General features: G+C 44.8%; 59 protein-coding genes and 1 pseudogene (1 of these 60 only partly in view). 45 read left to right on the top strand and 15 right to left on the bottom strand.

Going from position 1 to position 57,671, the window contains the following annotated elements; all coding sequences use genetic code 11:
- Positions 1-33 precede the first annotated feature (33 nt).
- The 3 genes from DKT73_RS09325 to DKT73_RS09315 all read right to left on the bottom strand — a co-directional run bounded on the left by DKT73_RS09325 (position 34) and on the right by DKT73_RS09315 (position 1,239).
- Entirely contained in the window at positions 34-465 is a 432-nt protein-coding gene (locus DKT73_RS09325; protein ID WP_111638285.1) for an acetyltransferase, read from the bottom strand.
- A gap of 172 nt (positions 466-637) precedes the next feature.
- Positions 638-964: a type II toxin-antitoxin system RelE/ParE family toxin gene (locus DKT73_RS09320; protein ID WP_111638284.1), complete on the bottom strand. Its 327-nt coding sequence runs from the start codon at positions 962-964 to the stop codon at positions 638-640.
- The gene (locus DKT73_RS09315; protein WP_111638283.1) at positions 964-1,239 is read right to left on the bottom strand and encodes a type II toxin-antitoxin system Phd/YefM family antitoxin; all 276 of its coding nucleotides are present in this window, start codon (positions 1,237-1,239) and stop codon (positions 964-966) included. The genes DKT73_RS09320 and DKT73_RS09315 overlap by 1 nt, the downstream gene beginning before the upstream one ends.
- Positions 1,240-1,466: 227 nt before the next feature.
- Here DKT73_RS09315 and DKT73_RS09310 point away from each other — a divergent pair, with 227 nt between their 5' ends.
- From DKT73_RS09310 to DKT73_RS09300, 3 genes are all read left to right on the top strand, one after another.
- Positions 1,467-1,688 carry a TA system antitoxin ParD family protein gene (locus DKT73_RS09310; protein WP_111638282.1) on the top strand — a complete coding sequence of 74 codons (222 nt, stop codon included), beginning with the start codon at positions 1,467-1,469 and terminating at the stop codon, positions 1,686-1,688.
- On the top strand, positions 1,681-1,971 hold the full coding sequence (locus DKT73_RS09305; protein ID WP_111638281.1) for a type II toxin-antitoxin system RelE/ParE family toxin: 291 nt from the start codon (positions 1,681-1,683) through the stop codon (positions 1,969-1,971). Before DKT73_RS09310 ends, DKT73_RS09305 begins: the two co-directional genes overlap by 8 nt.
- Positions 1,972-2,251: 280 nt before the next feature.
- A complete protein-coding gene (locus tag DKT73_RS09300; RefSeq protein WP_111638280.1) occupies positions 2,252-3,193 on the top strand; it encodes a hypothetical protein in 942 nt (313 codons plus the stop codon).
- 1,264 nt (positions 3,194-4,457) lie between these two features.
- On the opposite strand, the gene ppsA is transcribed toward DKT73_RS09300, so the two are convergent.
- Positions 4,458-6,854: a phosphoenolpyruvate synthase gene (gene ppsA / locus DKT73_RS09295; protein ID WP_111638279.1), complete on the bottom strand. Its 2,397-nt coding sequence runs from the start codon at positions 6,852-6,854 to the stop codon at positions 4,458-4,460.
- 238 nt (positions 6,855-7,092) lie between these two features.
- Between ppsA and ppsR the strand changes: the two genes are divergently transcribed.
- From ppsR to DKT73_RS09215, 16 genes are all read left to right on the top strand, one after another.
- Positions 7,093-7,896 carry a phosphoenolpyruvate synthetase regulatory kinase/phosphorylase PpsR gene (gene ppsR, locus DKT73_RS09290; protein ID WP_111638278.1) on the top strand — a complete coding sequence of 268 codons (804 nt, stop codon included), beginning with the start codon at positions 7,093-7,095 and terminating at the stop codon, positions 7,894-7,896.
- 410 nt (positions 7,897-8,306) lie between these two features.
- Positions 8,307-10,862 (top strand): ribonuclease R, encoded by a 2,556-nt coding sequence (rnr, locus tag DKT73_RS09285; RefSeq protein ID WP_111638352.1) that lies wholly within the window; start codon positions 8,307-8,309, stop codon positions 10,860-10,862.
- A 105-nt stretch (positions 10,863-10,967) separates the two neighbouring features.
- A complete protein-coding gene (gene rlmB, locus DKT73_RS09280) occupies positions 10,968-11,735 on the top strand; it encodes a 23S rRNA (guanosine(2251)-2'-O)-methyltransferase RlmB (protein ID WP_111638277.1) in 768 nt (255 codons plus the stop codon).
- A gap of 13 nt (positions 11,736-11,748) precedes the next feature.
- On the top strand, positions 11,749-12,813 hold the full coding sequence (gene cobT / locus DKT73_RS09275; RefSeq protein WP_111638276.1) for a nicotinate-nucleotide--dimethylbenzimidazole phosphoribosyltransferase: 1,065 nt from the start codon (positions 11,749-11,751) through the stop codon (positions 12,811-12,813).
- A gap of 57 nt (positions 12,814-12,870) precedes the next feature.
- Positions 12,871-13,647: an adenosylcobinamide-GDP ribazoletransferase gene (locus tag DKT73_RS09270; RefSeq protein WP_232827829.1), complete on the top strand. Its 777-nt coding sequence runs from the start codon at positions 12,871-12,873 to the stop codon at positions 13,645-13,647.
- Complete coding sequence (locus DKT73_RS09265) at positions 13,644-14,234, top strand: histidine phosphatase family protein (protein WP_111638275.1); 591 nt, start codon at positions 13,644-13,646, stop codon at positions 14,232-14,234. The genes DKT73_RS09270 and DKT73_RS09265 overlap by 4 nt, the downstream gene beginning before the upstream one ends.
- A gap of 73 nt (positions 14,235-14,307) precedes the next feature.
- A complete protein-coding gene (locus tag DKT73_RS09260; RefSeq protein WP_111606361.1) occupies positions 14,308-14,922 on the top strand; it encodes a trimeric intracellular cation channel family protein in 615 nt (204 codons plus the stop codon).
- Positions 14,923-14,955: 33 nt separating this feature from the next.
- Positions 14,956-15,585, top strand: a complete 630-nt coding sequence (gene cobO / locus DKT73_RS09255) for a cob(I)yrinic acid a,c-diamide adenosyltransferase (RefSeq protein WP_111638274.1) — start codon at positions 14,956-14,958, stop codon at positions 15,583-15,585.
- A 180-nt stretch (positions 15,586-15,765) separates the two neighbouring features.
- Complete coding sequence (locus DKT73_RS09250) at positions 15,766-16,209, top strand: DUF2753 family protein (RefSeq protein ID WP_111638273.1); 444 nt, start codon at positions 15,766-15,768, stop codon at positions 16,207-16,209.
- Positions 16,210-16,219: 10 nt separating this feature from the next.
- Positions 16,220-16,438 (top strand): hypothetical protein, encoded by a 219-nt coding sequence (locus DKT73_RS09245; protein ID WP_111638272.1) that lies wholly within the window; start codon positions 16,220-16,222, stop codon positions 16,436-16,438.
- Positions 16,439-16,543: 105 nt separating this feature from the next.
- Positions 16,544-16,855, top strand: a complete 312-nt coding sequence (locus tag DKT73_RS09240) for a S26 family signal peptidase (protein ID WP_111638271.1) — start codon at positions 16,544-16,546, stop codon at positions 16,853-16,855.
- A gap of 106 nt (positions 16,856-16,961) precedes the next feature.
- Positions 16,962-17,582: a YitT family protein gene (locus DKT73_RS09235; RefSeq protein WP_111638270.1), complete on the top strand. Its 621-nt coding sequence runs from the start codon at positions 16,962-16,964 to the stop codon at positions 17,580-17,582.
- Between the two features lie 138 nt (positions 17,583-17,720).
- Positions 17,721-18,251: a GNAT family N-acetyltransferase gene (locus tag DKT73_RS09230; protein ID WP_111638269.1), complete on the top strand. Its 531-nt coding sequence runs from the start codon at positions 17,721-17,723 to the stop codon at positions 18,249-18,251.
- Between the two features lie 27 nt (positions 18,252-18,278).
- Positions 18,279-18,968 carry a pseudouridine synthase gene (locus tag DKT73_RS09225; RefSeq protein ID WP_111638268.1) on the top strand — a complete coding sequence of 230 codons (690 nt, stop codon included), beginning with the start codon at positions 18,279-18,281 and terminating at the stop codon, positions 18,966-18,968.
- Positions 18,969-18,980: 12 nt separating this feature from the next.
- Positions 18,981-19,352 (top strand): DUF2750 domain-containing protein, encoded by a 372-nt coding sequence (locus DKT73_RS09220; protein WP_111638267.1) that lies wholly within the window; start codon positions 18,981-18,983, stop codon positions 19,350-19,352.
- Between the two features lie 193 nt (positions 19,353-19,545).
- Positions 19,546-20,175: a TetR family transcriptional regulator C-terminal domain-containing protein gene (locus DKT73_RS09215; protein ID WP_111638266.1), complete on the top strand. Its 630-nt coding sequence runs from the start codon at positions 19,546-19,548 to the stop codon at positions 20,173-20,175.
- 6 nt (positions 20,176-20,181) lie between these two features.
- Here the strand turns inward: DKT73_RS09215 and DKT73_RS09210 are convergent, their stop codons facing one another.
- On the bottom strand, positions 20,182-23,640 hold the full coding sequence (locus tag DKT73_RS09210) for a PAS domain-containing hybrid sensor histidine kinase/response regulator (protein WP_111638265.1): 3,459 nt from the start codon (positions 23,638-23,640) through the stop codon (positions 20,182-20,184).
- Positions 23,641-23,879: 239 nt separating this feature from the next.
- Between DKT73_RS09210 and DKT73_RS09205 the strand changes: the two genes are divergently transcribed.
- The 4 genes from DKT73_RS09205 (at position 23,880) to DKT73_RS09190 (ending at position 26,666) form a co-directional block, all read left to right on the top strand.
- Positions 23,880-24,242, top strand: coding sequence for a DOPA 4,5-dioxygenase family protein (locus DKT73_RS09205; RefSeq protein ID WP_111638264.1), 363 nt, complete (start codon positions 23,880-23,882; stop codon positions 24,240-24,242).
- Positions 24,243-24,519: 277 nt separating this feature from the next.
- The gene (locus DKT73_RS09200) at positions 24,520-25,002 is read left to right on the top strand and encodes an FKBP-type peptidyl-prolyl cis-trans isomerase (protein ID WP_111638263.1); all 483 of its coding nucleotides are present in this window, start codon (positions 24,520-24,522) and stop codon (positions 25,000-25,002) included.
- A 176-nt stretch (positions 25,003-25,178) separates the two neighbouring features.
- On the top strand, positions 25,179-26,021 hold the full coding sequence (locus DKT73_RS09195) for a DUF6279 family lipoprotein (RefSeq protein WP_157959167.1): 843 nt from the start codon (positions 25,179-25,181) through the stop codon (positions 26,019-26,021).
- Between the two features lie 21 nt (positions 26,022-26,042).
- Positions 26,043-26,666, top strand: coding sequence for a uracil-DNA glycosylase family protein (locus tag DKT73_RS09190; RefSeq protein WP_111638261.1), 624 nt, complete (start codon positions 26,043-26,045; stop codon positions 26,664-26,666).
- On the opposite strand, the gene DKT73_RS09185 is transcribed toward DKT73_RS09190, so the two are convergent.
- Positions 26,647-27,099, bottom strand: coding sequence for a GNAT family N-acetyltransferase (locus tag DKT73_RS09185; protein ID WP_111638260.1), 453 nt, complete (start codon positions 27,097-27,099; stop codon positions 26,647-26,649). The two genes, DKT73_RS09190 and DKT73_RS09185, sit on opposite strands and share 20 nt — an antisense overlap.
- A gap of 38 nt (positions 27,100-27,137) precedes the next feature.
- Positions 27,138-27,509: a glutathione S-transferase N-terminal domain-containing protein gene (locus DKT73_RS09180; RefSeq protein WP_111638259.1), complete on the bottom strand. Its 372-nt coding sequence runs from the start codon at positions 27,507-27,509 to the stop codon at positions 27,138-27,140.
- Between the two features lie 174 nt (positions 27,510-27,683).
- Between DKT73_RS09180 and DKT73_RS09175 the strand changes: the two genes are divergently transcribed.
- Complete coding sequence (locus tag DKT73_RS09175) at positions 27,684-27,935, top strand: TIGR03643 family protein (RefSeq protein WP_111638258.1); 252 nt, start codon at positions 27,684-27,686, stop codon at positions 27,933-27,935.
- Between the two features lie 121 nt (positions 27,936-28,056).
- Positions 28,057-28,575: an Mpo1 family 2-hydroxy fatty acid dioxygenase gene (locus DKT73_RS09170; protein WP_111638257.1), complete on the top strand. Its 519-nt coding sequence runs from the start codon at positions 28,057-28,059 to the stop codon at positions 28,573-28,575.
- A gap of 153 nt (positions 28,576-28,728) precedes the next feature.
- Here DKT73_RS09170 and DKT73_RS09165 read toward each other — a convergent pair whose 3' ends face one another.
- Both DKT73_RS09165 and DKT73_RS09160 read right to left on the bottom strand, forming a co-directional pair.
- Positions 28,729-28,932 (bottom strand): RSP_7527 family protein, encoded by a 204-nt coding sequence (locus DKT73_RS09165; RefSeq protein ID WP_111638256.1) that lies wholly within the window; start codon positions 28,930-28,932, stop codon positions 28,729-28,731.
- Between the two features lie 194 nt (positions 28,933-29,126).
- Positions 29,127-29,600, bottom strand: a complete 474-nt coding sequence (locus DKT73_RS09160; RefSeq protein ID WP_111638255.1) for an Lrp/AsnC family transcriptional regulator — start codon at positions 29,598-29,600, stop codon at positions 29,127-29,129.
- Between the two features lie 119 nt (positions 29,601-29,719).
- Between DKT73_RS09160 and DKT73_RS09155 the strand changes: the two genes are divergently transcribed.
- A complete protein-coding gene (locus DKT73_RS09155) occupies positions 29,720-30,955 on the top strand; it encodes an aminotransferase class V-fold PLP-dependent enzyme (RefSeq protein ID WP_111638254.1) in 1,236 nt (411 codons plus the stop codon).
- 51 nt (positions 30,956-31,006) lie between these two features.
- On the opposite strand, the gene bluB is transcribed toward DKT73_RS09155, so the two are convergent.
- Positions 31,007-31,660: a 5,6-dimethylbenzimidazole synthase gene (bluB, locus tag DKT73_RS09150; RefSeq protein ID WP_111638253.1), complete on the bottom strand. Its 654-nt coding sequence runs from the start codon at positions 31,658-31,660 to the stop codon at positions 31,007-31,009.
- Positions 31,661-32,030: 370 nt separating this feature from the next.
- Between bluB and DKT73_RS09145 the strand changes: the two genes are divergently transcribed.
- The 3 genes from DKT73_RS09145 to DKT73_RS09135 all read left to right on the top strand — a co-directional run bounded on the left by DKT73_RS09145 (position 32,031) and on the right by DKT73_RS09135 (position 36,098).
- Entirely contained in the window at positions 32,031-32,816 is a 786-nt protein-coding gene (locus DKT73_RS09145) for a cyclase family protein (RefSeq protein ID WP_111638252.1), read from the top strand.
- Between the two features lie 188 nt (positions 32,817-33,004).
- Positions 33,005-34,840, top strand: coding sequence for an arylsulfatase (locus DKT73_RS09140; protein ID WP_111638251.1), 1,836 nt, complete (start codon positions 33,005-33,007; stop codon positions 34,838-34,840).
- A 19-nt stretch (positions 34,841-34,859) separates the two neighbouring features.
- Complete coding sequence (locus DKT73_RS09135; protein ID WP_111638350.1) at positions 34,860-36,098, top strand: anaerobic sulfatase maturase; 1,239 nt, start codon at positions 34,860-34,862, stop codon at positions 36,096-36,098.
- A 50-nt stretch (positions 36,099-36,148) separates the two neighbouring features.
- Here the strand turns inward: DKT73_RS09135 and DKT73_RS09130 are convergent, their stop codons facing one another.
- Positions 36,149-37,063: a LysR family transcriptional regulator gene (locus DKT73_RS09130; protein ID WP_111638250.1), complete on the bottom strand. Its 915-nt coding sequence runs from the start codon at positions 37,061-37,063 to the stop codon at positions 36,149-36,151.
- 212 nt (positions 37,064-37,275) lie between these two features.
- On the opposite strand from DKT73_RS09130, the gene DKT73_RS09125 reads away from it, so the two are divergent.
- The 12 genes from DKT73_RS09125 to DKT73_RS09070 all read left to right on the top strand — a co-directional run bounded on the left by DKT73_RS09125 (position 37,276) and on the right by DKT73_RS09070 (position 51,611).
- Positions 37,276-38,898, top strand: coding sequence for a DUF1302 domain-containing protein (locus DKT73_RS09125; RefSeq protein WP_111638249.1), 1,623 nt, complete (start codon positions 37,276-37,278; stop codon positions 38,896-38,898).
- A 17-nt stretch (positions 38,899-38,915) separates the two neighbouring features.
- Entirely contained in the window at positions 38,916-40,277 is a 1,362-nt protein-coding gene (locus DKT73_RS09120) for a DUF1329 domain-containing protein (RefSeq protein WP_111638248.1), read from the top strand.
- Positions 40,278-40,446: 169 nt separating this feature from the next.
- Complete coding sequence (locus DKT73_RS09115; RefSeq protein ID WP_111638247.1) at positions 40,447-41,604, top strand: alpha/beta hydrolase family protein; 1,158 nt, start codon at positions 40,447-40,449, stop codon at positions 41,602-41,604.
- A gap of 20 nt (positions 41,605-41,624) precedes the next feature.
- The gene (locus tag DKT73_RS09110) at positions 41,625-42,578 is read left to right on the top strand and encodes a VOC family protein (RefSeq protein WP_111638246.1); all 954 of its coding nucleotides are present in this window, start codon (positions 41,625-41,627) and stop codon (positions 42,576-42,578) included.
- A gap of 207 nt (positions 42,579-42,785) precedes the next feature.
- Complete coding sequence (locus DKT73_RS09105; protein WP_111638245.1) at positions 42,786-43,949, top strand: MFS transporter; 1,164 nt, start codon at positions 42,786-42,788, stop codon at positions 43,947-43,949.
- Between the two features lie 8 nt (positions 43,950-43,957).
- Positions 43,958-45,049, top strand: coding sequence for a WD40/YVTN/BNR-like repeat-containing protein (locus tag DKT73_RS09100; protein ID WP_111638244.1), 1,092 nt, complete (start codon positions 43,958-43,960; stop codon positions 45,047-45,049).
- Complete coding sequence (locus DKT73_RS09095; protein ID WP_111638243.1) at positions 45,046-47,448, top strand: efflux RND transporter permease subunit; 2,403 nt, start codon at positions 45,046-45,048, stop codon at positions 47,446-47,448. Before DKT73_RS09100 ends, DKT73_RS09095 begins: the two co-directional genes overlap by 4 nt.
- Positions 47,445-47,813: a Rieske (2Fe-2S) protein gene (locus DKT73_RS09090; protein WP_111638242.1), complete on the top strand. Its 369-nt coding sequence runs from the start codon at positions 47,445-47,447 to the stop codon at positions 47,811-47,813. Before DKT73_RS09095 ends, DKT73_RS09090 begins: the two co-directional genes overlap by 4 nt.
- A 23-nt stretch (positions 47,814-47,836) precedes the next feature.
- A complete protein-coding gene (locus tag DKT73_RS09085) occupies positions 47,837-48,967 on the top strand; it encodes an FAD-dependent oxidoreductase (RefSeq protein WP_111638241.1) in 1,131 nt (376 codons plus the stop codon).
- An 87-nt stretch (positions 48,968-49,054) separates the two neighbouring features.
- Positions 49,055-49,630, top strand: a complete 576-nt coding sequence (locus DKT73_RS09080) for a cupin domain-containing protein (protein WP_111638240.1) — start codon at positions 49,055-49,057, stop codon at positions 49,628-49,630.
- Between the two features lie 14 nt (positions 49,631-49,644).
- Complete coding sequence (locus DKT73_RS09075; protein ID WP_111638239.1) at positions 49,645-50,628, top strand: fumarylacetoacetate hydrolase family protein; 984 nt, start codon at positions 49,645-49,647, stop codon at positions 50,626-50,628.
- A 14-nt stretch (positions 50,629-50,642) separates the two neighbouring features.
- Entirely contained in the window at positions 50,643-51,611 is a 969-nt protein-coding gene (locus DKT73_RS09070; protein ID WP_111638238.1) for an NAD-dependent epimerase/dehydratase family protein, read from the top strand.
- A 34-nt stretch (positions 51,612-51,645) separates the two neighbouring features.
- Here the strand turns inward: DKT73_RS09070 and DKT73_RS09065 are convergent, their stop codons facing one another.
- From DKT73_RS09065 to DKT73_RS09055, 3 genes are all read right to left on the bottom strand, one after another.
- Positions 51,646-52,167, bottom strand: a complete 522-nt coding sequence (locus tag DKT73_RS09065) for a hypothetical protein (protein WP_111638237.1) — start codon at positions 52,165-52,167, stop codon at positions 51,646-51,648.
- Positions 52,168-52,266: 99 nt separating this feature from the next.
- Positions 52,267-54,033: a sodium:solute symporter family protein gene (locus DKT73_RS09060; protein WP_111638236.1), complete on the bottom strand. Its 1,767-nt coding sequence runs from the start codon at positions 54,031-54,033 to the stop codon at positions 52,267-52,269.
- 5 nt (positions 54,034-54,038) lie between these two features.
- A complete protein-coding gene (locus tag DKT73_RS09055) occupies positions 54,039-54,299 on the bottom strand; it encodes a DUF4212 domain-containing protein (protein WP_111606312.1) in 261 nt (86 codons plus the stop codon).
- A 155-nt stretch (positions 54,300-54,454) separates the two neighbouring features.
- On the opposite strand from DKT73_RS09055, the pseudogene DKT73_RS20170 reads away from it, so the two are divergent.
- From DKT73_RS20170 to DKT73_RS09040, 4 genes and pseudogenes are all read left to right on the top strand, one after another.
- Positions 54,455-54,643, top strand: a pseudogene (locus DKT73_RS20170) (DUF6500 family protein); the annotation flags it as partial.
- Between the two features lie 45 nt (positions 54,644-54,688).
- A complete protein-coding gene (locus DKT73_RS09050; protein ID WP_332871644.1) occupies positions 54,689-55,114 on the top strand; it encodes a VOC family protein in 426 nt (141 codons plus the stop codon).
- The gene (locus DKT73_RS09045; protein ID WP_111638235.1) at positions 55,111-55,536 is read left to right on the top strand and encodes a GNAT family N-acetyltransferase; all 426 of its coding nucleotides are present in this window, start codon (positions 55,111-55,113) and stop codon (positions 55,534-55,536) included. Before DKT73_RS09050 ends, DKT73_RS09045 begins: the two co-directional genes overlap by 4 nt.
- Positions 55,537-55,554: 18 nt before the next feature.
- Complete coding sequence (locus tag DKT73_RS09040) at positions 55,555-56,013, top strand: MOSC domain-containing protein (protein WP_111638234.1); 459 nt, start codon at positions 55,555-55,557, stop codon at positions 56,011-56,013.
- A gap of 270 nt (positions 56,014-56,283) precedes the next feature.
- Here the strand turns inward: DKT73_RS09040 and DKT73_RS09035 are convergent, their stop codons facing one another.
- A protein-coding gene (locus tag DKT73_RS09035) for an aminotransferase class V-fold PLP-dependent enzyme (protein ID WP_111638233.1) crosses the window boundary here: on the bottom strand, positions 56,284-57,671 show its 3' portion. 286 nt of this gene lie beyond the right edge of the window; 1,388 of the gene's 1,674 nt are visible here — the last part of the coding sequence; its start codon lies beyond the right edge, outside the window; its stop codon occupies positions 56,284-56,286.

The following is a 57,671-nucleotide window of genomic DNA, read 5'->3' as shown; positions in this document are numbered from 1 at the left end:
AAAAGACGCCCAGTGCTTAGCCGTTATAAAGTTCTATCGCGTCATATGTAACAGTGGATATGGCTTGCCCTGACCATCCACTGGTGATCTGCCGACCACTCTAAAGCCAATATGCAGGTAAAAACCTAGAGCTTGCTCATTTTGTTCATTGACGTCGACCTTTGACGCTCCTTGTTCTTTGATAGCATGGGCTGACAGCATGGCACCAATGCCTTTTCCGCGTGCATCCGGTGAGATGAACAACATTTCAATATTACCGTCATGGACACCGCAGAAGCCTTGGATTTCGCCATAGGCATTTTTAGCGCACCTCAACTCAACGGCATCAAAATACTGTTCTAAAATTAACGGCTTTAACGCTTGTAGATCCTCTTCAGCCAGAAAATCATGAGTGGCCCTGACCGAGGACTCCCAGATTTCTATTAGCTTAAGATAGTCTGCTTTTTCTACGGTTTCGATATTCATGATCAAACTCGATTAAACATTGAATAGTTAAGGGTCACATAGTGGTGTCGCCACAGCTATGACGCTCTGTTTAGTGGTGGTGTTTCTACAGGAGCGGATTTGTCATCACACGTCAGAGAAATCACAACTAGATGGCTGATTTTTTTAATTTTTCATCTGACCCTTTATTCCCTTAGGCTTTGAACAAGCGGCGTTCGATAAGAGACTGCATATCACGACGACCGTCCGCGATTACCATGACATAAACAGACTGCGGACTCATTTGGTAAATAATACGGTAGGGTTTGAAATAGATTTCTCGATACTCCCGTAGGCCAACAGCTAGCAACTCATTTGGGTAGGTCCCGCGCTCGGGATTATCGGCAAGGCTTAAAAATGCCTCTTCAATTTTGTCTAGAACGTAATCTGCTTTTTCTGGTGCATCATGAGTTTCGATATACTCGTATAGAGCCTCAAGATCGTAAGCGGCATCATCAGTGAGAAAAACCTGATAGCTCATTAGCGGCTTTTACTCCGGTTACGAAGCTTGGCGACAACGTCACCAGCAGGCTGAACTTTACCTTCTTCTATCTGACGTTGACCCAGGGCCAATATCTTAAGTAGCGCCATAGTTTCTTGGGTTTGCTCATAGCTTTTGATGTCTTGTATCACCGCCTTAGCTTCACCGTTTTGAGTGATCACAATAGGTTGCATATTCGTAGCCAGGTTACGCACGACCTCAGCAGCATGAGCTTTCAAATAGCTAATAGGTTTGATTTGATCTGATAACTTCATAAATACCTCTTTGTTATGACCAAATATAGTCCTTAAACAGGTCGTCGGTCAATGAGAATAGCTTGGATAGGGCGGTTGTACTCATGATAGCTTCACTTAGAGTTTAGTTTTTTCTCTTTTAAATGGAAGGACGGATGATGTGGAATACTGGAGTATATCGGTGATGCGTGTTGCTGCATTTGTGGCTATTTGCTACAGTTCTTATATAACACTAAGGAGATTTTATTATGTCTACAGCAAGTATTCGACTTGACCAAGAACTGGTTGATAGAGCGGTCATCATGGCGAAAGCCTTAAACCGAACAACACCTAAGCAAATTGAGCACTGGGCGAAAATCGGTGAAATGATGGAAGATAACCCAGATTTACCTTATGAATTTGTAAAACAAGCCATCATTGCCAAAGCGGAAAAAGAAGCCGGAAAACTTGAGGAATACAGCTTTGGCTAACATTACTCAAGTTCTTCAAACAACCACATTTAAAAAAGCGGTTAAAAAACTGCATAAAAACCAAAAAGCAGATCTAGATAATGCAATCAGAGAATTGATTGAGTATCCGCTTCTAGGGCAACAGAATAAAGCCGATTTATCCTTCCTTCGTGTCTATAAATTTAACATGGTGAAACAACTTACATTACTTGGCTACAGCTACGAAGATGGCACAGTGACACTCGAACTCATGGCGTTAGGCACTCATGAAAACTTTTATCGTGATATGAAAAATATCGTATGAGCAGATATGAAGTGACGGCATAGACTGCTTTTGATGTAGTGGGGAAGGGGTAACTGACTCTGAAGCTCCATCAGATTGCACAATCGGCTCTATAAAAGAAATGACTTTGTTGTAGGGCGTTGGTCTTCGTAGGGCACATAAGCGGAGCGTAATGTGCCGTTGAACATTAGGGCAGACAAACATGTTTAATTTTTATCTGGGATTAATTGCTTCACCATCCCTTGACAGTAATTCATCAAAACGCTGATATACTGCTGACATCAACCAACAAGGGCGTGGCATGGCAAACAACAAAACTCTTACCGAACATAAGTGGTTCAAATGGGCTCTATGGGGGCCGATCGCTACAGCAGTGTTCTTTATCGTGATCATTGTTATTTGGGATAACAGCCAACAGTCTTTGGATTGGGGGCTGTCCTCTGCACACATCAACGATGCCATTGGCCGATTGAAACTCCCCTTGGCAATCGCGTCGCTGGCCTTTCCTTTGGTGGCATTAGTGGCTTCTCACCATCGTTCGGTTCAAACGGCTGCTCAAATTATGAGAACAGATAGGCAGATTCAGGCGACAGAACAAAAGAATGCCTTTGAGAACAACATTAAGCATAGAGAGACGTTTAAGGAATTACTTGAAAAGGAAGAAAAGTTGTGGCGAATCAAATTTCATGACGCTAATAAGCTATACGAAAATATTTTTAGTCAAAATGACTTCCGTTATTTTGGGTTCTATGCGGATGATATGAAAAGAGATGTTTTTTATACTTCCTGCACAGATGAAGAAGAGAAAGTTGCTAGAAACACTTGTTTTGTTACACCTGTACTGAATGAACTTACACTTTGTCTGAGGCTTTTTCGGGAAAGTTCCTGGCAACCGTATGAAGAAAACGAGCTGCTTAAGGTAAACGAGCTGCTTAAGTTAATTTTCAACACTCTTCATGAATTTGATATTTTGGTTGGTTCATCAGATAGTCGTATATTGGAGTATGCAGCTGAGGAAGATAACGAGGATTTAGTGGTTTGGCATCCTACGCGTATTCATCCTTACATGAATCAGATGTTTGATTTTTTAGGAAATTCTTTTGTTGAAATCATTCACTTCAGTTATAGCCCTGAATTTAGGGATAATGAACAATATAAGGAGATGTTTTGTAAGTTTAATTATGAACTTAGCGAAACAAGAAGTACCTTTAGGGATGTGGTTTATCAATATAATCGAGAATAAAAAAACGTTTAGGCGCTAGCAAAAAGTTACCCGCTCAGCAGAGCGGAATAAAGTTTGGGAATACAAAGTGTTTGAATAGAGCATGAATTCCATGTCGGGCTGAAGCCTCGACTTACAATGAAAGCTTCGCTTTCAACGGCGCATTACAATTCGTTCATGACGCCCTACGAAAATCTAGTCTCTATGATGAATTCAGTTTGAAGCCTTTTCTAAGAGAGAGTTGATTGCGCGATTTTATGGCGTTTCGGAGTCAGTTAAAAATCCCCTTCCTTAAGCCTGTAAAAACAATCTATGCCTTACGATAAATAAAGGTTGGGAATGCAAAGCGTTTAAATGGAGCATGAATTCCGTGTCGGGCTGAAGCCGCGACCTACAATGAAAGCTTCGCTTTCAACGGCGCATTACACTTCGTTCATGACGCCCTACGAAAACCTAGTCTCTATGATGAAGTCAGTTCGAAGCCTTTTCTAAGAGAGAGTTGATTGCGCGATTTTATGGCGTTTCGGAGTCAGTTAAAAATCCCCTTCCTTAAGCCTGTAAAAACAATCTATGCCTTACGATAAATAAAGGTTGGGAATGCAAAGCGTTTAAATGGAGCATGAATTCCGTGTCGGGCTGAAGCCGCGACCTACAATGAAAGCTTCGCTTTCAACGGCGCATTACACTTCGTTCATGACGCCCTACGAAAACCTAGTCTCTATGATGAAGTCAGTTCGAAGCCTTTTCTAATAGAGAGTTGATTGCGCGATTTTATGGCGTTTCGGAGTCAGTTAAAAATCCCCTTCCTTAAGCCTGTAAAAACAATCTATGCCTTACGATAAATAAAGATTAGGAATGCAAAGCGTTTAGATGGAGCATGAATTCCGTGTCGGGCTGAAGCCGCGACCTACAATGAAAGCTTTGCTTTCAGTGGCGGATTGCGGTCGTACCTCCCTTATCACGCCCTACGAGTAGCAGTACGGTATTGGGTATAAATTTGCATCGATTGACAAAAGTTACACGCCCAGCTTTTTCCTGAATTAAGGTGCGGAATAAAGGTTGGGAATGCAAAGCGTTTGAATGGAACCAAAGAAAACCAAAAAAAAGCCCCGCAGGGCGGGGCTATAAAACTAGAGAGTGGCGCTCATAAATGACTATGATAAGGCCACGTGCTGCTAACACAGCACTCTGTTCTAACAATCTATCTTTCAATAGGTCGTTAGACGCAGACTTTTTTCCCGTTACGCCATGTCTGGTATTACTGCGACGTAACGGGAAGATTTCTTTAAATGGCTTTGCTGCTTAGTTCGTTGTTTTTCAGTACTTCATCAAGGTGTAGCCAGGTTTCGATGACGGTGTCTGGGTTAAGAGACATGCTTTCGATGCCTTGGGCGACGAGCCAGTCGGCGAAGTCGGCGTGGTCGGATGGGCCTTGGCCGCAGATGCCGACGTATTTTCCTTGTTCACGACAAGCAGTAATGGCCATTTTGAGCAGTTTTTTAACCGCTGGATTACGTTCGTCGAATTTGTCGGCGATCAATCCTGAGTCGCGGTCGAGTCCGAGTGTTAGTTGGGTTAAATCGTTTGAGCCGATTGAGAAGCCATCGAAGTATTCTAGGAACTCGTCAGCCAGTAGGGCGTTTGACGGCAGTTCGCACATCATGATGACTTTCAGGCCGTTTTGACCACGGGCCAAGCCTTGTTCTGCAAGCAGTTCGGTGACTTGTTGTGCTTCTTGCAGTGTGCGGACAAACGGGATCATGATTTGTACGTTGGTTAAGCCCATGTCGTTACGCACGCGGCGGATGGCTTCACATTCTAGGGCGAAGCAATCACGGAACGAGGCGTCAATGTAACGCGCGGCACCACGGAAGCCCAGCATGGGGTTTTCTTCATCTGGTTCAAACAAGGGGCCACCAACCAGGTTGTGGTACTCGTTTGATTTGAAGTCAGATAAGCGCACGATCACGGGTTTTTTAGAGAAAGAGCAAGCCAGTGTCGCGACGCCTTCGACCAGTTTGTCGACGTAGAATTCCACCGGACCTGAGTAGCCGGCGATGCGGTGGTTGATCTCTTCTTGCAGAGCCGGTGTCATGTCTGCGTAGTTCAACAAGGCTTTTGGGTGAATGCCGATCATGCGGTTGATGATGAATTCTAGGCGCGCCAAGCCAATGCCGGCGTTGGGTAACATGGCAAAGTCAAAGGCGCGGTTTGGGTTACCCACGTTCATCATGATTTTCACCGGTAGTTCTGGCATGTTGCCGACTTCCGAGGTGATGATGTCGAAAGGCAATTCGCCTTGGTAAACAAAGCCCATGTCGCCTTGTGAGCAAGACACGGTGACGATTTGACCGTCTTTTAATACTTCGGTGGCGTCGCCACACCCTACCACGGCTGGAATGCCGAGTTCACGAGCGATGATCGCAGCGTGGCAAGTACGACCGCCACGGTTGGTGACAATCGCGGAAGCCCGCTTCATGATGGGTTCCCAATCTGGATCGGTAATGTCGGTTACCAAAACGTCACCCGGTTGGATGCGATCCATTTCAGTAATAGAAGACAATACTTTTACGGCGCCTGTGCCGATTTTGTGACCAATGGCGCGGCCGGTGATCATCACCTGAGAGGTTTTTTTCAGGTTGTAACGTTCCATGCTTTGGGCATTGGCTTGGCTACGGACGGTTTCTGGACGCGCTTGGACAATGTAAATTTTGCCGTCGATACCGTCTTTCGCCCATTCAATGTCCATTGGACGTTTGTAGTGTTTTTCGATGATGCACGCTTGGCGAGCAAGGTCTTCAATTTCGTCGTTGGTTAGGGCAAAGCGGTTTTGGTCGTCCAGAGCAACAGGAACGATTTTCACGAATTCGTCGTTGCCCGCTTCAGCGTATTCCATTTTTTGTGCTTTGCTGCCTAGGCTCTTACGGACAACCGCTGGGCGGTTAGCCGCCAGTGTGGGTTTATGAACGTAGTATTCATCTGGGTTGACTGTGCCTTGTACAACCATTTCACCAAGACCGTAAGCGGCAGTGATGAAAACCACTTCGTCAAAGCCGGATTCTGTGTCTAGGGTGAAAAGTACACCAGATGCGCCGATGTCACTGCGGACCATTTTTTGAATACCAGCGGATAAAGACACGCCTTGGTGTTCAAAACCTTGGTGAACGCGGTAAGAAATCGCACGGTCGTTAAATAGCGAAGCAAACACGCGCTTAATCGAGGCTTTGATGTCTGCTAAGCCTTTCACATTGAGAAAGGTTTCTTGCTGGCCTGCGAAAGACGCGTCTGGCAAGTCTTCTGCTGTGGCAGAAGAGCGCACGGCAAATGAGGTATCGTCGGCGTTGTCATCGCAAAGGATGGCAAAAGCCGCTTCGATCTCTTGGTCAAATTCGGTTGAGAAAGTGGCGTCTTCAATCCATTGGCGAATTTGTACGCCTGTTTCGGCAAGGGCGTGAACATCGTCTACGTCCAATGCGTCCAGTGCTTGATGGATCTTGTCGTTTAGGCCACTTTCTGTAATGAAGCGTTGATAAGCATAGGAAGTGGTTGCGAAACCGTTTGGTACTTGAATACCAAGGTCTGTCAGGTTGGAAATCATTTCACCTAAAGAGGCGTTTTTGCCGCCTACTTCACCGACATCTTCCATATGAAGATCTTTAAACCACTTAATAAATTTGCTCACAAGAGACTCCCATTATTTTTTCTTATTAAAAGAATATGGCTGGTTTTGCCAAAAGATGGCTGGTTTGCCAAGCAGACGTCAGGCACAGATCAAATCGCTGTGGGCTCTTGTCAAAGCGCTGAGTCTGGGTTCATTGTATGTAGGGTCGTTGCTTTGAATAAAATCGATTATTCGATGTAGTTTTATTTCAATCGAAAAAACGAATGTCGTTAGATAACAACAAAAATGGGAAAAACGCATGAAAGTGTACTTTGTATCAGATGGGACAGCGATCACCGCTGAGGTGTTTGGATCGGCGATGTTGTCGTTTTTTGATGTGGCGGTGGAAACCAAAAGTGTGCCTTTTTTGGCCACCAAAGATCAGGCGGAAGGCTTGAAGCAGCAGATTAATCTGGAAATGCAACAAGGCATTGCTTTGCTGGTGTTTTATACCATTTCCGATGCCGCTATTCGCGAGATTATCGATTCTTGTGATTGTCATTGTTACAACTTGTTTGGCGATTTATTGTCGCCGATTGAGCAAGCTTTGGGGGTCAAAGCTCAGCCGACAGCACGGAAAGCGCATGGTATGAAAGAGGGCGTTTATGATGCTCGAATAGAGGCCATCAACTACGCGTTGGCGAACGATGACGGGGCTTCAGTGAAGAATTTTGCCGAGGCGGATATTATCTTGTTGGGGGTGTCACGCTCAGGCAAAACACCAACCAGTTTGTACTTGGCGATGCAGTACGGCATTAAAGCCGCAAACTACCCGATTACCGAAGATGATTTTTCTACTCCAGGTTTGCCTAAGGTGTTAAAGGATCATAAGAAAAAGTTGTTTGGTTTGACCATAGATGCTCAGCGTTTGCACGAAATTCGTACGGGGCGTATGGCCGCCAGTAAATACGCTTCGTCGCGTCAGTGTCGCTATGAAGTGGACGAAGTGGAGTCTTTATATCGGCAAGAGCGTATTCCTTTTTTGAATTCGACCAAGCTCTCTGTGGAAGAAATTTCCACCAAAGTGATGGCGGAAATGAATTTGGTGCGTCACAGACAGTGAAAATGCATGGCGAAATGATCAGGTATTTCGATGGGTTCATGGTTTTTGCTTGAAATTTAGACAAATAATTCATCAAAATATTTCAGTTAGTCGAAAAAGGCATAATGCGTGCTAGAAAAAAACGTTCAAATAGCGAGTAATAAGACTGGTTTGTTGTGTAATTACCAAATTTATCCCGACAGAGTGTGCAGATAATGCTAAGAGCTACGCGAACTTGAAGAGTATTTGGTGAATATGCTCTATAATGACCATTAATTGAGCGCGTCAGTGGCAGGCTAGAATTGATAGCAAGGTACGACAAATGCTCTGAATAGTGAGATGTTCATATTTCTATTTTATAAAAAGGGCGTCTTATTGATAAAACCAAGGATAAAAATACATTGAGTAATAATAAAATTAACGACCCACATATGCAGCGAGAAGCGTCTAAGTACGATAACCCCGTACCGAGCCGCGAATTCATTTTAGAATTTCTTGCCACCCAGAATAAAAGCATGGGTCATTTAGATCTATGCGAAGCGTTTTCGCTAACAGGCGAAGACGAAATTGAAGCCCTCCGTCGACGTCTCATCGCCATGTGCCGAGACAATCAAATGACCAGCAATCAACATGACGAATATTCGCCGATATTGGAAAGCGACCTGATTGAAGGGTACGTTCAAGGCAATAAAGAAGGTCATGGTTTCTTGTTGCGTCAAAATGATGACGACATTTTCCTATCTGCCCGTCAAATGCAGAACGTGATGGATGGCGATAAAGTCAAAGCACGCCTTTCTGGTCGCAGCGTGAAAGGTCGCCTAGATGGTGTGGTGGTTGAGGTGCTAGAACGTAAGCACACCCAGCTTGTTGGCAGATATTATGAAGAGAGCCGCACGGCTTTCGTCACACCTGAAAATCCTCGTATCGCCCAAGATATCTTGATCACCACAGACTCGGGTTTGTCACCGAAACACGGACAATATGTGTTGGCTGAAATCGTGACTTACGCGGAACGTGGTAAGCCTGCCCAAGGCCTAGTGAAAAAGGTCCTTGGTGACTTTATGGCGCCAGGCGTTGAAATCGAAGTGGCCATGCACCGCTATGAAATCCCTCATGAATGGCCAGCTGCGGTTGAAAAGCAAATCAAAAATTTCAGCACAGAAGTCGCAGAAGAAGACAAAGCGCATCGTGTCGATTTGCGTGATACGCCTTTTGTGACGATCGATGGCGAAGATGCTCGTGATTTCGATGATGCGGTGTATTGTGAAAAAACACCGGGCGGTTGGAAGTTGTTCGTGGCGATTGCCGATGTGTCGCATTATGTCAAAAAAGACACAGCATTAGATGAAGAAGCCATTGTGCGTGGTAACTCTGTCTATTTTCCTGGTCGTGTGATTCCCATGCTGCCGGAAGTTTTGTCGAATGGTTTGTGTTCACTTAACCCAGACGTAGATCGTTTGGCAATGGTGGCGGAAATCTCCTTGACGAGCAAAGGCAAAATGCGCGGCTTTAAGTTCTATGAAGGTATTATTCGTTCTCACGCACGTTTGACTTATACCAAGGTCGCGAAAATGATCGCTGACGAGCCAGAAGAGCAAGGTATTGAGTTGCGTGAACGGTATGCTTCGATTGTGTCGCACATTGATGATTTAAAGGGTTTGTATCATGTGTTGAGAGACGCTCGTGATGAACGCGGTGCGATGGAGTTCGATACGGTCGAGACTCGTATGGTGTTTGATGAGAACTCTAAAATTGAGCATATCATTCCCGTTGAACGTAATGATGCTCATAAACTGATTGAAGAGTGCATGTTGTGTGCGAACGTGGCAACCGCTGAACTCTTGATTAAAGCGAATTTGCCTGCTTTATATCGCGTTCACGAAGGCCCTAAAGATGATCGTTTATTAACGCTGCGAACCTACCTCGGTTTGCTTGGTCTTGAATTAACTGGCGGCACTAAGCCAACTCCTGCTGATTATGCTGCTCTTTCCGAAAGCATTAAAGATCGTGCAGACGCGCGCAGTATTCAAACCATGATGTTGCGCTCTATGTCTCAGGCCGTGTATCAGCCGGATAATGTTGGGCATTTTGGCTTGAATTATGAGGCGTATACTCACTTTACGTCGCCCATTCGTCGTTACCCAGATTTGCTGGTTCACCGTGCGATTCGCTATTTGATTCGTGGTGAAGGTCGTCCTGCGGTGCGTCAAGCACACCGTGTGGCCGGTAGCTTAGAGATTAAAGCGCGTAAAATTTACGGCTACACCGATGCCGATATGGACAGCTTAGGCGAGTCTTGTTCCCTGACTGAGCGTCGCGCCGATGAGGCCACTCGTGATGTGGAAGCCTGGTTGAAATGCCAGTACGTTGAACAGCATTTGGGCGAGCCCTTTGATGGGGTTGTCACCGCGGTGACGTCATTTGGCTTGTTCGTTGAGTTGCAAGGTTTGTTTGTTGATGGTTTGGTGCATATTTCAGGGCTTGGACAAGATTACTTTGTGCATGACATGGAACATCAGGCGATTATCGGTGAACGTACAGGGCGTGTTTTCCGCCTTGGTGATACCTTAAAAGTGCGTGTTGCCAGTGTCAATTTGGAACAGCGTAAAATCGACTTGAGTTTGGATGAAAATACAAGCCGTCAGCCACGTAAAAAAGTCGAACGCAACGAGATGACCGAGCTTGAAATGCAATTAGCTCAGTTACCGCCTATTGAACTGGGCGGTCGTCCTAAGCCTAGAACTGTCGCTAAAGCGGAAGATGCTAAGTCGAAAGAGAAGGGTGGCAAAGCCGCAAAAGAAGGCAAAGAATCTGACGGCAAGGCAAAGAAAAAGCGTCGTTCCCCCGTGTCTAAAGGCAAACGTGTTAGACAGAAAAAATCGGGTACGGTTTCGGCTAATGGTAAGCCTGCTGCGGCAGTTGCTAAAAAGCCGAAGAAAGCTAAAAAGCCGAAAAAGAACAATGCCAAACCAAAAGCAAAAGACTGATCTGAAAGCTGTGATCTTAGCTTTTTAGATGAATAACTTTCTAGATGAGTAACGTTCTAGATGAATAAAATGGGGGCATATGCCCCCAAATTAATAGAGTAGATAATGTCAGATTTAGAATGGATATACGGCATACATGCCGTGGAAAATGCGTTGACTCAACAGCCTGAGCGTATCAAAGAAGTGCGTTTTCAAGAAGGCCGTGATGATAAGAAAACTCAGCGTTTAATACAGTTGTGTAAAACAGCGAAAGTGCGCCACAGTGTGGTGCCTCGTCGCGACCTAGATCAATTATTTACGGCCACTAAAGACCGTGTGGTTCACCAAGGTGTCGTGGCTTATACCACGATGAATAAAGCCGGTAACGAAGCGGATTTGCATACTTTGGTTGCTGGCTTAGACGAAAATCCTTTGATTATTATTCTGGATGGTGTGACCGATCCGCATAATTTAGGCGCTTGTTTGCGTAGCGCTGATGCGGCGGGCGCTCATGCGGTGGTCATGCCAAAAGATAACTCTGCGCCTTTGAATGCCACCGTGAGTAAAGTCGCTTGCGGCGCGGCCGAAAGCATTCCGGTTTATGCGGTGACTAACCTTGCTCGTACCATGAAAAAGTTGCAAGACCAAGGCGTTTGGATTTTTGGCACCGCGGGTGAAGCAACACAAACCATTTATGAACAGGACTTAACCATTCCAACGGCCATTGTCATGGGCGCAGAGGGCGATGGCATGCGTCGTTTGACTCGTGAGCAATGCGATTACCTAGTGAAATTGCCGATGGCGGGTGTGGTATCGAGTTTGAATGTGTCGGTAGCGACAGGTGTTTGTCTCTACGAAGTCGTGCGTCAACGGGCTGTTAAGGCCAAGATCTAAGGGGCAAAAAGCCTTGTTTACACAGTTTTCTATTCAAACACCGTCGGCCGTTATCGGTGCCGAGTTACAACACAAAATTGATAACAAAACGAAGCCGTTAGGGGCCTTGGGTGAGCTGGAAAACATTGCTTTTCAGCTTGGCACAATTCAGCAGACCTTAACACCTGACGTATCAAAGCCCAAAATGATTGTCTTTGCTGCCGATCATGGTGTCGTTGCCCAAGGTGTTAGTTTGTTTCCTCAAGAAGTGACCCCGCAAATGGTGATGAATTTCTTGATGGGCGGCGCGGCGGTCAGTGTGTTTTGTGCTCAGTATAATGTTCCACTTCGTGTTGTTGATGTGGGGGTGAATGCGGAACTAGCTGCTCATCCTTTATTAGGTGCGCGCAAAGTGGCTTTTTCGACAAAAGATTTTAGTCAACAAGCGGCCATGTCAGCGAAACAGTTAGAGCAGGCTGTTCAAGCTGGAGTCGATGAGGCAAACCTTGCCATTGATGACGGCGCGAACGTGTTGATGTTTGGTGAAATGGGTATTGGTAATACGTGTGTGTCCTCTTGCATGATGACCGCGTTAATTGGCGTGAGCGCTTCAGACAGCGCGGGTCGAGGGACTGGGTTAGATCAGGCTGGGGTTTCTCATAAGGCACAGGTTATTGAGCAATCATTAAAACGTGCAGAACAAGAAACGGGTCAGATGATGTCTGAGTGGAGTGCGCAAACACTCGCAGAGCAGGTGGGTGGTTTTGAAATAGTGGCAATGGCGGGGGCTATGTTGCAGTCAGCTCAGCGTCAAACCGCATTTGTAGTGGATGGTTTCATTTGCTCGGTGGCTTTATTGTTTGCTCAGAAAGTCGCACCTAATGTGCGTGACTATGCGATTTTTGCTCATCAATCCAATGAAAAAGCGCACAAGATGCTGCTTGATTATTTGCAGGCAGAACCTATTTTGTCATTGGATTTGCGTTTGGGGGAAGGCTCAGGTGCTATTTTGGCGTATCCGTTAATCAACAGCGCTTGCGTGTTTTTGAATAAAATGGCGAGCTTTGAAAGTGCTGGCGTGAGTGGTTCAGAATCCTAAAAGTAGTGCTGAACGCAATGGCAATAATGTTGGTTATATTACACGATGGTGAACAGCATGATTATGGGTCCTTATTGGCAAGGTTTTAAACGCAGTCTGGTTACCTACACTCGAATCCCATTGAAAGTGGACTGGAGTGATGATATCAAGCACGTCCCTGCGGTGTGCTTTTTACCGTGGATTGGCGTTGTCGTTGGGTTATTGAGCGCTTGGCCATTATGGTTTGATTGGCCGACGTCTTTACAAGCTCTGTTTATGTTATTAACCGCGGTATTGATTACGGGGGGATTTCATGAAGATGGCTTGATGGACAGCTGCGATGGTCTGGTGGGCGGCTGGGACAAAGAACAACGCTTAGAAATCATGAAAGATTCGCGTATCGGCAGTTATGCCGCCTTGTCTATCTGGTTTTCTTTGTCTTTAAAATGGGCGCTGCTGAGCGAGTTGTTGACTGTTATCCCCGATTCTTTTTTAGGCTTTATTTATACCCTAAGTGGTTGGTGTCTTGTGCATGTTATCGCTCGGTTTATCCCTATTGTCCTGATGAATACGTTAGATTATGTGACCATGGGGCAAAGCAAGGCGTCGAGTATGATTGCTAAATTAGATCCTAGTCAGTGGCTGCTTGCGGTGTTGCCTTGTTTGCTGATTGGTGTGTTGGCTTTTAATCTGTTTGATTTGCTTGTCACTTTTGTTTTGGTAGCGGTTTTACTCTTTTTGATGCGCCTCTATTTAAACAAAAAAATAGCCGGTTTTAATGGGGATACCTTAGGTGCCAGTGAGCAGGTCGGTGAGATTTTTGTGATTCTGTGTTTGTTGGTGTCTTATTCATGAAGTTGTATCTGATTCGACACCCAAGGCCTGAGGTGAAGAAAGGCTTGTGTTATGGCGATATGGATGTGCCACTGGCGAAGGGGTGGGAAGAAGGCGCTCACGCATTAAAGCAGGCGTTATCGATAACATTTGATGGCGAGTCAAATGCGTGTTTTCACAGCCCATTAAGCCGAGCATTGCGATTGGCTGAATACATTAGCGATGATCAATCACAGACAGTAGATGCGTTAAAGGAGTTGGATTTTGGCAATTGGGAAGGACTGTGTTGGCAAGATATTCCCAAGCAAGAAATCGATACTTGGGCCGGAGACATTGTTAACTCGGCGCCTTATGGTGGTGAGTCATTGCAAGTCGTGGCGGATCGTGTCTGGCGCTGGTGGTTATCGGTGAAAGATTTGCCGATGGAGAATTGCGTGTTGGTGGCGCATTCTGGTGTTATTAAAGTGTTCGTTAGCATGCTTTGCCAATGGCCTTTAGAGCAATGCCATCGAATTGATGTGGGTTTTTGCAGTGTCACGGAGCTTTCCATTCAGGGAGATTTTGTGATGTTAAAACGCTTAGGTGCCGGCGATTGGGTGTCTAGCTAGCCATAAGTGTGGTTTACAAGTTGGGTTTGGTGTTCACCAAATCGTCTTAGGTTCGATTGAGAAAAAATACATAATGTTGCTATATCTGTTGGGTATGTTTGGGATTGCTGCGTTTGCTATTACTGGGGTTATTTCGTCCGGTAAAAAAGACATGGATCTTTTTAGTGTTGTGTTTCTTGGAATGGTGACCTCATTGGGCGGCGGTACGATTCGGGATACGGTTTTATCTGTTGAAACAGTCTACTGGGTAAAGGATACGTCTTATTTATGGGTGGCGTTTTTGTCATCGACACTGGCGTTTTTTACAGTGCGATTTATTGAAGACAGGCAGACGGTTTTCCATTATGCCGATTCTTTTGGCTTGGCGCTTTTTACCGTTGTGGCAACCGAGAAAGTCTTGCTACTTGGTTTTCCACCCACGATTGCCATTACCATGGGGATTATCACCGGTGTGGCGGGAGGCATTATTCGTGATGTGTTAAGTCATCGTCCCCCTTTGGTGTTGGGGCGAGAGTTTTATGCCACGCCTGCGTTTTTGGGGGCTTTGTTGCTGGTGTTGCTTGAAAAAAATATACCGACGCATGAGTTTAACTCGATTTACGCTGTGGCTTTAGTCTTTATACTGAGGGTGTTTGCGATACATAAAGATTTGTACTATCCAAGTTGGCTGTTGTACAAGAAAAAATAGTACAAGAAGAAAAAGCATAAAAAGAGATACATTATGACGGATGAGAAAAAAAACCTAGAGCAAAAAACAGAGCAAGCGGAAAAGAACGAAGCGCGTTTGTTGAAAAAAAAGGCGGTTGTTGATCAGCGTATTGCGGCGGCGACCGAAGAGCGTGGTGTGACTATCTTGCTAACAGGCAATGGCAAAGGCAAAAGCTCCAGTGCTTTTGGCACCATGGCTCGTGCGTTGGGGCATGGTCAAAAATGCGCTGTTATTCAATTTATCAAAGGTCGTAAAGCCACTGGGGAGCAGTTGTTTTTTGGTGCACATCCTTCCGTGGATTTTCACGTGATGGGACATGGCTTTACGTGGGAAACACGTGATCCAGAATTAGAAAAAGAAGCCGCTGAGCAAGCATGGGCGTTAGCAAAAGGGGTTTTATCGGATCCTAGTGTGCATTTTGTTTTGCTGGATGAAATCACCTATATGTACAAGTACGGCTATTTAAACGAAGCCGATTTAATTGCCGCCTTGGCCGCACGTCCTGCTCACCAAAACGTCATGATGACAGGGCGTACAGCTCCACGCGTTCTGTTAGACACAGTTGACACTCACAGTAAAATTGCCAATGAACGTCATGCTTTTGCAAACGGCGTTAAAGCGCAAGTGGGCATTGAATGGTAGTTCACTTGGTGTGCTACCGTTGTTTTTTTGTCTCTTAAGTCTGATTTGATCACGTCTTGACACTGTAAAGAATAGATTCAAATGAGATTTATTCTCAATTTTTCTGGCTTTATTTAAAATCTTTTACGATAATGATTCTCATTAATTTTAGTGAGAGTCATCTATATTGTGGAGGTCACCATGCAAGACTGGGAACGTTTAACAAGACAAGCAAATAAAGCGTATTCAAATCATGCTTTTTCAGAGGCGGTTGACTTAAATCAACAAGCGTTGAGGCAGGCAGAACGTTCGTTTGATGAAGATTTTTATCGAGACGCAGAGTCGGCAGTCGCCGCCGCTGCGGTCAGCTTCCTGAATATTGCTGAATCTTACACCGCATTAGGTGACTATATTTCAGCCAATACCCAATATGAAAACGCAGTGAACTTCTTACAGGCCATTATCGTTCGTCCAGACATGAACGATGAGCAACGCAATCTGATCATGAGAACAGCCACACATATTCGTTTTGAGTGGGAGTTGTTTTCTCAGAGTTATAACAAAAACGTATCTGCACAAAGTAAAGCGCTCATGCAAGCCTTGTCGCACGCCGTATCAATGCCAACGGCCTTGGTGCGACATTAATGGAGTTTGTATGAAGGTTCTGTTTTCTATTGTATTGGTCTGTTCCAGTCTTTTCATTAGCCATCTTGCTTTGGCGAATTCGAGTTCGGAGTCGTATTGGTTCGGTGATTGGGTGAATTTTGTGGCTGTATTGGCCGTGGGTGGTGTGATTAGCGGCGGTTTTATTTATAAGCAATGTGTGCGTCGCCGTAAGCAAATTAATAAGGAGAATATTCATCATGATGCATAGTGTGATTACTCAGCTCGATAAATTGATCCGTTTTGAGGTGGCACACGCCTAGTGTGAAGCCTTTGAATACAACGGTATATAGGCTAAATTAAAAAAGGAGGGTCTATGTTTCGTCTCATTAAAGTACAGGGCGAAAGCATGTCGCCAAGCTTGCATAATGGCGACTTTGTTTTTACAAGCCGTTGGTATCGTAAATTGCAAGTTGGTCATCTTGTCGTGGTGGATCATGCTTTGTATGGTCTTATTGTGAAAAAGGTGCTGCACATTGCGCCTGATGGTCAGCTTTGGCTGGGAGGGGAAACGAACAAAAGTCTGCAGTCTGAGCGCATTGGTTGGGTGTCACCCCGTCGAGTGGTTGGAAAAGTGATTGGGCGAATCTGTGCCAATCCGGTGTACAAAAAACAAGACACTTTGTGAAAAACACACAAGAATTGCTTTTGTAGCGGGTGTTGGTCTGCACAAGGTTTTTCTCTAAAATTCACGCCTCTTATTTCTACTTTTATTGATGGGCTAGAGAAAATTCATGTCAACAGCAGAGCTTCCGAAGGTACAAAAACATACACGTCTTGAAGACGCCCAAGCGGTTATTCTTGGTACCTTGATTATCGCCTTGGGCGTTAACTTGTATACTCATGCCGGTTTGCTTACAGGCGGTTCCGCTGGGCTGGCATTTTTGATGAAATATTCGACTCCTCTAACGTTTGGACAAGCATTTTTTCTGATAAACCTGCCTTTTTACATTCTGGCTATTATGCATTTTGGTTGGGAGTTTACGATTAAGACTTTTTTGTCGGTCTTTTCTTTGTCTGTTTTTGCTGACGTGACTCCGATGTTGGTGAGCTTTGATCAGGTGAATCCCTTTTATGCCAGTGTGGCCGGAGGGTTTTTGATGGGGGTGGGCTTTTTAATGCTGTTTCGCCACAATGCCAGTTTAGGTGGGTTGAATATTTTGGCTCGCTACCTTGCTGAAAAATACGGCATTTCGATGGGCAAATTTCAGATGGCTGTCGATTGCGTTATCGTGTTGTTGTCTGTTTTTGTGGTGGATTTTTACTTGATCATTATCTCTGTGATTGGGGCCGTGGCGTTAAATATGATTATTGCGGTAAATCATAAACCTGGTCGTTATATGGGAAATGTTTAAAAGCTCGAATGAATTTGCATAAAAAAGCGGCTTAGGTCGCTTTTTTTATGCCTTCAAATGACTTAACGAACACGGGCGTTTCCTAACCGGCGCTCGCTCAGGTATTATTGCAATAATCTAAAAGACGAGGAAAAGAGTTTGGAATTACTCAAAGTAGACAACCTTAATCCCTATCTAGATGATCTTGTTGAGTTGCTGTGTGATGCAGTGGATTCCGGTGCGCCTATTGGCTTCTTGCCACCAATGAGTGAATCTGAGGCAAAAGCTTATTGGCTGTCGATCAATGATGATTTACAAGCCAATGCTCGACAAGTTTTGCTCATCCGAGAAGATAATAAAGTAGTGGGTAGCGTGCAAATTGCTATGTCACCAAAAGCGAACGCACTGCACCGTTGTGACGTGGAAAAATTGATGGTTCATACACAAGCCAGAGAGCATGGCCTCGGTGGAATGTTGATGCAAGGTGTTGAACGTGTTGCCGCCTCTATGCAGCGTCAATTGCTGATTCTCGAAGTCAGAAGTGACGACATAGCTCACGACATGTATGTCAATATGGGCTATATTCCGTTTGGTGAGGTGCCAGGCTACACGCGAAGTGCCAATGGCATGCTGCACAACGCGACGTTTTTTTACAAAGAAATTGAAACCACCCACGAAGTATTCTCTTAAAACTGAATAAATCCATAGGCGATACCCTTGAGACTTGATTTTTATTTATCCCACGTGACCGATTTGGCACGTAAAGCAGCAAAAATTGCGGCATCAAAAGGCCGTGTTACGGTGAATGGTGTGGTGGTTAAAAAAGCCAATTATACCGTGCAAGAAGGGGATCAAATTTGCCTAGACGATGCGCTTTTAGCGTGGCCATCTGAAGGCTACTACTTATTGCATAAACCGGCGGGTTATGTGTGCGCTACGGAAGATTCAGATCATCCTACTGTGTTGGATTTATTGCCTTCCCATTTAGGTCAAGCGTTGAAAATAGTGGGGCGTTTAGACAAAGACACCACGGGCTTGTTGTTGCTGACGACGGATGGCCAATGGCTGCATAGAATTACGTCACCACGCAATGCTTGTAACAAGCGCTATCGTATGATGTTAGCGGATCCTATTAGTGACGAGGAGCTTAAGCAGTTAGAGGAGGGGGTGATGTTGAACGGCGAAACACAGCCCACATTACCTGCGATCGCTGAGCGTATCAGTGAGTGTGATATCTACCTAACCATTCAAGAAGGCAAATACCACCAAGTGAAGCGTATGTTGGCCGCGGTAGGTAATAAAGTAGAAGAGCTCCATCGTGATCAGATCGGGCCACTTAAACTGGATGCAGACATGCCAGCTGGCGAATTCCGTGAATTGACTGAAGAAGAAGTCGCTTACTTTTAATAAAGAGATTAAATGATGAAAGAATTATCGATGGATGAACGTGTTCAACTGTTGGTTGCGCCTGATAGCGAACGTTTGGCGTATTTTATTGAACAAGCGAAAGCCACTGAATTGGTGTGGAGCTTGAGTAATGAAGATGGTTTTGTGATGGTTGAAACCGACGACGGCGATTGCGTGATGGTTTGGCCCGATGCCGAATTTGCGAGCCAGTGGGCGATTGAAGATTGGGACGACTGTGAGCCAGTATCCGTCACCCTAACCACTTTCAAAAATGAATGGTTACCCAGTCTTGCAGCAGACAAGATTACAGTAGCGGTTTTCCCGAATATTGAAGACGAAGGTAAGCTATCAACAGCGCAAGAGTTAACGGATTTACTGGCTTAATAGAGAACCCCCTCCCTAACCCTCTCCTTTAAAGACACAAGGGGAGGGAATAAACGAGTTTGCTCCTTCTCTTTAAGGATAAAGGGAATGGAACAAAACTCGCTTTCTCCTCCCTGCTAAGGGGGAGATTAGGAGGGGATGAGTCTTGTTGCAGTGCTGTTCACAAAAATACAAATAAGGACTTAACTCCCCCATGAGCAAACGTCAAAATCACCGTGAAGAAGTCTTTGTTAAAATACTGGATGCGGCCGCCATCGAGTTTGGCTTAAAAGGTTACAATGGCGCCAGTTTGCAGCACATTGCTGAACGTGCAGGTCTACCTAAGCCCAATATCATTTATTACTTCCAGTCTAAAGAAAATTTGTACAAGCAAGTGCTTGATCAGACATTAACGGGTTGGAATGATCTTTTTGACAAGGCAACCATAGACGATGACCCGGCCTGTGTGTTGGACAGTTTTATTCGCGTTAAGCTCAAGCATAGTTTTGAAAACGGCGAGGCTTCCCGCTTATTTGCGATGGAAGTGGTTGGTGGTGCGTTACACATTGGTAACTACCTAAAAGAAGAGCTAAGACCTTGGTTTAGGTCGCGGACAGCGCTGTTACAATCATGGATGGACGCAGGCAAAATGCGCCAGTGTGATCCGTCAAGCGTGATTTACATGATTTGGGCAACCACTCAACATTACGCAGACTTTGAAGCCCAAGTGCTGGCCTTGAGCGGTATTGAGTCGCTGGGTGACGAAGATCTACAGCGTATTGGTGATACGGTTAGCGGTATTATTCTCGCGGGCTGTGGTTTAAGTCTGCCTACAAAAGAGTAGCGCTTGTTATTTTGCATTCTCTCTTAGTTGATGAATGTGTTGAATCAAAGCCCGTAATTTTGCGGGTTTTGCGGGCTTTGCCATATAGGTAATATTCTGTTGTTTGCAAAGCTCTACTAGCTCAGGGTCGCGTAATGCGGTAATTAATACCGCTGGAATGCTCTTTCCGGCACGCTCCCTGAGCGCTTTAATTAAGGACACTCCGTCTTTATTATCATCAAGGTGATAATCCACCAAGAGCAGTTCTGCTTCGCCTTCGGCGTTCATGGCTTCATCAAAACGGTTGAACGTACGGCAGTCACATTGCCAATGCGTTAACAATGTATTCATTGCGACGAGATTGTTTTTCTCGTCATCAATGCACCACACATAACAATGCGCTAACTTATCTTGGGCGGGTCTCGTGACTTGGGGGGCTTGCACATGCGTAATGAAATTGCTTTGAGCCAAGGGAATGCCAATACTAAAACAGCTCCCTTTGCCTGGCGTAGAGTGTATTTCGGTGGCTAAGCCTAATTGTTTCTGCATTCGACGCACCAAGCCTAAGCCTAATCCCATGCCGGGTTCTTGGGTATTTTCCCAGCGATAAAAATCGTCAAAGATTTTTTTTTGCTCGCTCGCTGGAATGCCAACCCCTGTGTCCCAAACCTGTAAATAGACGACCCCAGAACGTGGTCTGACACTTAATAGTACACGACCTTTTTGTGTGTATTTTACCGCGTTTGAGACAAAATTTTGTATGATCCTACGCAGATAAATAGGGTCGGTATGCACTCTAAAAGGACGTAAGTGAGTGGTTAGTCTGATGTGTTTGCTTTCTGCGATGACGCCAAATTCCGCCACAATCGGAGCCAGAATGTCGAGTAAGTTACAGTCGACTAATTTGGGTTGAATTGCGCCTTGGTCTAAGCGAGCAATTTCAAGTAGGGTGGAAATCAGCGCTTCTGTGGATTCTAATGAATCGGACAGTTTTCCAATGACTTGGTTGGTGTCATTGGGAAGTTCGGTTGATTGCAAAATTCCCATATAAAGTTTGGCTGCATTCAGCGGTTGCAAAATATCATGACTGGCCAAGGCGAGAAACTCTGTCTTAGACGCATTGGCTTGTTCGGCTTCTGCTTTTGCACTGATGAGAGCTTTTTCGGCTTGGTTGCGACGTTCGATCTCTTGCATCAGTTCATGGTTTACACCTTGCACTTCTACCGTACGAGCTTCAACCCGTTTTTCCAAATCTATGTTGGCTTCTTTCAGCGCTTGCTGGCTTTCAATGTGTTCCGTCACATCGGTGAAACTGGTGACAAAACCACCGTCAGGCAGCGGGTTACCTACCATTTCAATCACTCGACCACTGGCTCTACGCCGCAGAAAGCGGTGCGTGGTGCCTTTTCTTAAGTGCTCTAAACGCTTATTGACGAGATCTTCTATGTCACCGACACCACATTCACCCCGTTCGGCATTGAAGCGGATGAGTGTCTCGACTGGTAAGCCTACTTCCAGCATCCCTTCCGGATAAGGGTAGAGCGAAAGGTAGGTTTTATTCCACGCGACAATTCTTAATTCCTTATCCACTACACTGATGCCTTGATCTAAATTGTCCATAGAAACAAACAATAAATTTTGGCTGAATTGGATGGCCTGAGTGGTCTCATCCAAGTAGGTCACCATTTCTTCTACCTTGATTTGTTTGTCAACCAAGATGGAATTAATAATGGTACGGGCTGACGAGCCGCCTAATACACCGCCCAAAATACGTTCGCAATAATCAACAAATAAACGATTCGGTGCCGCGTTAGAGGGGATACTTTGACTATAATCTTGCTCAAAACTTGATAGCACTTGCTGGCTTTTTTGCTTGCCTAAAAAAGTTTCCAGTAGTACGAAGAAATCGCCATTGGTTGCTTTGCTTTTGGGTTTGAAAAAGCCTTTTTCCAGCTCTGTGGTTGGGCTAACAAAGGCCGTCGCTTGGATGCGATCTATCAAACGCTCCGTGGATAATAACGAGCCAGCCACATAGCCGACAATGTTCGCCAATAGACTAATAAAAGCCCCATAACTGATCAATTCAGAGCGTGACTGTGCGCTATATAATGCCCAATCTATGTTACCTGCGAGTGGTAACATCATGAGCAACATCCATGACAAGAAACCCAGTGTTAAACCTGCGTACACACCATAGGCGTGGGCGCGTTTCCAATATAAGCCACCAAATACCGCTGGCATGAGCTGTAAAACCAATGAAAAAGCCAATATGCCTGTGCCTGCTAAAGATTCATTGTTGGCCATTTTTTGGTAATACAAAAAAGACAGCACAAGAATGCCGACCATTGCGAAACGCCTAATCACCAGTATACGGCGTCGGTAAAGAGGCAAGGCTTGTTGTTGAGCACTGGCGCGAGCCAGCATCAGTGGCAAGATCACATCGTTGCTGATCATAATACTAAGGGCAAAAGTGGCGATGATGATCATGGCGGTGGTAGCTGACATGCCACCGAGGAAGATTAATATCTGCAGTGGTAGGTTATCGGATACTAGGGCAAACTGAATCACATAAGTATCTGGATTAATATCGGCCGAAAAAAGGCTCTGACCAGCAATCGCAATGGGCGGAATAATGGCGGCAAAGATGAATAAATATAAGGGGAATAACCAACGTGCCATGTCGGACTGACGGTTATTTTGATGGTCTACAACGGTCACATGAAATTGCCGAGGCAAACAAATGACCGCCGCGGCAGACATAAAGGTTTGCATTATGAAAGGGAAGGATAAGAATTGCTCTGGTTTCCACACCGAGAAATCAACATTTTTGCTGAGTTTATTAACATCAAACTCATGAGTCATCAGAACGGCAACGATACCCACTGCGACAATGGCGATCAGTTTAAAAAGAGATTCTGCTCCAATGGCCAGCATCATGCCGGATCGGTATTCGGTGACCTCGACTTTGCGTGTGCCAAACAACATGGCAAATATGCCCATTAAAATGGTAGCGATTAACACCACAAGGCTGGTGGAAGACTCGTCCTGATTCACAAAAAGAGCAAAGTTTGCCCCAATGGCTTTCAGTTGTAGCGCGATATAGGGAATGACCGCCAGCATGCTGATTAGAATGACGAGGGGCGCCGTCATTGGGCGTTTGCCATATCGAGAAGAAATAAAGTCGGCGATAGAGGTAATGTTCTGCTTACGGCTTACCGTTATCATTTTTCTTAGAATGGGAAAAGCAAAGAGGTAGAGCAAAATAGGGCCGAGTAAGATAGGTAAATAACTCCAACCCGAGCGTGACGCCTCGCCAATAGAGCCATAAAAGGTCCACGCTGTACAATAAATGGCCAAGGATAAGCTGTAGACTAATGGATGACGAGTCAGTTTTTTAGCGGCAGGGCTTTCTTTGTCCCCCCAGATGGCAATCCAGAACAGACCGAAAACATAAAGAATGGCTAACAGAATCCAGAAAACCGTCATTGAATAAATCACCTGAACTTAGGCTGATACGTCATTATTGTTTGTCTTAAGACTTTTAGGTCTTATTCTTATATAAATGTAACACAGCCGATACAACAATCCTCTACGACTTAGGTCGGGTAGCCTTGGTGATTGTTTCTTATTTGATAATGCTGCGTTTTGTACAAGAGGCTCAGGCCAAATGACAACGGATGTTACACTATTGGAAAACGGTTTGAAAAATTAAGATAGGAGCCGCTATGAGTTATTTTTTGCCTGAGACCAAGATCAAAGCGTTTCATGCGCATCTTTATTACTGTGACGAAGCGGGTGTTGAACTGGCCAAAAAAGTGGCAGAGCAGGCTAGTGAATTGTTTGATATTCGAGTTGGACGCTTTCACCAAAAGCCAGTTGGACCTCATCCTGTATGGAGTTGTCAGTTGTTTTTTGCCGCAGAAACCTTTGGTCAAATTATTCCTTGGCTGATGTTAAATCGTCAATCGCTAGACGTGTTTGTTCATCCGTTAACGGGAAATGAGTACGTTGATCATACCCAAGGGGTTAGCTGGTTAGGCAAATCCTATGAGCTGGATATCGCCCAGTTCATGCCACCGAGTGAGTGATTTCAGAGCATAAGTGAGACTAAAGATTTGAAACGATTTGGTTGTTTTTAGCTTTTTTTCAAAATATTTGTGCCAGATCCCTTTAAAAATCGTCGAACGTACCAAAGTTTTAGGCTTATACGGTAGTTATTGGGCTTATGGGACGTTATCATAATGCTACAAACTATTGTTTGGGTTCGTGTTGTGGCGGTGTAACGCTTATTGTTGAAAGGTAAGATTTGCTTGTATCAAGCGCTCGTTCCCTCAGTATTTATTATTTATTCATTAGGAGAATACAATGCAAATCACAGAAAACACCGTAGTTAGCATGCACTACACATTGACTGACGAACAAGGCCAAGAGCTTGATTCATCTGTTGGTCAAGAGCCTTTAGTGTTTCTAAGCGGTGCTCAAAATATCATTGATGGTTTGGACAAAGCGCTTCAAGGTAAAGCAGCTGGTGATAAATTGGCTGTTTCTGTTGCTCCTGAAGACGGTTACGGTGCCGTTCACCAAGAATTGATTCAAAAAGTGCCTACTGAGAATTTCCAAGGCGTTGATGAAATCCAAGTAGGTATGCAATTCATGGCGCAAACACCTGGTGGTCAACAGCCTGTGACAGTGATCGCGGTAGAAGACGACGGTATCATGCTTGATGGCAACCATCCTCTTGCCGGTAAAACATTGAACTTTGATGTTGAAATCATTGATGTTCGTGCTGCCTTGGCTGAAGAACTAGAACACGGCCATGTTCACGGCGCGGGCGGTCATCACCACTAATCCTATTTCTTAGTAAATAGCAGAATATAAAGTAAGCGGCTTCTGGCTTGTTTTAATGGCAGGCAGAAGCCGCTTTTTTATGCCTTAGAAACAAAGTAATCCACTTGATCGATAAGCGCGTACAGGATAAATATATAATGAATTTATCATGGGCAGCTTGAGGGATGGGATCACATATGAAGAAGGCTAGGTTATCTCTCGTGTTATTGCTTAGTTTTCTTTTGAGCGCTTGTTCGTCATCCTTTGCCTATAACAACATCGATTGGCTACTTTATTGGTATTTAGGCGATTATGTTGATTTATCATTGGATCAAAAGGCTGTGTTAGATGAACGTATTGTCGCATGGCAAAGCTGGCATCGCTCTACGGAACTTGAAAAGTATCAAGCCCAACTCAAAGAGGTGAGAGGTAAGCTAGCGTCTGGCGTTCTGACCGAGGAACAATGGTTGAGCGAGTTCGAAGAAGCTCAACAACATCTTAATCGTTTTCGTACTAAAATTGCGCCTGAGTTGGCGGGTATTGCTCACCAACTGTCCACCGCTCAAGTAGAAGGGGCGTTGTCTTCATGGAATAAAAAAAGACAAGAACGTCAGTCTGAATTCGAAAAGCGAACAGAGACAGAGCGATTAATTCGCCAAGAAAAGCGTTTAACGGAATTTTTTGAAGATAACATGGGGACGTTAACTCAGCAACAAGCTGACATTATTAACACTTACGCACCGAGATTTCTATCAACGAACAACGAGCGAACGGCATATCACACCTCTTTACAAAATGTGATAAGAGATATTTTTGCCAATCGAGATACATTTGAATTTGAACAGCAACTTGCTGATCTTATCCGTAATCCAGACCAATACAAAACACCACAATATCAGGCTATTTTAGATCGCAACGCACGCTTGTATGCTCAAATGTTGGCAGAGCTAAACAGCACGTTTACTCAAAAGCAAAAATTAACGCTCGATGATAAACTAGAAGAGAAGATTACTCTCATTGGGGATTTGATTTCAGGTTAAGGGTATCAGGGATAACGCACAATGTCAGAGACTTTTAATGATATTAAACAGGCGATTCTCACTTGTCATTCTTGTGCGGATACTCTGCCTTATCCCCCCAAACCCATTATTCAAATTCACCCTGACGCGAAGTTATTGATTGCGGGTCAAGCACCTGGCAAAAAGACACATGATATTGGTCGTCCATTTGATGATCTAAGCGGCGATCGCTTACGCGACTGGCTTGGCATCACCAAGGCCGAATTCTATGATGAACAACGAGTTGCCATTGTTCCTATGGGGTTTTGTTTTCCGGGGAGCAGTGTTCATAAAAGTGGGCCATCTGTCGGGAAAAAATCGGGTGATTTGCCACCTCGTCCAGAGTGCGCGATAAAATGGCGCGCCACTGTGCTGAGTCAATTGGTTAATATTGAATTAACGATTGTATTAGGGGCTTACGCGCAAGCCTATCATTTAGGCCAGTCTAGTAATGTGACTGAGCAGGTTAAGCAATGGCAATATTGGTTGGAGCAAGGCAAGTTAGTATTGCCTCACCCCAGTCCAAGAAATAATCGTTGGCTCAAACAAAATCCATGGTTTGAAGCCGAGGTATTACCCGAATTGAAGCACCGTGTAAAAGTACTGCTTAGTAGGCCAGTGTCATAAGGCAGTGCTCGATGCCATCTTCCATGTACGGCTCGGATACGACCTCAAAACCGTGGGACTGATAGACCTTTTTAAGATGGAACTGAGCACCAATTTTGATGTTTGTACTGGGCCAAATAGCAAAGGTTTCTTTAATTGCTTGGTCAATAAGTGTGTGGCCTATCTTTTCTTTGCGGTATTGACTGGCGACCACCACACGACCAATGCTGCTATAGCCTTCATAACTATCATCTTTCGCTAATAAGCGGGCATACGCCACAATAGTGTTATCGCGAATGGCAAATAAATGGCGTGTCTCAGGCAACATATCCAAACCGTCTAATTCTGGGTAGGGACAGTTTTGCTCCACCACAAACACATCACATCTTAGCTTTAGTAAATGATAGAGTGTCTGAGTGGAGAGCTCGCTAAAACGTTGACAGTACCAAATCATGTTATTTCCTTTGGGCTACTTTTTTATTTACAGGCATTTCAAGCAAAGCGCTTCTCAAGATAACTGATGATCTGCGAGGATTCATACATCCATTCCACTTTACCATCTTGCTCAATTCGCAAGCACGGCACTTTCACTTTACCGCCACCTTGCAACAGCGTTTCACGATGCGGTGACCCTTCGGAGGCGCTGCGTTTTTCGATTGGAAGGTTAAGCTTATGCATTGCCCTACGAGTTTTAATGCAGAACGGGCAGGCAAAGAATTGATAAAGCGTTAGGTCTTGGACTTCTGTATTGACCTGTTGTTGCGTTTCAGGTGTTCTTTTTCGCTTGGCTCCGCGCGTTAGAACATCGGCGGTTGCAATGATGAGACCTAAAAAGTTTCGGATCAGTTTAATAAACAGTTTCATATCGTGGCTCGCTTTTGCTATTGAGTCTTGCTATTTGATGGTCGCTATTCTAGCGGTAAAGTTCTCATTGGTTAAGTGTTCGTCATAAATTAGCGATAAAGACAATTTGAGTCATCTGTCTGGCGAGTTGCTGCGTATCAGTTGCGACCTATTTCAGTAAGGACCATGAATGTTATGACACTTTCTCCAAGCGAAGCATCAAGAGTAATCGAAATGGCATGGGAAGACAGAACGCCATTTGAAGCGATCGAAACACAGTTCGGAATGAGTGAGCCGCAAGTCATTCGCTTTATGAGAAGCAATCTCAAACCAAGCAGCTTCAGATTGTGGCGAGAGCGCGTTAATGGTCGCCAGACTAAGCATTTACAACTTCGGGACCCAGCCGTAAGTCGAGGTTACTGTCGAGCACAATATAAGCCAAGATGACGATGATAATGTTAGTGGCTATCACCAAGAAAATCGTCTTTGATATATCACTTAGTATCTTTTAATTCTTAGTGAAATGCGTTTTACTGATACCTATTAAAATAATAATAGGGTCCGTGATATGAAAGCGATAGTCGAACATTTATCTCAATATGCGTTTTATCATCAAGATAGGCGTAACGTCGCCACACACTTTGTTGGTATCCCGATGATTGTTGTCGGGATTGCCGTCTTATTGTCTCGTCCACACTTTTCCTTGCTAGAGATTGTTTTAACGCCTGCTCTTATTATGGCTCTTGCCAGCAGTGTATTTTATATTCGTTTAGATAAGCTGATTGGTGTCATGATGACAATCTTGTTGGCGTTGGTAATTTGGTTTGCCGAGTTAGTGGCGGCACAAAGTACATTCGTATGGTTAATCACAGGGACCGGTTTGTTTGTGGTGGGTTGGGTGTTTCAATTTGTCGGGCATTATTTTGAAGGGAAGAAGCCCGCCTTCTTGGACGATGTCACAGGGCTCATTATCGGCCCCTTGTTTGTCTTTGTTGAGCTGATGTTTTTACTTGGATTAAAACAAGATTGGAAAAAAACAATAGAAGAAAACTGTCTCGGGAAAAATAGTGCGATGAATAAGAAGTGATTTAAAAAGACATAGAGAGTCTAGCAGGGAGTAGGGAAGCGCTTAATGTTTTTATTTTAGCGCCATTTCCTTATAAGTCTGTTGGAGTAAGCCAAAAAATCTGCTTCTAATAAAGTAGACGCTTACCCAATAACTCTTTAACTAACGTATTGATTAAGCGTGTTGAGCTGGAGAAGAAACCAATGCTGATTTAATTTTGATCGCTAGGTTTTTAACCGCTTTGATGGCAGAAGCAACACTAGCAACAATGTATTCAGCGCGTTCAGCACGAGCAATCGCTTCGTATTTTTCAGCATCTGTTAGGTATGCTGTGTTAACACTTTTTAATAATTCTGCGATAGATTGATTGTTTTTCATGGTGTATTTCCTCGTCTATGGTTGTTTTAAAAAAGCATCAAAACTCATTCCGTTTTGATGCTTTTATATTAGAAACTCTGAGTAAATAAGACAAACGATAAAAAATACACCAATAGCTGAAAAAAACTAATCAATCGTTCAACTAATGGTTTTTGAATGATTAAAAGGCAGACATCATCAGCTGTTTTTCGTTTTTATGTGCTAGTCAACGGACTGCCGTTTTGCTTTGCTGTGTCTAGGCGTATATAGGATTTTGTACTGACAACATCGGCATGGGCGTAAAGTTGTTTGACCACCAGATCGGTGAATTGCGCCATGTCCTTTGCGCAAATTTCCACCATTAAATCTACATCTCCCGTAACACCATGCACACTCAGTGCAGCACTTTGTTGTTGCAAAAAATGCATGACATTGTCGCGCGCGTTGCTTTTATCTTTGCTAACAGTGACCAAGGTCCAAGCCATGACGCTGTAGCCAAGTTTCTGGTAATTTACTTGCGCCCGATAGCCACTAATGATGTCCATCTCTTCTAAATGACGTAGGCGCCTTAGGCATTGGGATTGAGAGAGGTTGATGATGTCTGCTAGCTGAGTATTGCTAAGACGACCGTCTTTCTCTAATGCTTGAATGATTTTGTAGTCGGTGCGATCTAGGGTGATTTCTTTCATAAAAGGCTCAATTTAAACAAAAATCTTGTATTAGGTTATGAATTCTCCTTTTAAATAGCAAACAACTTGTGTGCCTTATTCTTTATACTTTGGATTACTTTCGCTTAGGAGATAAGGTTATGGCGGTATCATTAGATTTGGCGTTTGTGCGTTCTCAATTTCCTGCTTTTAAAGAGCCGTCTTTGGCGGGGCAGGCGTTTTTTGATAATGCGGGTGGTTCTTATGCTTGTCAGGCGGTGATTGATCACTTAAATCAGTATTATCGAGAAACCAAATTGCAGCCTTATCACCTCCATCCTGCGGCACAAAAAGCTGGTGCTCAGATGGATTTAGCGCACGAGCGTTTAGCCTCGTATTTGAATGTGAACACCAGCGAAGTGCATCTTGGGCCTTCTACGTCTCAAAATACTTATGTGTTAGCACAGGCTTTTGGCAAGATTTTAAAAGCGGGCGACGAGGTCATTGTCACCAATCAAGATCATGAAGCGAACATCGGTGTTTGGCGTGCATTAGAAGCACGTGGCATCCTGATCAAAGAATGGCAGGTGGATGGACAAACAGGGTCATTAGATATTGGCGCGTTAGACTCGCTTTTTACAGAGCGTACCAAGCTTTTAGCCTTTACTCACTGTTCTAACATTGTTGCTGAAATCAACCCTGTGGCCGAGATTTGCACTCGAGCGAAAGCGGCTGGTGTGGCAACAGTGGTGGATGGCGTATCCTTTGCGGGTCATGGTCTGCCAGATGTGGACGCACTGGGGGCCGATATTTATTTGTTTTCGCTTTATAAAGCCTACGGAACACACCTTGGTGTGATGGTGATTCGTGATGCGATGGCGGATAAACTGGGTAATCAGGCACATTATTTTAACAAGGCGTATCGTCAAAAATGGTTTGTCCCAGCTGGTCCTGATCATGCACAAGTCGCGGCGAGTCGTGGTGTGTTAGATTACTTCGATGCCTTACACGATCACCATTTTGATGCAACGGATTCCATGACGGTAAAAGCCCAGCGAGTACGCAGCTTAATGCACGATGCTGAGAACGCTCTTTTGGCGAAGTTGTTAGGGTTTGTGGAGCAGCATCCGAAGTTGACCTTACTTGGCACGGCAGATCCTGCAAAGAGGGCCGCGACGGTGTCGATTATTCCGCAAGGGCAAACGCCTCAGCAGTTGGCACAGAAGCTTGTCGATCAAGGCATTATTTGCGGCGCTGGGCATTTCTATGCGGTGCGGTTATTAGAGGCGATGGGCGTAGACACCAATACGGGCGTGGTCCGCTTGTCTTTTGTTCATTATACCCATGCAGCCGAAATCGATCAGTTGATTGCGGCATTAGAAAAAGCGCTAGCATAACCCATGATAAAGGCAGATCTGTGTTTGCCTCTTCTGCTGTCACTCTTTCGATTATTCTGTTGGCTCAGACCACGATTCATAATGAATCGCTGAGCTAACGTCTCGTCTTGGTAGCCAGCCGGCTCTTTCTAGATCTGGCGTGTCATGGAATTCCGCCACATAACCCACGCACAAATAGGCAATGATATCGATGGATTCTGGAATGTTGAGCGTATCGCGTATCACCTTGTCATGAACAATACTGACCCAGCCCACGCCAAGGTTTTCCGCTCTTGCCGCTAGCCATAGGTTTTGTACCGCGCAGACCGAACTGAACAAATCCATTTCTGGCTTCGCTGTTCGTCCCAATACCACAGAGCCAGTACGACTGCGGTCGCAGGTCACACAAATACCCAGTGGCGCTTCTTCAATGCCTTCTAATTTAAGGCTTTTGTATTGTGCTTTGCGTTCACCTTGAAACAGATCAGCCGCTTCAGCGTGGGCTTGCAAAAAGCCGTGTTTTATTTGTGCCTTAGATTCCGGCTTAGTGACAAGGATAAAATCCCAAGGCTGCATAAAACCAACACTGGGAGCATGGTGCGCCGCCAGCAATAGACGCTCCAAAACATCATGTGGAATAGGATCTGGCTTGAATTCTCGGCGCACATCGCGGCGGGAAAAAATGGTTTTGTACACTGCATCGCGTTCTTCAGGAGTGATCTTCATAGGGATCGGCTTTTGCTATTAAAAAGTCATATTATCCGGTGTTTTGAGGCATTGTGCCAATGAGTAAACGGTAAATACGGACAGAGAATAAGATTTCGGATCATGTTGTCAGTAAAATATGGCGTTGTGTTTCTGTGGTGAGCTAGACATAAAATCAGAAGAAATCAAGTTGATAATATCAAGGTGTGGATTAACTATTATCAACTTAATGGAAGGTCGTTTTTCACTTATCCTGAAGTAGGTCTCTGTTCTATTGAAAAGAAAGGTGAATAACCGCAGCTAGCCATATCGGCGCGGAAATGACGATGCTAAGTTCATCTTTCTTAATTTAGGGCTGACGGTGAGTAAAGAATAATAAGAGGAAAAAAACATGATGCCCTCCAAGACAAGACGTATTGTCGATTTGTCGGTTACATTAGACAACAATCCTTATACTGATCCACCGCCATTATTGCCAAAAATAGAGTATACCGATCATCAGCAAGGGTGGCCGGAAATGGCGAGTATGTTTCCCGGTCTAAAAAAAGAAGATATGCCGGGCAATGAAGCTTGGGCGGTCGAAAAAATGCTGATGAGTGCCCACAATGGCACCCATATGGACGCACCTTGGCATTATGCCTCCACGACGGATGGCGGAAAGCCCGCTTATGGCATTGATCAGCTGCCGTTGGATTGGTGTTTGCAACCTGGCGTGAAGTTGGATTTTCGTCATCTTCCAGATGGTCATATCATCACGGCTGCTGAGGTCGAAGCCGAGCTAAAACGCATTAATCATGAACTGCAACCACTCGACATTGTCTTAGTAAATACTCGTGCTGGCGAGATCTATGGTGAACCGGGTTATTTGGAAGCGGGTGTCGGTATGGGGCGTGAAGCCACCCTGTATTTACTAGAGCGCGGAGTTCGCGTAGTGGGAACCGATGCCTGGAGCTGGGATGCGCCATTCAAATACACCCGTGAAAAGTTCGCCGAGTCAGGTGACGCCTCTATTATTTGGGAAGGCCATAAAGCGGGTAGGGATATCGGTTATGGGCAAATGGAAAAGCTGTCTAATCTTGAAAGCTTGCCTGCGAATGGCTTCTTGGTATCGTGTTTTCCTTACAAAATAAAGCATGGCTCAGCGGGGTTTATACGAGCTGTGGCGATATTTACATAATGTGAAAAGCTTACTGGTCTGTGAAGAGAGAGTGCTTTTTTAGGTCTTTCTCTTTTGTTTTGAATCTATTATGTCATCATTCGATTTCATCAATACATAGGTGCAATTTTAAGGACTTGATCAAAGCCTAATTACTGATAGTTTTGTCTCTAATAAAAATAATACACAGCGAGTTAGTGGATATATCTATGATTGATTACCTTCAAAATACGGGCAAGCATGCCCTATTGAAATTCAAAGTTCCTCATCTACGTCTTGGCCTTGTTGCCGTTTCTTTATTAACCACGTCAGTTGCTATCCAGGCGGAAACGCCAGTCTCTAGCCCTAGTCGCCCTAACATCTTGTTGATTATGGCGGATGATTTGGGCTATTCAGATTTAAGTGCTTTTGGTAGTGAAATTAACACGCCAAATATTGATGCATTAGCTGAGCAAGGGCGTATTCTGACTAACTTTCATACCGCTGCTGTCTGTTCGCCTACTCGTGCAAGCTTGATGACTGGAGTGGATCATCATCTAGCGGGTATTGGTAATATGGGCGAGGTGGTAGGACTCAATATTATTCAAAATAAGCCAATTAATGCGCCATGGGGAAAATCCAATACCTACGATTTTGATAATATTCCAGAAGGTTATCGTGGACATTTAAGTGAGAAGACCGCATCGATGCCTGAGCTACTATCAGATGCTGGATATCATACTTATATGGTGGGTAAGTGGCATTTGGCATACGATATTAAAGCTCCAGATCAAGATAATAAAATCTGGTATCGGATTAATCGACAAGCGTTGCCTTTTGCACGCGGATTTGAGCGGTCATTTACCTTGATCAATGGTGGGGGATCGCATTTCGCGCCTTCCACGCCACCCACTCCGCTTGATATCACCATGTATGCGGAAGACGATCGTGTGTTTTCTGCCAAAATGCTGCCAAAAGATTTTTATTCCACGGAGTTTTATACCAATAAGTTGATGGGGTATATCGACGCCAGTCATGGAGATGGTAAACCATTTTTTGCTTATGCGGCCTATACGGCTCCCCATTGGCCCTTGCAAGCGCCGCAAGCGGATATCGACGCTCAAAAAGGGCGTTACGATGAAGGTTATGAGGCGATTAGGGAAAAGCGTATTGCCAGAATGAAATCCTTAGGATTGATGACTACGGTTGATCACGTAGCCAATGAATCGGTTGGCCCAAAGCATTGGAACGCGTTAAGTTCTGAAGAAAAGTCGATAGAAACGAAGTCGATGGAAATATACGCGGCTATGGTGAGTAATCTAGATCGACACATTGGTCGTTTGGTATCGCATTTGAAGGACATTGGTGAGTATGACAATACACTCATTGTCTTTATGTCCGATAATGGTGCCGAAGGGGCTTCTGCTTATTTGCCAAACATTCCGAATACCGCCGTCGATAATTCATTAGAAAACATGGGTAAGCCTGGATCCGCTGTGGCATATGGGCCTCGTTGGGCTGAAGTGAGCGCGGCTCCTTTTCGTTTATTTAAAGGTTTTACCGGGGCCGAAGGCGGCACGTCTTCACCATTGATCATTAAATTGCCTGGACAGCAAGAAAGTAGGCCGATGTCTTCCGCGCGAATGCAGGTCACGGATATTTTGCCTACTTTTTTAGACGCTGCGGGTGTGAATATGCCGGGGGATCGTTATAAAGGAAAGTCTATATATACACCAACGGGGGCATCCTTCTTATCGGCTTTGCAGCAACCCGATGCGATTGATCAGGTGCATTCTGACGATACAGTATTAGCCGATGAATTAATGGGAGCCAGTTATTTGGTTCGTGGGAAGTGGAAACTGAGTCAGCAAGCGCCCTTGGGAAATAGCCCAGTGTTCACAAAAGATGTTCCCTTTGCTCTTTATGATATTTCTAAAGATCGTGGTGAGACGAAAGACCTGTCAGCGCAATATCCCAAAGTATTGGCTGAGATGAAAGCCGCGTTCGGAGAATACATTCGTCAAAACCACGTCGTGGAACATGCCGCTTCTTACAACGGCAGATAAGATGGTTGCTGGAGACATGATGAGTCACAAAGTAATAGATCGAATAAACCACTTTGGCGTTATGGCGAAACCCAGTAGCTCGGTCTGTAATATTGACTGTACTTACTGTTTCTATCTGGAGAAAGAGCATCTTTATCCAGATAGAAAAAAACAGTGGCGTATGAGCAATACCACGCTAGAAAATTACATACGTGATCAGATTCAGTCTCAGCAAGGTGATGTTATTGATTTTGTTTGGCAAGGAGGTGAACCGACCCTGTTAGGGGTGGATTTCTTTCGCCAAGTAATCGCCTTTCAAGAGCAATATCGCGGTTATAAAAGGGTTACTAATGCTTTGCAAACCAACGCGACATTGCTGGATAAAGAATGGGCGTTATTTTTCAAGGAACATCAGTTTTTAATTGGTGTTTCTATTGATGGTGATCGAATCAGCAACGATACTTATCGTCTTTCTCGCAAAGGTAAAAGTACCTTTGATGACACGCTAAATGGCCTTGCTCTACTTAAAAAACATAATGTGGATTTTAATACGCTAACGGTCGTGAACGCAGAAAACGTTAAGCGGCCATTAAATGTATATGCGTTCCTAAAACGTATTGGTAGTCGATATATGCAATTCATTCCCTTGGTTGAGCGTAAAGCCATTGTCCCAGATAGTCATGGCTTAACATTGATTCAACCGACATTTGCTGGCGAATCAAATCTAGCTGAATGGTCTGTCCCAGCTAAAGCTTATGGAAAGTTTTTGAATGCTATTTTTGACCATTGGATTCAAAACGATTTGGGCGATGTTTTTGTAATGAATTTTGAGCAAACCATGAGCCAGTTAGTGGGGCGTCTTGGTGCGTGCGTATTCAGTGAAACTTGCGGTAATGGGTTAGCCATGGAATCAAACGGGGATGTGTATTCCTGTGATCATTATGTTTACCCAGAGCATAAGTTAGGTAATGTTAATGATACCTCGTTGATTGATTTGGTCAATCTGCCACAAAATCTTAAATTTGGTCAGGATAAACTCAATAATATCAGTGTTGATTGCCATCAATGTGAGGTGCGTTCTGTATGCCATGGCGGCTGTCCGAAACACCGATTTGAGCCTTCTAGTAATGGATTGCTGAATCGTAATTATCTGTGTGATGGCTTTAAATCACATTTTTCTCATGCTGTTCCGAAAATGTCTGAAACCATAAGCTTGTTGAGCCACCATTTGCCAATGAAAAAAGTAAAGCAAGAGATAAAACGAAGGTTCTATTCATGATCAGATGAATAGAACCTTATTCAGGTCAATGTTTATCCCTATAAAGTGCTTTACTCAGCATCCATATTAATCGCGGCTTCTTTTAAAATGCCTCTTAACCAGATAAGCCCTTCGTCATTGTTTCTGTACTGATGCCACTGTACACATTGTTTCATCGGTGTCACGTCAAAGGGAACCGGTAGAATTTCAAGAGGCCATACTTTGGCCATTTTTTTCGCTAATCTGGCGTGAATAGTGGCAATGTTTTCTGAGCCAATGACCAAAGCAGGCAGTGATGCGAAACTAAATGTGGTGGCGATTAAGCGCCTTTTAATGCCGTATTTTTGTGCAAAAGCAGTTTCGAAAAAGTCTTTTTTTATTACAGCTGGTCGCATTAGCACATGGCCTGCTTCTGCATATTTTTCTGCCGTTAGTTTCCCTTTAGCTATCTCACTGTGCTGCCAAACGACACAAACAAACTCTTCTTTATACAGGACATCGTGGGGATGTTGTGCTGACACAAAGTCAGATGGGATGATGAGTAAATCTGCTTTTCCTTGTTCCAGCTGTTCATCCGGGTTATCCACTTGTGGCAAAAATTGAAAGCGAGCGGTGCTTTTTTGCTTGCCAATAATTTCTAAGGCGTGAGGTGCCAGTACGGTTTGAGTGTAATCGGAGCAGAAAATACTGAACACTCTATCTGTGGTAAGGGGATCGAAGCTGGGCTGTACAAGGATGGTGCTTTCAATGTTATTTAAGGCATTACGTACATTCACTTTTAGATTTTCCCCTAAAGGGGTAATGACCATTCTTCGACCTATCTGCGTTAGCAGGTCATCTTCAAAATAATCTCGCAATCTGGACAGAGAATTACTGAGTGCAGAAGGGCTCATATTCAGCTTTTCTGCCCCTTTCGTGATGCTTTGTTCCGTGAGCAAAGTGTCTAATGCCACCAATAAATTGAGGTCGAGTTTTTTAAATCGCATAGTATTCTCACGAGTTTTATTGTTTTTATGATCTTTCGATCATATCGAATGATTGGAGTGATTTAAAGATTTTATTCGAATGGTTAGTTCTACTTTATCTTTCGATGGGATCGAAAGATTGATTCTGTTTAAAGGATTTTTCTGAATGGTTGCGGTGATTTACATTGGTTTTGTTCTTAATACATAAAAATAAAATTTGAGAGGAAGAACACGTGAAAACCATCAACTCGACACCATTTCGTTTAAAGCTAATTGTTTTGGCAATGGCTTCAAGCGCAAGCTCAGCCTACGCATTTAATATTGAAACTAATAACTCTGACTTTAGAGCGAGTCTGGATAATACGCTTAAATACAGTACCGCTTTTCGAACCAAGGAGGCTTCTCCTGGGTTAACCGAAGGGAGCGCGGCGACCAACTTCAACGACGGTGATAACAACTTTGACAAAGGATTGGTTTCGAATCGTTTGGATCTCTTTTCTGAACTGGACTTGTCTTACAAAGAAGCTGGTGTTCGCATTAGTGGTGCCGCTTGGTATGACGATGTTTATCACCAAGACACGGATAATACCAGTACCACGTCGAATCATAATCCTGCGCGCGAATTTTCCGATATCACCGAAAAGACCATGGGCGGTGATGCCGAAATCCTTGATGCTTTTGTCTATTCCCGATTCCCTGTTATGGATGGGATGGATGGCACGATTCGGATTGGCCGTCATAGTTTGTTGTGGGGCGAGAGTTTGTTTTTTGGCGCGAATGGTATCGCAGGAGGTCAGGGGCCTGTTGACGTTGTGAAGTTGTCTTCGGTCCCTAACTCTACCTTTAAAGAAACCATGCGCCCAACGGGGAAGGTTTCGATTGATGTTCCCATTTCGGAAACGGCTTCTATAGGCGCTTATGTAGGATATGAGTGGGAAAAATCTCGTTTTCTTCCTGCGGGCTCTTATCTTTCTGCTGGGGATACCTTAGAAGGTGAGCAAGTTCTTGCCGGTTCCTCAAGCTTTAAGCATACCGCGGATGAGGAAGGTTCTGATTCCGGTCAATACGGTCTACAACTCAAATGGAGCGATTACGATATTGATGCGGACTTTGGTTTGTACGCGATTCGTTTTGACTCTAGCTCGCCGAGCAATCTTTACACCATTTTGAATGCTTCTTTTCAACCGAGTCAATATAAATGGGCTTATGCGAGAGGCATTGAAGCCTATGGTGCCAGTATGGCAAAAACAGTGGGGATTTGGAGCCTATCTGGCGAGGTCTCTTATCGCCGCAACGCGCCTTTAGCGAGTACTTCTCAAACAATCAATGCCAATACTCCGCAGTATGACAATGATAAAACACCAGGTTATGCGGTAGGTGATACCGCGCATGCACAATTGTCTTGGATCGCCAGTTTAGGTCCAAACTTCTTGTCTAAAGAGTCCAGTTTTGTGGGTGAGATTGCGTGGAATACCCGTGTTAAAACCACAAAAAATGAAAACATGCTCAACCCAAATGCAGACCGTTCGGCGGTAGGTGTGCGTATGGTTTATTCACCCACATACCGTCAATTCTTTGATGGCGTTGACCTGAGTCCTTCTATTGGTATTGGGCATACATGGGGTAAATCTTCTGCTTTAGGTTCTTCATTTGGTGTGGATGGCGGCGGCGATATTAATTTTGGTGTCAATGCTGTGTATTTGAACCGCTGGAAAGGCTCTCTGAATTACATCAAATACTTAGGGGATGAAGGGATTGTGAATGAAAGCGCCAGTACTGGTGGTACGAATGCAACGTATAAGCAATCGCTAAAAGATCGCGATTTCATTTCAGCTTCTGTCAGCACAACCTTTTAATTTTTTGGAGAATGATAATGAACAACAATAAAAAACACTCTCTTAGTATGCTAGTGGCTTCGGCGGTACTGGGTTGTTTCTCGATCGCTTCTTATGGGGCTGTTAGCCCAGATCAAGCCGCACGATTAGGTGTTGATTTAACCCCGTTTGGCGCTGAAAAAGCGGGCAATAGTGATGGCTCTATTCCTGCGTGGACAGGGGGATTTAATGATCCTATCCCAGGTGAAGTGCTAGGTGGTAAGCGTTTAGATCCTTTCGCAAAAGAAAAGCCTTTATACACAATCACCGCTGCGAATATGGACAAATACGCAGACAAATTAACCGATGGTGTCAAGGCGATGATGCAAAAGTATCCTGATACCTATCGACTCAATGTCTATCCAACTCATCGCAGCGCGACCGCGCCAGAGTGGGTCTATAACTACACGGTTCAAAATGCTTTAAAGGCCAAAATGGATGGTCACAATATCACGGGAGCGTTTGCTGGTATTCCTTTTCCTATTCCACAAAATGGCTTAGAAGCGATTAATAATCACCGTTTGTCTTGGCGTGGTGTTAGTTGGGAGACAGAGGTTAATCAGTATCAAATAACTTCTAATGGCAACGTGGTGTTAACCACGGATGGTTTAATAAAAAACCAGATGCCTTATTACTTTCAAGAAGGCTCTAGTGAAGACTTTGATGGTTATTTTTGGGAAATCAATTTAGAAAACTACGGCCCGCCTATTCGTGCCGGTGAGCGCATTGTAGGACGGACTAATTTAGATGAAGATAAAAGTGCCTCTTATGTTTATTTAACGGGTCAGCGACGTGTCCGTAAATTGCCCAATGCTTGTTGTGATACCCCGACTCCTGCTACTGCTGGCTTGATGTCATTTGATGAGCTCAGTGTTTTTTCTGGGACAACAACCGTGTTTGACTGGAAGTTACTGGGTAAGAAAGAAATCTTTATTCCTTACAACCAAAATCGCTTTTTACAATACAGTGATGAACAAGCGATTACGGGCAACCATTTAAATCCAGATGCTGTGCGTTGGGAGTTGCACCGCGTTTGGGTGGTAGAGGCAACGCTTGCTGAGGGGAAACGTCACCAAGCCGTGCGCAGCAAATATTATCTTGATGAAGACACTTGGCAAGCCTCTTTAGGTGATCGCTGGGATTCCAATGGTCAGTTATGGAAAACCCTCTGGCAGTTTAACTACGTCATGCCAGAATTTCCTGGAACGATTCCGCAAACGTTCGGTTTTTACAACTTACTGTCTGGTGAAGCCTATATTGCCAACATGATGAATGATAAGTCGTTCCATAACAGACCGGTCGAACGCATACCTACGAGTACTTTCACGGGACAGGGTTTAGCGCGCCAAGGTACGCGATAAGTTCCGTTAATACTCAGTTAATCCGATTATTTTTTTGTATCAAGGGGAGAGTCTAGCCTTCCCCCTTTTGGCCTTGCTCGTCCTTTTGATGCAGTTTTTTGGATGATTGAGCGTATTTTCAACCAGATCAGCTGTTTGTCAGCTCTTAATAAACGATGTTGGAGTATTTATGTTTCGTTACTTTCCCACCAACTATCCATGGGACCTTTCTATCAATCTTGCGTTAGAAATGGGTGCTCGTATTGGAGAAATTGAAGAAATGTGTGCGCCCTTGCAGGAGGCCGCAAAGGCAAAAGATGCAGCCGGTTCTAAAGCTTTTCGTGATAGCTGGGAGCGTATGGCGGATAAGTTGTGTGAACTGGCTAAGGAAGATGAAGATCGTGGTCGTTTGATTTCAGCGGGTGAGAAATATGGTCGTGCAGCGACTTATTACCTTACCGCTGAGCGCTTGCAAGGTCATGGCTCACCAGGTCGTCAAGCTTTGTATCAGCGTTTTCTGGATGTCTTTGCTCGTGGTCTTACATTGTCAAAAGAAAATTGTGAACGAGTTGAGATTCCATACGAAGGCAAACACCTTTCTGCCTTGTACGTTCGAGCTGAAGGCGTTGATGGTAAGGCACCTATCTTGGTTCAAGTGAACGGCTTGGATTCAACCAAAGAAATGAAGTATCGCGTGGGCCTGCCGGCATGGCTAGCTAAGAGAGGGGTATCGTCTTTAATTGTTGATCAGCCGGGTACAGGTGAGGCACTTCGTTTACAAGGCTTTACGGCACGTTTTGATAGCGAGCATTGGGCAAGCCGTATTGTTGATTGGTTAGAAACTCGTGACGAAATTGATGCTAAACGCATTGGTATGGAAGGCGTTTCTTTAGGTGGTTATTACTGTCCTCGTGCCGTGGCATTTGAGCCTAGATTTGCTTGTGGTGTGGTATGGGGGGCGAACCACGACTGGCGCGACGTACAAAAGCGTCGTCTAGAAAAAGAAGGCAGTTTTCCTGTGCCGCATTACTGGGAACACGTGCGTTGGGTATGGGGAGCAAAAGACATGGATGAGTTTATGGAGATTGCTGAGAAGGTTCATTTAGATGGTGTGTTAGATCGTATCAAGGTGCCGTTCCTAGTGACGCACGGCGAAAAAGATTCTCAAATTCCGTTGAAATGGGCGCATCGAACTTATGAGCAGTTGGTCAACAGTCCGAAAAAAGAACTGAAGATTTTTACCGATCGTGAAGGGGGCGTTCAGCATTCTAGTTTTGATAATTCAGCCAACGCGGGTGCGTATATCGCTGATTGGGTGGCAGAAACATTGAGCGGTCGTACGGCCTAAGCGCAAAGAGGATAAGGAAAATGAAAATAGTGGGTTTAGAAACCATCGTTTTTGGGGTTGAAGATGTTGCCTCCTGCGCGACTTTTTTAACAGATTACGGTTTGTTTCCTGTTGATGTTACGGAATCTGGTGGGCGTTTTGAAGCCTTAGATGGTACCGCTGTTGTCTTGGCTCACGCCTCGGATAAAAGCATTCCTGCTAGCATTGGCAATGGTTGCATGATGCGAAAAACCGTTATGGGTGTGGCGGACGTTGCTACGATTGAGGCGATCACTGAAGAGCTGAGTAAAGACCGAGAAGTTCGCCAATTAGCGGATGGCTCTATTGAATCTACGGATGATTCTGGTTTTGTCATTGGTTTCCAAGTAACCACTCGTAAGGAACTGAATTTGGCCGGTGAAATATCTAACGTGCCTGGTTCACCCTTTCAACGTCCTGTGAATCATCTTGCTGTTAATGATGAGATCGGACCAATTCGTCCTCGCAGTTTATCGCATATTGTGTATTTCGTCCCTGATCCAGTGAAAGCGGAAGCCTTTTATGTGGAGCGTTTAGGTTTTCGTTGTACCGATAGATTTGAAGGCACAGGTCCATTTTTACAACCAGCAGGCACTTTGGATCACCACACACATTTTTTGATCGGTGCGCCGCCGTTCATGAAAGGTGTTGAGCATTTCACTTTCCACTTTGGTGGTCCAACCGAGATGATTCAAAATGGTTCTCGTTTTATTGAGAAGGGCTATCAGGCATTTTGGGGGCCGGGTCGACATATTTTTGGTTCCAATTGGTTTTGGTACTTCAATAGTCCATTTGGCTGTCATATTGAGATGGATGCCGATATGGATTTGCATGATGCGAATTGGGAGCCTCGTGTTGCTGCATCTAATGCCGATACATCGCAGACTTTTCTGTTGCGCTATCGCGATAAATGGGCACCAGGAAAAGACACACCGCATAATGGGGATTACGAGTAACTTTATAGTAGAAAAAAGCGTATTTTGGGGCTGCTGCAGAGTGTTTTTCGCGGCCTCATCATAGGCTGTGAAAGTGGTGTGATGCCGCTACCACGTAATAACAATAAACAAAGTGGATGATAATAGTATGTTGATGATATCTGTGAGATACGGGACTTTTTGCTTTACGGATCGAAGAGAAGCCGCCTTTCTAATAGGAGGTGTGTGATGAGCCATCGTTTTGGATTGAAAGGCAATCTTGCTTTGATGGTTTCCCATTGTGCCGGCATGCTAGATTTAGTGGCGCTCCCTTTATGGGTAGGTATTTTAGTCGCTTCCTATCAATTTGATAGCCAGCAAGCGGGTGGTCTCGTCACCTTGTTTTTAATTGGTGCTGTTTGCGCCAGCGTGTTAATTGCACCGCACTTTAAAAGCTTAAATCGACGTATGGTAGCAGCTTTAGGCTTTTTGGCCTCTGGTGTCTGTTTTTTTGCCGCGTCTCAAACCAATGATTATCTTCAGTTAGCATTGTTACACGTCGTAGCAGGTATCAGTTCCAGCGCTGCATTAAGTATGGCGCACGGCATGTTTGCTCGTGGAGAAAATCCGCACCGATTGTTTGCTATTGCAGGTCTTACCCTAGGTGTCATGGGGTTTGTCTTCATGGGCGCAACACCCAATATTACTCAGGCGGTGGGTGGACATTCATTGTTTATTATCTTTGGTGGCATCATGACCCTTGCCGCTCTTGTTTGTGCGGTGGCTTTTCCTTCAGTAGTGCTTGGTCATGAAGAAAATGTGAATGAAAAGTCGGTAGCGACCAAGATCCCATCCAGTGTGTGGTTTGGTATTGTGGGGATCAGTCTGATGGCCGTTACCCAAGCCATGACCTTTAGCTTTATGGAGCGCGTTGGGAATGATCGAGGTTTTTCAACAGATTCTGTGACTTTGGTATTGGTCGTCATGGCGTTGATTAACATTGTTGCAGCCGCCTTGGCGGGGATTTTTCAAAAACGCTTTTCTGCTCAAGTCGTGTTATTTGTCGGTCCTGTCTTACAGATTATTTTGTCCAATATCATGATGAACGCCAGTAGTTTTGTGTTTTATGCAGCCTCAGCAGCCTGTTTTGTCTCCATTATGATCTTTACCCATACTTTTGTATTTGGCTTGTTGGCTCGTTTGGATGTGTCCGGTCGCGCCATGGCGGCGACACCCGCCATGTTAATGATTGGTGCGGCGATAGGTCCTGTTTTGGGTGGAACCATTATCAAGTTATTTGATTATCAAGGCATAGGCATTGCCGCTTTCGTCTTTGGTACGATTTCACTGGTTTGCTTTATGCGTGTTTTTCAGCACCGATCCGATGCTATTTCTACTGAATCTGCGGTTTGAGGTGGATCATGTTTAGCCAAAAAAAAGCGGTAGCGAATCCTATCTTAGTCAATGTAACAGGCAAGTTGCTGATCATTGTGTTTGCTGCTCTGTTGTTTTGCCGAGTTGGAAGCGTTATGGCGGCCATACCTGATGCCATTGAGCGTCCCGCTATTGAGTCTACTTTGGGCGCGCATTCTGTCTTAATGTCAGTGACTCATTTAGGAGATAAGCTGATTGCCGTTGGTGAGCGAGGGTTAATTCTGTGCTCCGATGACAGCGGTAATAGCTGGCGCCAACTTTCTTCTCCGGTCAGTGTTACCTTGACTGGCGTGCGTTTCTTTGATGATAAAAATGGTTATGCCATCGGCCATGGTGGCATTGTGTTACGGACGACAAATGGTGGTGTCGATTGGGAAGTTCAATTAAATGGTCGCCAATTGGCAGACCATTTATTGCAATACGCTGAAGAATCAGGCAATGAAGAATCGCTTGGTCAGGCTCAGCTGCTTGTGGCAGACGGTCCCGATAAGCCTTTTTTAGATCTTTTGCTGCTTGGGCGTGATCATCTTGTGGTGGTGGGTGCTTATGGCTTTGCTTTTGAAAGCAAAGACGGTGGTGAGACGTGGGTATCTTGGATGGATCGTATTGATAATCCATTTGGTCTTCATCTGTACAGTATCCGCAAGCAAGATAGTCGCGTTCTTATTGTCGGTGAACAAGGGTTTGTGGCGCTGTCCGAAGACGGTGGTGAAACCTTTGAGACCATTGAAACCCCTTATGAAGGTAGCTTTTTTACCGCTCAGTTAATGGGGGGTGACGACATAGTGCTGGCGGGTTTACGTGGTAATACGTTCGTTTCTAATGATAATGGACAGGATTGGAAAGAGATTAAAAATCCGATTAGTTCGTCGATTATCGCTTCTTTTATTCACTCTGACGGACAGGTAATCATGGCTAATCAAGCTGGAGTATTGCTTGGCTTGAGAGAAAATCGATTGGTTCCACTTACCCGTAAGCGTCTTCCACCTTTAACCAATGTGCTAGAACAAGCAAACGGTAGTGTACTGGCTTTAAGCATCCATGGACCTGTCTCCATTGATGTTGGAGATTTCAAATGAAACATCAGTCTACTCATTTCGCTTCACCTGAAGAGACCTTTGATCCTAGATCAGGCTCTTTTATTGAGCGAGTGTTATTCAATCATCGTTTCGTCGTTATTATTATTTGTGCCTTGGTGACGGGGATATTAGGCTGGCAAGCAACCAAATTAACCATTAATGCGAGCTTTGAAAAAACCTTACCCACTCATCAAGAGTATATTCAAAACTATTTAAAATATGAAAATGAGCTAACCGGATTGGGCAATGCATTACGTATTGCCGTGGTGAATCCTAATGGCAGCATTTACGACGCTCATTATCTTGAGCTATTGCGTCAGTTTAGTGATGAAATTTTTCTTCTTCCTGGTGTAGATCGGGTTCAAATGGCTTCACTGTGGACACCGTCAACTCGCTGGATTGGGGTAACAGAAGACGGTTTGGATGGCGGTCCGGTGATCCCAGAAGGTTACGACGGTTCTCCTGCTAGCTTACAAGAACTCAAAGCGAATGTGGCGCGTTCTGGGCAAATTGGTCAATTGATCGCTGCGGATGAAGAATCCTCTATCATCTACATGCCATTGCTAAGTGAAAGTGCCACGGGTGAAGCGTTGGATTACGCAAAATATTCTGATGTGTTGGAAGAACTGCGTGCCAAGTATCAAGCCGAAGGCCTAGAAATCCATATAACCGGTTTCACTAAAGTAATGGGGGATTTAATTGAAGGCGTACAGGCCGTTTTATGGTTCTTTGCCTTAGCGGTGGTGATCGCCACCATTATGGTGTTTTGGTATACCCGTTGCGTGCGTTCAACCTTCTTAGTGGTATTTGCTTCTCTGTTAGCGGTGGTTTGGCAGTTGGGTATTTTGCCTACGCTGGGGTACGTATTAGATCCTTATTCAATCTTGGTGCCTTTTTTGGTGTTTGCTATTGGTATGAGCCATGGCGCACAGAAAATGAATGGCATTATGCAAGACGTTGGCCGTGGTTTTGACAAGTTAGTCGCAGCAAGGTTTACATTCAGACGCTTGTTCATGGCGGGTTTAACGGCGTTGTTAGCCGATGCGGTTGGCTTTGCTGTGTTGTTAGTGATCGACATCAAGGTGATTCAAGAGTTAGCCATTGCGGCTTCTATTGGGGTTGCCGTATTGATCTTCACTAACTTAATTATTTTACCCATTATGCTGTCTTATGTTGGGGTTGGTGAAAAGGCAGCACAACGCAGTGTCATCAATGATATTGACGCTGATAACGTAAAAAAAATGCCTGCTCTGTGGGTCTTTTTAGATAAGTTTACCCAGCGTCAATGGGCAATAGGCGCCTTGATAGCAGGTGCCGTATTAGCCGTTGTGGCATTCTCGCTAAGCACTCAATTGAAGATCGGCGATCTCGATCAAGGCGCGCCTGAGTTACGTCAAGACAGTCGCTATAATCAAGACATTGCTTTTATGAATCAGCATTATGGTGCGTCCAGTGATGTCATGGCGATCATGGTAAAAACCCCTGATGGTGAGTGTTCTCAATACGAAACTCTGAAGAAAATAGACGCGCTTGAATGGCAATTACGCCAGCTTCCTAGTGTGGAATCGACAAACTCCTTAGCCCTACTGTCTCGCCGTGTGCTATCTGGTTTAAACGAAGGCAACCCTAAATGGTACGAGTTTCTACCAAACCAAAGTATGTTGAATTACATCACAGCGGGCGCACCACGAGGTTTGTATAACAATAGCTGTAATCTATTGACGGTTTACGTCTATTTACAAGATCACAAAGCGGACACCTTGAGTAACATTGTTAATCATGTGGAAGCTTTTGCTAAAGACAATAATACCGACGATGTGCAGTTCCTATTGGCTGCGGGCAGTGCGGGGATTCAAGCGGCAACGAACATTTCAGTAAAAGCCGCTTGGTATCAGATGTTGTTTCTTGTGTATGGTGCCGTGGCTTTATTGTCCCTTATTACATTCCGTTCGTTTAAGGCTGTCGTTGTGGCGTTACTTCCTCTGATGCTGACGTCCATTATGGTGGAAGCCTTGATGGTGCAATTAGGCATGGGGGTGAAGGTGGCGACCTTGCCGGTTATTGCCTTAGGGGTTGGCATTGGGATCGATTACGCCCTCTATATTCTGTCTATTACCATGGTGGGTTTACGTCAAGGCACGAGTTTGTCGCAGTCTTATTTAAGGGCACTCAATTTCACTGGCAAAGTGGTGATGTTAACGGGTGTGACCTTATCGGTTGGTGTGATTACTTGGATTGCTAGCCCGATTAAGTTTCAAGCGGACATGGGCTTGTTGCTGGCGTTTATGTTCATTTGGAACATGCTGGGTGCCTTGATTCTGTTGCCAGCGCTTGCGCATTTTTTGCTTAAGCCAAAATACATAAGTACCACAAAACCACATGCTGAGTCGGTGTTATGAGTGGGGAAGAGTCAAAGGTGCTTTGTCATATTGATGACATTGATGAAGGCACAACAAAAGGTTTTTTGGAAAACAACGCTGGGCAGGATTTGCTCTTCATTGTGAAGGTAAAAGGACAATTATTTGCTTGGCGAAATGCTTGTCCGCATGTTTCAGGGGCCCCCATGGCGTGGCGTAAGGATGCTTACATGGATGCTAAGAGGCAACATGTAGCCTGTCATGCCCATGGTGCCTTGTTTGAACCTGATACGGGAATGTGTATTCAAGGTCCTTGTCTTGGTAAGGCATTAGAGAGCATTCCGGTTTATGTTAATCAAGCAGGTATGGTTTCGATTCGAGTAACAGACATTAGTTTATTGTACTAACAACAAAAATAAGGAGTCATTAAATGGCTGCAGTGAATAGAGTATTGGTCATTGGTGGTGGTTTCTCCGGTATGGCCACAGCAATTAAAATGCGCCGTCATGGGATTCAAGTGGATCTGGTTGAGATTGATCCAGAATGGTGTGAATTGGGTGCCGGTATCACTATCAATGGCGCCTCCATGCGGGCATTAGAAAACCTTGAACTGTATCAACAAGTGGTTGAACAAGGCTGTGTTACCGATGGTGTAGCGATTCATTTGGCCCATGGACCTCTTGTGATGGAGCTGCCAACACCCAGCCCAGTTGGTTCTTCTGTGGGAGGCAGTGGTGGTATTTTCCGTCCTACTCTCGCTCGTATTATGTCTACTGCGACTCTTGAGTCAGGAGTCAATGTCCGCTTGGGTTGTACTTATACTGAAATGATCCAGTCAGAAGAAGACGTTACTGTGCGTTTTACGGATGGTACGACTCAGTCTTATGATCTTGTTGTTGGTGCAGATGGCGTACATTCAAAAATTCGCAAAGAATTTTTCCCTGAAGTGCCTGATCCTGAATACATAGGTCAAGGCGTGTGGCGAGCCATTATGCCTCGTCCAGCCGAGATTAATCGTGTGACCATGTGGTTGGGAGATCACCTTAAACTTGGGGTAAATCCAGTATCCGATACGCATATGTATATGTTTATCACTGAAGATCGCCCAACGAAAGAACACATAGATAAAGCGAGTTGGCCGCAAATTTTTGCTGGTTTGATGGAAAACTTTCCCAATCCTATTGTTGAAGCGCTGGTTCCTCATGCTTTCGCTGAAGACGCGAATATCGATTACCGCCCACTGGCTAACTTATTAGTAAAAACACCTTGGAACAAAGGCCGTTTGGTGATGATAGGCGATACGGTTGCGGCGACCACGCCTCATCTTGCTTCGGGTGCCGGGATTGGTATCGAAAGCGGTATCGTATTGGCGGATGAATTGGCTGCGAATGATGATCTGCAAATGGCGTTTGATAAATTCCATGAGCGTCGTTGGGAGCGTTGTCGTATGGTCGTGGAAAATTCTGAGCGCTTGTGCCATATCGAAATTCATGGTGGCGATAAGGCCGAACACTCAAAAATTATGGGACAGTCATTAATGGCGTTAAGTCAGCCAATTTAATACTCCCTTTGGGCAGTGCGATGATGTCTATTGCTGACCACTGTCACTTTTTTCTATCCATATTTTGTTTTATTCAAGAGGTTTTTGATGAGCTTTCCGGATATTTACCGTGTGGTAACAGGCCATGACGAAAATGGCAAAGCGGTTATTTTAGAAAATGGCCCACTTAATACTGTGATGGATTTAGAGGCAGTTCCAGGTACTCGATTTCATGAGGTCTGGAATACCGCCGAGAGTCCAGTTTGCATATCACATACACAAGCCGACCCAACGCTTGGCCCTGTTATGTTACCACCGTTGAAAACGGGGACTCGTATTCGGTTTGTTGACATACCACCAGATACTGAAGAATTTTTGACTCAAGGTAAAGGCAAGATGAAAGAGATGTTTTCAAAAGTCGGTGATGAAGAGGCTTCAACAGTGAAAGAAGACTCGCCTCATCCTTTGATGCATCGCACCGAATCTGTGGACTACGGCATTGTCATTGAAGGTGAATTAACCTTGATTGTGGATAAAGGCGAAGCGCTTTTGAAGCCGGGCAGTGTCGTTGTACAGCGTGGAACTAACCATGCTTGGGCGAATCGTTCTGGAAAAATGTGCCGTATTTTATTCATTTTAGTTGGCGGTCAGTACGACGATGAACTTGCCAAGGCTTTAGCTTAATAAGGAATAACAGTATGAAATTTGCAACCTTGCCTAATGGTTCATTAGATGGCCGCTTAGTCGTCGTATCGAAAGACTTAACCAAAGCAGTCGATGCGACGCTTATCGCCTCTAATTTATTGTCGGCTGTGCAAAGCTGGCAGGAAAAGTCAGCAGATCTACAAGCCCTGTATGATGCGTTAAACGCGGGAAAAGTCGATGATGCTTTTGATTTTGATCCGTCCGTTTGCCTTGCGCCATTACCCAGAAGTCCACAGTGGCTAGATGCTTCTGCTTTTACTAATCATGGCAAGCTGATGGAGCAAGCATTTAACACCAAACCCATTCCTGATTTCGATACGATTCCGGTGATGTATCAAGGTGCCAGTGATGATTTCCAAGGACCAACGGCCGATATGTCAATGCCAAGCGAAAGCGATGGGATCGACTTTGAAGGGGAGTTTGGTGTAGTCACAACAGCGGTGCCTATGGCCGTTTCGGCAGAAAAAGCAGCCGATCGTATTTGTTTAATCGTGCAGATTAACGACTGGAGTTTACGGTCATTTGGGCCACGTGAGATGGCAACAGGCTTTGGTTTTTTGCAAGCTAAACCCTCTTCTAGTTTTGCGCCAGTTGCCGTGACTCCAGATGAACTGGGGGATGCGTGGCGTAACGGTCGAGTAAATATGCCTCTTTATGTGACTTGGAATGATCAGCGTTTTGGTGAGCCTCATGGCAGTGAAATGAACTTTTCGTTTCCGCAATTGATTGCTCATGCGGCACGTACTCGCAAATTAAGTGCGGGCTGCATTATTGGTTCGGGTACGGTTTCTAACCAATCTCGTGAAGCAGGGTCTGCCTGTATTGCTGAGCGAAGAGTGATTGAAAAAATTGATCTAGGTGAAATCAAAACTCAGTTCATGCGCTTTGGGGATAAAGTCCGTATGCAGGCGAAGTTTGATGATGGCCGCGATGGCCCATTTGGTGTGATTGAGCAAAAAGTCATAGCGAACACATAAAGAAGGGCTGTCAAATGCATGTATTAATTACGGGGGCAAATGGCTTTGTTGGACAAGCGCTGGCAAAGAAAATTTTGTCCCAGGGTTGTGTTGGTGATAGCAAGGTCTCGCGTTTGACCTTGCTGGATCGTCAGTTTGAGCGGACTGTTTCTGAGGGCTCCATTCCAGATATAGTGGTGGAGCAACATGATGGCGACCTTGCAGATGCTCAATGGTTGAAAGACACGCTAGAGCGTTTTCCCATGGATGTTATTTTTCATCTAGCCAGTATTCCCGGTGGTATGGCGGAAAAAAATGACGAACTCGGCCGCAGAGTGAATATTGATGCCACCATGACCTTGCTGGAAATCTGCAAAACGCAAACACAATCGATAGGGCGCAAGTCTATATTGGTGTTTGCTAGCAGTATTGCTGTCTTTGGTATTATGCCTGATCTCGTCACCGATGATACGCCACTGAAACCTCAGATGAGTTATGGCGCGCACAAAGTCGTGGGCGAGGTGATGATCAACGATTTTAGCCGTCGTGGTTGGGTGGATGGTCGTTCCTTGCGTTTGCCTGGGGTACTGGCTCGTCCTCCCGCAGAAACGGGTCAACTGTCGGCTTTTTTGAGCGATATTATTCGCGAAGTATCTCAAGGCCATGCTTTCGTTTGTCCTATGTCTGCTGAGTCGAAAACCTGGGCATCTTCTCTGCCGAACATCATTGAAAATTTATTGTATGGCGCCGCAGTCGAAGAAAGCAAGCTCAAGTCGAATAGAACCTTCACCTTACCCACTCTCTGTTTCAGCATGGCCGAAATGGTTGAGGCTCTTGGCTTGGTGTATAAGCAAAACGCAAATGAACTCGTTAGCTATGAACCCAATCCCATGATTGAAAACTTGTTTGGACGTTTTCCACTGTTAGAAACCCCTTCTGCCAATGAGGTAGGTTTTAAACATGATGGGGATCTATATAAATTAGTTGAACGGGCTTTGTTGTGATGGACAACACTATTTTAGTTTGTCTATTTTTGTACTATCCCGCACACACTGCTTTTAGTAATAAATCATCGCTTTCAAGTGGATACCAAGTTGAAGCAGAAGGTTGTTTTGCTTCTTTGGACGCTGTAAAGGATTGGGTGAAATCTGTTCTTGCGCCTTGTACGCAATCGATAATTTGAGGCACACGTTTGGCCATGTGACGGCGTTCAAAAAAGTATAAGTCGACTAAGACTAAGTTTGGGTCGATTTTGTTTTTTGCTGAGTTGGCGACGTCGGCCGCAATAAAACGCATGGTTTGAGGGAAAACGTAGCTCCAAGGACGCCATGGGGCTTCTTCTTGAACGGTTTTTACTACAACAACGCCTTCGGGCAATAAGCTGGCTTGGTGATCATACCATTCGTATTCTCCTTGGATTTGGAAGCCAAGCATGGCTCCGCCAGCAAAGACAGGAACGAGCCATTTAGGTGCGGCTTGTTTGGTCAGTTTTCTTAATAACAGCGCGATACCTGCGCCGCCGATACCGGCAAAAACAGTCGCAATGAGTTCCCAAAACATAAGTATTCTCTTAAATGTATTTATGTGGTGTGTAGTATAGAGAAGTTGGGCCTCACAAAGAAGGTGAGGCCCAACGATTGGCTATGATGGAATTAACCTTTAATGGTCAACGGCACCGCCAGCACCTTGAGGATAACGAACACTTTCAACGAGGTCTTGGATTTCTTTTGGTGGTGGCGCTGTCATCGAAGAGACAGTAAACGCGACCACAAAGTTAATCACTGCACCAATCGCACCGAATGACAATGGAGATACTCCGAACCACCAGTTGTCAGGTGTGTTGGCGAATGACGCCGTACCTGGGATAAAGAACCAGCCAAGGAATAAGAAGATATAAACCAAGGTAGAGATCAGACCCGCAAGCATACCAGCGACTGCTCCCGTGCTGTTCACGCGTTTGGAGAAGATCCCCATCATGAGAGCTGGGAAGATAGAGGCCGCTGCGATACCAAAGGCCAATGCCACCACTTGCGCGGCAAAGCCTGGAGGGTTCATACCGAGATAGGTTGCTACAGCAATAGCAACGAACATGGATACCCTTGCGACTCTTAGTTCTCCTTTATCACTGATATTGGGGTTGATAGAGCCTTTGATCAAGTCATGACTGATTGCAGACGAAATAGCCAACAGCAGACCCGCGGCAGTGGACAGTGCGGCGGCCAAGCCACCTGCTGCGATCAAACCCACAACCCAACCTGGAAGATTGGCAATTTCTGGGTTTGCCAATACAAGGATGTCACCGTTAACCGTTAACTCATTGCCTTCCCAACCACGAGCCGTTGCTTCATCTTTAAAAGCAGGAACGTCGTTATAGAATTGCACACGACCATCGCCATTTTTATCGTCAAACTTGATAAGACCGGTCGTTTCCCATGTTTGAACCCAATCAGGACGCTCAGCGTACTCAATAGGTGCCGCCGTTGGGCCAGAAGGATAGATAGTAGTCAATAGATTCAAACGTGCCATAGACGCAACAGCAGGTGCTGTTAGGTATAGCAAAGCAATGAAGACTAGTGCCCAGCCAGCAGACCAGCGCGCATCGGCCACTTTAGGAACCGTGAAGAAACGAATGATAACGTGTGGTAGACCTGCTGTACCTATCATGAGGGATAGAGTGAACAGAACCATGTTGAGTTTGTTGTCAACATCAGCCGTGTAATCTCTAAAACCCAGTTCACGAACCACTTCGTCTAGTTTCTGCAATAAAGGCATACCGGATTCTGTGTGGTTAGAGAAAAGACCAATAGCAGGGATAACCGAGTCTGTTAGTTGTAAGGAGATGAATACCGCAGGAATCGTATAAGCAATGATCAATACCACATACTGCGCAACCTGCGTATAAGTGATGCCTTTCATGCCGCCCAAAACGGCGTAGAAGAATACAACCACTGCCGCGATCAAAAGACCGGTATTGTTATCGACTTCTAAGAAGCGAGAGAAGGCCACGCCTGCACCGGTCATTTGACCGATAACATAGGTTACCGACGCAATGATCAAACAAGCCACCGCGACGAGACGGGCGGTATTGCTGTAGAAACGATCACCGATGAAGTCTGGCACAGTAAACTTGCCAAATTTACGCAAGTACGGTGCGAGCAACATCGCCAGCAGTACATAACCTCCAGTCCAGCCCATTAAATACGTTGAGTTAGCATAACCGCCTGCCGCGATTAAGCCTGCCATAGAAATGAAAGAGGCTGCAGACATCCAGTCCGCTGCGGTTGCCATACCATTTAATACCGGATGGACACCACCGCCTGCGACATAAAACTCTTTTGTCGACCCGGCTCTAGCCCAAATAGCAATACCGAAGTAAAGCGCAAAGGAACCACCGACGAACAATAGGTTGATAGTAAATTGATCCATACGATTTACTCCTGAAGGCCAAATTCTTCATCAAGTTTGTTCATTCTCCAAGCGTAGAAGAAGGTCAACAAGATGAATACAAGGATAGAGCCCTGTTGAGCAAACCAGAAACCTAGGTCGGTTCCTCCGATTTGAATGCCTGAGAGCATAGGACGAAGTAAAATGGCACAACCATAGGATGCTAGCGCCCAAACCACCAAACTACCCAAGATGAGCCTTAGGTTGGCTTGCCAGTATTTTTCTGCATTAATGTTATGATCTGACACGGTAGATCTCCTTATAATTATTTTTATACGCCCTGTTAATTTAGCAGGCGTTTGTCTAATAAGAAGTCAGACTTTAGTCGCATAGTGTGATTTTTAACCGCGATGTCTATGTGCGTGAATCGTGTAATAAAAACGAGAAAGTAAGAGTAGATACAATGTATAAAGAGATTAAACAGAAGATTCTTTCGGTTTGTGCAGAAAAAATCAGGAAAAAGGGCGAAAACGTTCAGGTATCGTTTTATGCTTTCTTTGCCAATAAAAACGATGATCCAAAGACCTTGATGGCGATTGCTCGCTGGTGGATAGAAGGACATCAATTGAATCATTTTGAAAAAGCCACCAAAGTTTATTCCTTGGTCGCATCACTTGATGATGCCTCTGCCTTTCAATTGCCTGCCGTTCAACAAGACAAAGGTCTCAATCACCTGACCTTGAGTGTTACCAATCTTGAGGCTTCACTTCATTTCTATTGTGATCTGCTTGGTTTTAAAGGTGAGGTTCGTTGGAATACGGGGGCTTACTTGTCGTATGGCAATTGTTGGCTCTGTTTGTCATTAGGTGAAGCGAAACCCAGTCAGGACTATACGCATTTTGCGCTTAGTTTTGATGCTCTAGCCATATCTTGTATTCAGAAAAAAGCAGCGTTTAAAGCGGTAAAAATCTGGCAAGAAAACACGAGTGAGGGAGATTCTTTATACATTAAAGATCCAGATGGACATAAACTTGAACTTCATGCAGGATCTCTAGCAACCCGCCTTGAATCTTTAATAGCCAAACCCTATGAAGGACTCATTTGGATGGAACCATCTTTATGACAATATTGAAGCATTCTCTTATTGTTCAAGTGATTGCTGCCGAAGAGACATTAGCGATTCGGCAGTGTGTGCTTTGGCCTGACAAATCGATTGATTTTTGTCGGATCAGCGACGACGAAGAAGGGGAGCATTTTGGTGTGTTTATGGGCAGTAGCCTAGTGTCAGTGGCTTCTGTGTTTTATGATGGTAGATCAGCAAGACTGAGAAAGTTTGCCACATTACCTGAGTATCAAGGTCAAGGTATTGGTAGCTTGCTGCTAACCTCCATCATTGAACGGCTTAATAGACAAACGCTGACTTATTTTTGGTGTGATGCTCGGGAAAGCGCAATGACTTTTTATGAAAAGTTCGGCATGACGAGCCAAGGTGAGCGATTCTATAAAGGTGATATTCCTTATCGCAAAATGTCCTTAACATTCTAAGAAATAGAGAGGTACTGGGTGATTCAAGCAATTTTCGTATCGAAAAAATCGAAACAGTCTCAGATCGGTATCGATGCTGTGAAAGTCGATGCGGGCAAAGGCATTGTAGGTGACCGATATTACGGCAAGAAGGGCAGTGACGGCCCTAATATTACCTTTGTGGAAAGTGAAGAAATCGCCGCTTTTAATGCAAACTTCGGCCAAAATATTGGTCTTTCTGCCACCAGACGAAACATAGTGACTCAAGGTGTGCGACTGAATCAGCTGGTTGGGCAAGAGTTTTCCATTGGTGACGTCCGTTTTTATGGCGTGGAATTGTGCGAACCCTGTGGTTCATTAGGAAAATCTTTAGCGAATGACTCTATATCCTCGCCGCAGGTCGTGAGAGCGTGGCTACGCCGCGGCGGTTTGCGTGCAAATGTCTTGAGTACGGGAATATTAAGGACGGGCATGCAGTTTAATTTGATCCAGAAATGAGCGCATTGAAATGAGCGAATGGCTGTTTATTCGAGTCTGATTTTTGATCTCTGTGACGGATCACTTCTTTGTTCCCTGATTTAAAAACCTGTGACTGTTTGATTTATCTGTTTTTTAAGTCGGCCTTTCGGCCGTCAAAAGTCAGATCACACCAAAACCCTTGACGCGCCACAGCATAATCAACAATATCGGCTGAAGTGGTTTTTTGCAGGATGAACAATGTTCAGTATTGTTCGAGTGATAAGCCGATACCCTGTCTTTTATAAGCTTTTAAACAAGATCCTCTGCCAGCACAAAACGTTTAATGTCGTTATATTCTTTATTAAACGGTTGCGCTTGCCGTTTGTATTTCCCTGCTAGGCAGTTTTTCACAATGTCTTCTGCTTGTGCAAGGTAGTTGTTTTTGTCTCCAGCTAAGCTTGTTTGCGGTGCTATTTTCAGTGGTTGCCAGAGCAGATCATTGAGGGATTTTGGTGTGGTTGATGTGCCTTGGAAACGCCATAAATCTGCGCCTTGATCGTAAGCATAGTAGGGCAATAGGGTCGTGCCGTGTTTGGCAACAAAGTCAATGGCCTCTAAAATAAATTTAGCCTCGGTGTCGTCTAAGAAATAGTTTAAATTGAAGCGAACCCAACCCGGTTTTACTAATTTTTCGCCTTTCTTCAAGGCTTCTTGAATGCGTTCTGATTCCGCTTTGTTGATGCCTAAAAGTTGATGACCATAAGATCCCGCGCAGGAGCAACCGCCGCGAGCTTGGATACCGAATACATCATTTAAGACAGCCGTAATAAAACCATGATGTAAATAGCCAAATTTGGTATTGATACGAAACGCGGTAATCGATAACCGGGCGGCATCAGCATGACCTAATCGCTCAATAGTGGGGTGATTATGCCAATGCTTGTCAATCAGCTGCACGAGCTCGTGTTCACGGGTTTCAATGGCTTTTTCGCCCACAGTTTGTTTGAGCTGAAATACTAAGCCTGCGCGAATGGCTTCGACAATACCGGGCGTACCACCTTCTTCTCGACGAACGCCAATGGGTAAAAAGGTATGATCCTCTGGCGTGACAAAAGAAACGGTCCCACCGCCAATGAGACTGGGTTTTTGGTTACTGATAATGGCTTTTTTGACCACCAAAACCCCCGGAGTTCCCGGACCACCAATGAACTTATGGGTTGAGAAAAACAGTGCGTCTTTGGCCAGTATTTTGTCTGTACTTGGATTCATATCTAAGGCCACATAAGGGGCTGCTGCGGCAAAATCCCAAAAAGCGAGGGCGTTATAACGATGCAGCAAGGCAGTAATGGCATCCTGATCGCATAAAATCCCAGTCACGTTGGACGCGGCGCTGAAACTGCCAATTAAGCGTTTATTTTGATTTGCCTTTAGTTGTGCTTCTAAAGCAACTAAACAAACGTCACCGTCTTGTGATTCTGGGATACGGATGACGTTAACGCCCAGTTCTCGCCAAGGTAACTCATTGGAGTGATGCTCATAAGGGCCAATAAAAACGCAGACGTTTGTTTTTTCAGGTTCAGTCAATTGGCGCAACCCCAATTGACTTATTAGAGTATTAATCGCGCTGGTGGCGCCACTGCCACAAAATATTACCAAGTCCTCGGGGGATGCATTCACGGCTTGTTGAATTTGTAGAC

It is taken from the genome of Marinomonas shanghaiensis (assembly GCF_003259175.1).
GTDB lineage: Bacteria > Pseudomonadota > Gammaproteobacteria > Pseudomonadales > Marinomonadaceae > Marinomonas > Marinomonas shanghaiensis.
This window is presented reverse-complemented; position numbering and strand designations above follow the sequence as displayed.

Coding starts and splice junctions, on each gene's coding strand:
- DKT73_RS09325 (WP_111638285.1), bottom strand. CDS start 465: ATGAATATCGAAACCGTAGAAAAAGCAGACTATCTTAAGCTAATAGAA.
- DKT73_RS09320 (WP_111638284.1), bottom strand. CDS start 964: ATGAGCTATCAGGTTTTTCTCACTGATGATGCCGCTTACGATCTTGAG.
- DKT73_RS09315 (WP_111638283.1), bottom strand. CDS start 1,239: ATGAAGTTATCAGATCAAATCAAACCTATTAGCTATTTGAAAGCTCAT.
- DKT73_RS09310 (WP_111638282.1), top strand. CDS start 1,467: ATGTCTACAGCAAGTATTCGACTTGACCAAGAACTGGTTGATAGAGCG.
- DKT73_RS09300 (WP_111638280.1), top strand. CDS start 2,252: ATGGCAAACAACAAAACTCTTACCGAACATAAGTGGTTCAAATGGGCT.
- ppsR (WP_111638278.1), top strand. CDS start 7,093: ATGAAAGTGTACTTTGTATCAGATGGGACAGCGATCACCGCTGAGGTG.
- rnr (WP_111638352.1), top strand. CDS start 8,307: ATGCAGCGAGAAGCGTCTAAGTACGATAACCCCGTACCGAGCCGCGAA.
- rlmB (WP_111638277.1), top strand. CDS start 10,968: ATGTCAGATTTAGAATGGATATACGGCATACATGCCGTGGAAAATGCG.
- DKT73_RS09270 (WP_232827829.1), top strand. CDS start 12,871: ATGATTATGGGTCCTTATTGGCAAGGTTTTAAACGCAGTCTGGTTACC.
- DKT73_RS09265 (WP_111638275.1), top strand. CDS start 13,644: ATGAAGTTGTATCTGATTCGACACCCAAGGCCTGAGGTGAAGAAAGGC.
- DKT73_RS09260 (WP_111606361.1), top strand. CDS start 14,308: ATGTTGCTATATCTGTTGGGTATGTTTGGGATTGCTGCGTTTGCTATT.
- cobO (WP_111638274.1), top strand. CDS start 14,956: ATGACGGATGAGAAAAAAAACCTAGAGCAAAAAACAGAGCAAGCGGAA.
- DKT73_RS09250 (WP_111638273.1), top strand. CDS start 15,766: ATGCAAGACTGGGAACGTTTAACAAGACAAGCAAATAAAGCGTATTCA.
- DKT73_RS09245 (WP_111638272.1), top strand. CDS start 16,220: ATGAAGGTTCTGTTTTCTATTGTATTGGTCTGTTCCAGTCTTTTCATT.
- DKT73_RS09240 (WP_111638271.1), top strand. CDS start 16,544: ATGTTTCGTCTCATTAAAGTACAGGGCGAAAGCATGTCGCCAAGCTTG.
- DKT73_RS09235 (WP_111638270.1), top strand. CDS start 16,962: ATGTCAACAGCAGAGCTTCCGAAGGTACAAAAACATACACGTCTTGAA.
- DKT73_RS09220 (WP_111638267.1), top strand. CDS start 18,981: ATGATGAAAGAATTATCGATGGATGAACGTGTTCAACTGTTGGTTGCG.
- DKT73_RS09215 (WP_111638266.1), top strand. CDS start 19,546: ATGAGCAAACGTCAAAATCACCGTGAAGAAGTCTTTGTTAAAATACTG.
- DKT73_RS09210 (WP_111638265.1), bottom strand. CDS start 23,640: ATGACGGTTTTCTGGATTCTGTTAGCCATTCTTTATGTTTTCGGTCTG.
- DKT73_RS09205 (WP_111638264.1), top strand. CDS start 23,880: ATGAGTTATTTTTTGCCTGAGACCAAGATCAAAGCGTTTCATGCGCAT.
- DKT73_RS09200 (WP_111638263.1), top strand. CDS start 24,520: ATGCAAATCACAGAAAACACCGTAGTTAGCATGCACTACACATTGACT.
- DKT73_RS09195 (WP_157959167.1), top strand. CDS start 25,179: ATGAAGAAGGCTAGGTTATCTCTCGTGTTATTGCTTAGTTTTCTTTTG.
- DKT73_RS09190 (WP_111638261.1), top strand. CDS start 26,043: ATGTCAGAGACTTTTAATGATATTAAACAGGCGATTCTCACTTGTCAT.
- DKT73_RS09185 (WP_111638260.1), bottom strand. CDS start 27,099: ATGATTTGGTACTGTCAACGTTTTAGCGAGCTCTCCACTCAGACACTC.
- DKT73_RS09180 (WP_111638259.1), bottom strand. CDS start 27,509: ATGAAACTGTTTATTAAACTGATCCGAAACTTTTTAGGTCTCATCATT.
- DKT73_RS09175 (WP_111638258.1), top strand. CDS start 27,684: ATGACACTTTCTCCAAGCGAAGCATCAAGAGTAATCGAAATGGCATGG.
- DKT73_RS09170 (WP_111638257.1), top strand. CDS start 28,057: ATGAAAGCGATAGTCGAACATTTATCTCAATATGCGTTTTATCATCAA.
- DKT73_RS09165 (WP_111638256.1), bottom strand. CDS start 28,932: ATGAAAAACAATCAATCTATCGCAGAATTATTAAAAAGTGTTAACACA.
- DKT73_RS09160 (WP_111638255.1), bottom strand. CDS start 29,600: ATGAAAGAAATCACCCTAGATCGCACCGACTACAAAATCATTCAAGCA.
- DKT73_RS09155 (WP_111638254.1), top strand. CDS start 29,720: ATGGCGGTATCATTAGATTTGGCGTTTGTGCGTTCTCAATTTCCTGCT.
- bluB (WP_111638253.1), bottom strand. CDS start 31,660: ATGAAGATCACTCCTGAAGAACGCGATGCAGTGTACAAAACCATTTTT.
- DKT73_RS09145 (WP_111638252.1), top strand. CDS start 32,031: ATGATGCCCTCCAAGACAAGACGTATTGTCGATTTGTCGGTTACATTA.
- DKT73_RS09140 (WP_111638251.1), top strand. CDS start 33,005: ATGATTGATTACCTTCAAAATACGGGCAAGCATGCCCTATTGAAATTC.
- DKT73_RS09135 (WP_111638350.1), top strand. CDS start 34,860: ATGAGTCACAAAGTAATAGATCGAATAAACCACTTTGGCGTTATGGCG.
- DKT73_RS09130 (WP_111638250.1), bottom strand. CDS start 37,063: ATGCGATTTAAAAAACTCGACCTCAATTTATTGGTGGCATTAGACACT.
- DKT73_RS09120 (WP_111638248.1), top strand. CDS start 38,916: ATGAACAACAATAAAAAACACTCTCTTAGTATGCTAGTGGCTTCGGCG.
- DKT73_RS09115 (WP_111638247.1), top strand. CDS start 40,447: ATGTTTCGTTACTTTCCCACCAACTATCCATGGGACCTTTCTATCAAT.
- DKT73_RS09110 (WP_111638246.1), top strand. CDS start 41,625: ATGAAAATAGTGGGTTTAGAAACCATCGTTTTTGGGGTTGAAGATGTT.
- DKT73_RS09105 (WP_111638245.1), top strand. CDS start 42,786: ATGAGCCATCGTTTTGGATTGAAAGGCAATCTTGCTTTGATGGTTTCC.
- DKT73_RS09100 (WP_111638244.1), top strand. CDS start 43,958: ATGTTTAGCCAAAAAAAAGCGGTAGCGAATCCTATCTTAGTCAATGTA.
- DKT73_RS09095 (WP_111638243.1), top strand. CDS start 45,046: ATGAAACATCAGTCTACTCATTTCGCTTCACCTGAAGAGACCTTTGAT.
- DKT73_RS09090 (WP_111638242.1), top strand. CDS start 47,445: ATGAGTGGGGAAGAGTCAAAGGTGCTTTGTCATATTGATGACATTGAT.
- DKT73_RS09085 (WP_111638241.1), top strand. CDS start 47,837: ATGGCTGCAGTGAATAGAGTATTGGTCATTGGTGGTGGTTTCTCCGGT.
- DKT73_RS09080 (WP_111638240.1), top strand. CDS start 49,055: ATGAGCTTTCCGGATATTTACCGTGTGGTAACAGGCCATGACGAAAAT.
- DKT73_RS09075 (WP_111638239.1), top strand. CDS start 49,645: ATGAAATTTGCAACCTTGCCTAATGGTTCATTAGATGGCCGCTTAGTC.
- DKT73_RS09070 (WP_111638238.1), top strand. CDS start 50,643: ATGCATGTATTAATTACGGGGGCAAATGGCTTTGTTGGACAAGCGCTG.
- DKT73_RS09065 (WP_111638237.1), bottom strand. CDS start 52,167: ATGTTTTGGGAACTCATTGCGACTGTTTTTGCCGGTATCGGCGGCGCA.
- DKT73_RS09060 (WP_111638236.1), bottom strand. CDS start 54,033: ATGGATCAATTTACTATCAACCTATTGTTCGTCGGTGGTTCCTTTGCG.
- DKT73_RS09045 (WP_111638235.1), top strand. CDS start 55,111: ATGACAATATTGAAGCATTCTCTTATTGTTCAAGTGATTGCTGCCGAA.